The organism is Pseudomonas sp. RIT-562, assembly GCF_026241895.1.
Lineage (GTDB): Bacteria > Pseudomonadota > Gammaproteobacteria > Pseudomonadales > Pseudomonadaceae > Aquipseudomonas > Aquipseudomonas mandelii_F.
On record NZ_JAPJIV010000003.1, the window covers coordinates 228,880 to 286,550 of the forward strand.

At 60.2% G+C, this 57,671-nt stretch carries 44 protein-coding genes and 2 pseudogenes (2 of these 46 only partly in view); 23 read left to right on the forward strand and 23 right to left on the reverse strand.

The window, feature by feature from the left end; all coding sequences use genetic code 11:
• From ORL50_RS05935 to glnE, 14 genes are all read right to left on the reverse strand, one after another.
• A protein-coding gene (locus tag ORL50_RS05935) for a glycosyltransferase family protein (RefSeq protein WP_266011042.1) crosses the window boundary here: on the reverse strand, nt 1-853 show its 5' portion. Its footprint begins 104 nt before the window's first position; only the first 853 of its 957 coding nucleotides appear in the window; it begins with the start codon at nt 851-853; its stop codon lies off the left edge, out of view.
• Nucleotides 850-2,280, reverse strand: coding sequence for a PIG-L deacetylase family protein (locus ORL50_RS05940; protein ID WP_266011458.1), 1,431 nt, complete (start codon nt 2,278-2,280; stop codon nt 850-852). The genes ORL50_RS05935 and ORL50_RS05940 overlap by 4 nt, the downstream gene beginning before the upstream one ends.
• Before the next feature lie 8 nt (nt 2,281-2,288).
• On the reverse strand, nt 2,289-3,185 hold the full coding sequence (locus ORL50_RS05945) for an antimicrobial resistance protein Mig-14 (protein ID WP_266011044.1): 897 nt from the start codon (nt 3,183-3,185) through the stop codon (nt 2,289-2,291).
• Nucleotides 3,185-4,315 (reverse strand): glycosyltransferase, encoded by a 1,131-nt coding sequence (locus ORL50_RS05950; RefSeq protein ID WP_266011046.1) that lies wholly within the window; start codon nt 4,313-4,315, stop codon nt 3,185-3,187. Before ORL50_RS05950 ends, ORL50_RS05945 begins: the two co-directional genes overlap by 1 nt.
• Nucleotides 4,299-6,056, reverse strand: coding sequence for a carbamoyltransferase family protein (locus tag ORL50_RS05955; protein ID WP_266011048.1), 1,758 nt, complete (start codon nt 6,054-6,056; stop codon nt 4,299-4,301). Before ORL50_RS05955 ends, ORL50_RS05950 begins: the two co-directional genes overlap by 17 nt.
• Nucleotides 6,057-6,233: 177 nt before the next feature.
• Entirely contained in the window at nt 6,234-6,557 is a 324-nt protein-coding gene (locus tag ORL50_RS05960; RefSeq protein ID WP_416236005.1) for a YceK/YidQ family lipoprotein, read from the reverse strand.
• 147 nt (nt 6,558-6,704) lie between these two features.
• On the reverse strand, nt 6,705-8,156 hold the full coding sequence (locus ORL50_RS05965; protein ID WP_266011050.1) for a lipopolysaccharide kinase InaA family protein: 1,452 nt from the start codon (nt 8,154-8,156) through the stop codon (nt 6,705-6,707).
• Nucleotides 8,156-8,908 carry a lipopolysaccharide kinase InaA family protein gene (locus ORL50_RS05970; RefSeq protein WP_266011052.1) on the reverse strand — a complete coding sequence of 251 codons (753 nt, stop codon included), beginning with the start codon at nt 8,906-8,908 and terminating at the stop codon, nt 8,156-8,158. The genes ORL50_RS05965 and ORL50_RS05970 overlap by 1 nt, the downstream gene beginning before the upstream one ends.
• Nucleotides 8,905-9,639 carry a lipopolysaccharide kinase InaA family protein gene (locus tag ORL50_RS05975; RefSeq protein ID WP_266011053.1) on the reverse strand — a complete coding sequence of 245 codons (735 nt, stop codon included), beginning with the start codon at nt 9,637-9,639 and terminating at the stop codon, nt 8,905-8,907. Before ORL50_RS05975 ends, ORL50_RS05970 begins: the two co-directional genes overlap by 4 nt.
• Nucleotides 9,639-10,445 (reverse strand): lipopolysaccharide core heptose(I) kinase RfaP, encoded by an 807-nt coding sequence (gene rfaP, locus ORL50_RS05980; RefSeq protein ID WP_266011055.1) that lies wholly within the window; start codon nt 10,443-10,445, stop codon nt 9,639-9,641. The genes ORL50_RS05975 and rfaP overlap by 1 nt, the downstream gene beginning before the upstream one ends.
• Nucleotides 10,442-11,566: a glycosyltransferase family 4 protein gene (locus ORL50_RS05985; protein ID WP_266011057.1), complete on the reverse strand. Its 1,125-nt coding sequence runs from the start codon at nt 11,564-11,566 to the stop codon at nt 10,442-10,444. Before ORL50_RS05985 ends, rfaP begins: the two co-directional genes overlap by 4 nt.
• A complete protein-coding gene (gene waaC, locus ORL50_RS05990; RefSeq protein ID WP_266011059.1) occupies nt 11,566-12,627 on the reverse strand; it encodes a lipopolysaccharide heptosyltransferase I in 1,062 nt (353 codons plus the stop codon). The genes ORL50_RS05985 and waaC overlap by 1 nt, the downstream gene beginning before the upstream one ends.
• A 1-nt stretch (nt 12,628) precedes the next feature.
• On the reverse strand, nt 12,629-13,663 hold the full coding sequence (waaF, locus tag ORL50_RS05995; protein WP_266011061.1) for a lipopolysaccharide heptosyltransferase II: 1,035 nt from the start codon (nt 13,661-13,663) through the stop codon (nt 12,629-12,631).
• 50 nt (nt 13,664-13,713) lie between these two features.
• Nucleotides 13,714-16,653 carry a bifunctional [glutamate--ammonia ligase]-adenylyl-L-tyrosine phosphorylase/[glutamate--ammonia-ligase] adenylyltransferase gene (gene glnE / locus ORL50_RS06000; protein ID WP_266011063.1) on the reverse strand — a complete coding sequence of 980 codons (2,940 nt, stop codon included), beginning with the start codon at nt 16,651-16,653 and terminating at the stop codon, nt 13,714-13,716.
• Nucleotides 16,654-17,037: 384 nt separating this feature from the next.
• Here glnE and aceE point away from each other — a divergent pair, with 384 nt between their 5' ends.
• The 5 genes from aceE to msrA all read left to right on the forward strand — a co-directional run bounded on the left by aceE (nt 17,038) and on the right by msrA (nt 26,974).
• On the forward strand, nt 17,038-19,683 hold the full coding sequence (gene aceE / locus ORL50_RS06005; RefSeq protein ID WP_266011066.1) for a pyruvate dehydrogenase (acetyl-transferring), homodimeric type: 2,646 nt from the start codon (nt 17,038-17,040) through the stop codon (nt 19,681-19,683).
• Between the two features lie 11 nt (nt 19,684-19,694).
• Nucleotides 19,695-21,656, forward strand: coding sequence for a dihydrolipoyllysine-residue acetyltransferase (aceF, locus tag ORL50_RS06010; protein ID WP_266011068.1), 1,962 nt, complete (start codon nt 19,695-19,697; stop codon nt 21,654-21,656).
• 275 nt (nt 21,657-21,931) lie between these two features.
• On the forward strand, nt 21,932-23,326 hold the full coding sequence (locus tag ORL50_RS06015; RefSeq protein ID WP_266011070.1) for an alkaline phosphatase D family protein: 1,395 nt from the start codon (nt 21,932-21,934) through the stop codon (nt 23,324-23,326).
• 220 nt (nt 23,327-23,546) lie between these two features.
• On the forward strand, nt 23,547-26,240 hold the full coding sequence (locus ORL50_RS06020; RefSeq protein ID WP_266011073.1) for a sensor domain-containing phosphodiesterase: 2,694 nt from the start codon (nt 23,547-23,549) through the stop codon (nt 26,238-26,240).
• A gap of 86 nt (nt 26,241-26,326) precedes the next feature.
• Complete coding sequence (gene msrA, locus ORL50_RS06025; protein ID WP_266011075.1) at nt 26,327-26,974, forward strand: peptide-methionine (S)-S-oxide reductase MsrA; 648 nt, start codon at nt 26,327-26,329, stop codon at nt 26,972-26,974.
• Between the two features lie 113 nt (nt 26,975-27,087).
• Here msrA and ORL50_RS06030 read toward each other — a convergent pair whose 3' ends face one another.
• Both ORL50_RS06030 and putP read right to left on the reverse strand, forming a co-directional pair.
• Nucleotides 27,088-27,924 carry a 23S rRNA (adenine(2030)-N(6))-methyltransferase RlmJ gene (locus ORL50_RS06030; RefSeq protein ID WP_266011077.1) on the reverse strand — a complete coding sequence of 279 codons (837 nt, stop codon included), beginning with the start codon at nt 27,922-27,924 and terminating at the stop codon, nt 27,088-27,090.
• Nucleotides 27,925-28,090: 166 nt separating this feature from the next.
• Nucleotides 28,091-29,575, reverse strand: a complete 1,485-nt coding sequence (putP, locus tag ORL50_RS06035) for a sodium/proline symporter PutP (protein ID WP_266011079.1) — start codon at nt 29,573-29,575, stop codon at nt 28,091-28,093.
• A 463-nt stretch (nt 29,576-30,038) separates the two neighbouring features.
• Here putP and putA point away from each other — a divergent pair, with 463 nt between their 5' ends.
• Both putA and ORL50_RS06045 read left to right on the forward strand, forming a co-directional pair.
• Nucleotides 30,039-33,989, forward strand: coding sequence for a trifunctional transcriptional regulator/proline dehydrogenase/L-glutamate gamma-semialdehyde dehydrogenase (gene putA / locus ORL50_RS06040; RefSeq protein WP_266011081.1), 3,951 nt, complete (start codon nt 30,039-30,041; stop codon nt 33,987-33,989).
• A gap of 293 nt (nt 33,990-34,282) precedes the next feature.
• Nucleotides 34,283-36,085 (forward strand): acyl-CoA dehydrogenase, encoded by a 1,803-nt coding sequence (locus ORL50_RS06045; RefSeq protein ID WP_266011083.1) that lies wholly within the window; start codon nt 34,283-34,285, stop codon nt 36,083-36,085.
• 129 nt (nt 36,086-36,214) lie between these two features.
• Here ORL50_RS06045 and ORL50_RS29030 read toward each other — a convergent pair whose 3' ends face one another.
• The 4 genes and pseudogenes from ORL50_RS29030 to ORL50_RS06060 all read right to left on the reverse strand — a co-directional run bounded on the left by ORL50_RS29030 (nt 36,215) and on the right by ORL50_RS06060 (nt 38,782).
• The gene (locus tag ORL50_RS29030; RefSeq protein WP_416236008.1) at nt 36,215-37,060 is read right to left on the reverse strand and encodes a methyl-accepting chemotaxis protein; all 846 of its coding nucleotides are present in this window, start codon (nt 37,058-37,060) and stop codon (nt 36,215-36,217) included.
• A gap of 21 nt (nt 37,061-37,081) precedes the next feature.
• Nucleotides 37,082-38,152, reverse strand: a pseudogene (locus tag ORL50_RS29035) (HAMP domain-containing protein); the annotation flags it as partial.
• Between the two features lie 100 nt (nt 38,153-38,252).
• Entirely contained in the window at nt 38,253-38,555 is a 303-nt protein-coding gene (locus ORL50_RS06055) for a cell division protein ZapA (protein WP_266011087.1), read from the reverse strand.
• Nucleotides 38,552-38,782: a hypothetical protein gene (locus ORL50_RS06060; protein ID WP_266011089.1), complete on the reverse strand. Its 231-nt coding sequence runs from the start codon at nt 38,780-38,782 to the stop codon at nt 38,552-38,554. Before ORL50_RS06060 ends, ORL50_RS06055 begins: the two co-directional genes overlap by 4 nt.
• A 290-nt stretch (nt 38,783-39,072) precedes the next feature.
• Here ORL50_RS06060 and ORL50_RS29040 point away from each other — a divergent pair.
• The 5 genes and pseudogenes from ORL50_RS29040 to selO all read left to right on the forward strand — a co-directional run.
• Nucleotides 39,073-39,828: pseudogene (locus ORL50_RS29040) on the forward strand (MCP four helix bundle domain-containing protein); the annotation flags it as partial.
• Nucleotides 39,820-40,683 carry a methyl-accepting chemotaxis protein gene (locus ORL50_RS29045; RefSeq protein ID WP_416236009.1) on the forward strand — a complete coding sequence of 288 codons (864 nt, stop codon included), beginning with the start codon at nt 39,820-39,822 and terminating at the stop codon, nt 40,681-40,683. The pseudogene ORL50_RS29040 and the gene ORL50_RS29045, both read left to right, overlap by 9 nt.
• Before the next feature lie 288 nt (nt 40,684-40,971).
• The gene (locus tag ORL50_RS06070; protein WP_266011093.1) at nt 40,972-42,714 is read left to right on the forward strand and encodes a potassium/proton antiporter; all 1,743 of its coding nucleotides are present in this window, start codon (nt 40,972-40,974) and stop codon (nt 42,712-42,714) included.
• 33 nt (nt 42,715-42,747) lie between these two features.
• Nucleotides 42,748-46,098: a mechanosensitive channel MscK gene (gene mscK, locus ORL50_RS06075; RefSeq protein WP_266011096.1), complete on the forward strand. Its 3,351-nt coding sequence runs from the start codon at nt 42,748-42,750 to the stop codon at nt 46,096-46,098.
• Between the two features lie 48 nt (nt 46,099-46,146).
• Nucleotides 46,147-47,610 carry a protein adenylyltransferase SelO gene (selO, locus tag ORL50_RS06080; protein ID WP_266011098.1) on the forward strand — a complete coding sequence of 488 codons (1,464 nt, stop codon included), beginning with the start codon at nt 46,147-46,149 and terminating at the stop codon, nt 47,608-47,610.
• Between the two features lie 6 nt (nt 47,611-47,616).
• On the opposite strand, the gene ORL50_RS06085 is transcribed toward selO, so the two are convergent.
• Nucleotides 47,617-48,018 carry a helix-turn-helix domain-containing protein gene (locus ORL50_RS06085; RefSeq protein ID WP_266011100.1) on the reverse strand — a complete coding sequence of 134 codons (402 nt, stop codon included), beginning with the start codon at nt 48,016-48,018 and terminating at the stop codon, nt 47,617-47,619.
• A 2-nt stretch (nt 48,019-48,020) separates the two neighbouring features.
• The gene (locus ORL50_RS06090) at nt 48,021-48,311 is read right to left on the reverse strand and encodes a type II toxin-antitoxin system HigB family toxin (protein ID WP_266011102.1); all 291 of its coding nucleotides are present in this window, start codon (nt 48,309-48,311) and stop codon (nt 48,021-48,023) included.
• Between the two features lie 195 nt (nt 48,312-48,506).
• Between ORL50_RS06090 and trxC the strand changes: the two genes are divergently transcribed.
• Nucleotides 48,507-48,941 carry a thioredoxin TrxC gene (trxC, locus tag ORL50_RS06095; RefSeq protein ID WP_266011104.1) on the forward strand — a complete coding sequence of 145 codons (435 nt, stop codon included), beginning with the start codon at nt 48,507-48,509 and terminating at the stop codon, nt 48,939-48,941.
• Nucleotides 48,942-48,955: 14 nt separating this feature from the next.
• Here trxC and ORL50_RS06100 read toward each other — a convergent pair whose 3' ends face one another.
• On the reverse strand, nt 48,956-49,726 hold the full coding sequence (locus tag ORL50_RS06100) for a ParA family protein (protein WP_045061909.1): 771 nt from the start codon (nt 49,724-49,726) through the stop codon (nt 48,956-48,958).
• Nucleotides 49,727-50,079: 353 nt separating this feature from the next.
• On the opposite strand from ORL50_RS06100, the gene ORL50_RS06105 reads away from it, so the two are divergent.
• From ORL50_RS06105 to ORL50_RS06150, 10 genes are all read left to right on the forward strand, one after another.
• The gene (locus ORL50_RS06105; RefSeq protein WP_266011109.1) at nt 50,080-50,805 is read left to right on the forward strand and encodes a beta-ketoacyl synthase chain length factor; all 726 of its coding nucleotides are present in this window, start codon (nt 50,080-50,082) and stop codon (nt 50,803-50,805) included.
• Nucleotides 50,781-51,590, forward strand: a complete 810-nt coding sequence (locus tag ORL50_RS06110) for a lysophospholipid acyltransferase family protein (RefSeq protein ID WP_266011111.1) — start codon at nt 50,781-50,783, stop codon at nt 51,588-51,590. Before ORL50_RS06105 ends, ORL50_RS06110 begins: the two co-directional genes overlap by 25 nt.
• Nucleotides 51,571-51,831 carry a phosphopantetheine-binding protein gene (locus ORL50_RS06115; RefSeq protein ID WP_192307628.1) on the forward strand — a complete coding sequence of 87 codons (261 nt, stop codon included), beginning with the start codon at nt 51,571-51,573 and terminating at the stop codon, nt 51,829-51,831. The genes ORL50_RS06110 and ORL50_RS06115 overlap by 20 nt, the downstream gene beginning before the upstream one ends.
• 9 nt (nt 51,832-51,840) lie before the next feature.
• Entirely contained in the window at nt 51,841-52,095 is a 255-nt protein-coding gene (locus tag ORL50_RS06120) for an acyl carrier protein (protein ID WP_008025124.1), read from the forward strand.
• Complete coding sequence (locus ORL50_RS06125; RefSeq protein WP_266011120.1) at nt 52,092-52,637, forward strand: COG4648 family protein; 546 nt, start codon at nt 52,092-52,094, stop codon at nt 52,635-52,637. The genes ORL50_RS06120 and ORL50_RS06125 overlap by 4 nt, the downstream gene beginning before the upstream one ends.
• Nucleotides 52,634-54,313 carry an acyl-CoA synthetase family protein gene (locus ORL50_RS06130; protein ID WP_266011122.1) on the forward strand — a complete coding sequence of 560 codons (1,680 nt, stop codon included), beginning with the start codon at nt 52,634-52,636 and terminating at the stop codon, nt 54,311-54,313. The genes ORL50_RS06125 and ORL50_RS06130 overlap by 4 nt, the downstream gene beginning before the upstream one ends.
• 128 nt (nt 54,314-54,441) lie before the next feature.
• Nucleotides 54,442-55,176, forward strand: a complete 735-nt coding sequence (locus tag ORL50_RS06135) for a glycosyltransferase family 2 protein (protein WP_266011124.1) — start codon at nt 54,442-54,444, stop codon at nt 55,174-55,176.
• Nucleotides 55,173-56,120, forward strand: coding sequence for a lysophospholipid acyltransferase family protein (locus ORL50_RS06140; RefSeq protein WP_266011126.1), 948 nt, complete (start codon nt 55,173-55,175; stop codon nt 56,118-56,120). The genes ORL50_RS06135 and ORL50_RS06140 overlap by 4 nt, the downstream gene beginning before the upstream one ends.
• On the forward strand, nt 56,101-57,645 hold the full coding sequence (locus tag ORL50_RS06145; protein WP_266011128.1) for an HAL/PAL/TAL family ammonia-lyase: 1,545 nt from the start codon (nt 56,101-56,103) through the stop codon (nt 57,643-57,645). The genes ORL50_RS06140 and ORL50_RS06145 overlap by 20 nt, the downstream gene beginning before the upstream one ends.
• Nucleotides 57,638-57,671, forward strand: the 5' end (the start) of a protein-coding gene (locus tag ORL50_RS06150; protein ID WP_266011130.1) for an acyl-CoA thioesterase. 392 nt of this gene lie beyond the right edge of the window; only the first 34 of its 426 coding nucleotides appear in the window; its start codon is at nt 57,638-57,640; its stop codon lies off the right edge, out of view. The genes ORL50_RS06145 and ORL50_RS06150 overlap by 8 nt, the downstream gene beginning before the upstream one ends.

The window sequence follows — 57,671 nt, forward strand, 5'->3', positions numbered from 1 at the left end:
AGCTCAGTTGCGCCACTACCAGTTCCCGGCCGTTGCTGGCAATACGCCGGGCGAGCTCAGGGTCCGCGCGCAGCAGCGCCAGCTTTTCCTGCAACTGTGCGATGGTCTGGTAGAACACAATGTTATGCATGTCCTGCAAGCCCAGCGCGCGACTCTCGGCCTCGCCTTGGTCATACGCCAGCAACACGCAACCGCAGGCCATGGCTTCGAAGTTCTTGATCATGAACTCGCCCATGCCGACATCGGCGCTGACGAAAAAACGGATACGGTTGAGGGTGTCGCAGTATTCCTCGCCAGATTTGGTTCGGGTCACTACCAGCGGTTCAACGCGCCCCAGCTCGTCGAGCAGGGCTTTGCGACCGCTGTAGGCAACACTGTTGGTGCTGCCGACGAATGCCAATTCAATGTCACGTTCGCGACCCTGGTCCTGCAGCAGCGTCTGGTCGTAGCCCTTGGGCACGAATACTGCGTCGAACCCTTCATCACGCAGACGCTCGGCTACGACAAACCCCGAGCTGATCACCCGCACCCAGGGCAACTTGCGGTAATGGGCGCTGAACTTGCCGGTGTACTTGCACGGGATGTAATTCTGGTAGGCATCATGCTCCAGAAAAACCAGGTTGGGCACGGTCTGGATGAATCGAACCTGGCGGATTTCTTTCTTGAAGCGCAGGAAGAACACAATGCGGTCGTAGCGCGTTACATCGACGTGCTTGCGGAAATACCCGCGAAGGTCGTCCTGCTCCTCGCTGGTCAACTCACGCTTGTCGCAGTCGCAATGCTCGGCGATCCCGTCGTAGAGCCGATCAAGGATTGCTCGTTGCTCTTTCTGCACCAGGAACAGAACTTTCAATTGGTCTCTCTCTTTGCAGGCAGCTCTTGCACCCAGAACAGCTCATGGCGCCGGACGGTTTTGCGGAAAAACTCGTTCTCCCCGTGAGCCGGCCAGCGTCGGGCTGCCAGGCACTTTTGTATGGCCCGCCGCAGCAAGCGCTTCAGGGGCATCCGTGGCTGAAGATCGTGCATCATGCCCAGGGCCATAGCTTTATGGCACTGTTGGGCGGCTGACAGGCCGAGTGCCCAGGGACGCATGGGCTGATCGGCGCTCAATTGCGGCGGCAACGCTACGCCAGTACCCGCCTCACCCATGGGCCAGCGATCGTTGTCGTGCAGGTGATTAGCGTAATACAACAAGGTTTCAGGCTGCCAAGTCGCGGCGTCCAGCGCCTGCATGACGGCTTGTTGCGAACACTGGTGGTCCGGATGCGGATCGAAGTGCGGATGCGGCAGTACGATAACCTGGGGCTGGATGCGCTCGATCAACTCGTGCAGGTCCCCCAGCAGGTTGTTCCAGGTCGGAGCGCCATCGGCATCGCTGCGCAAGGCAAATGAATTGAAGCGACGGAAATAGCGAGTATCGCCGAGCTGCGCTTCACGGGAGGCTGCCGGAACGGCAGGCGCATCCTGCATAGCCGGTAATTGCAGGCAAAAATAGCCCAACTGGATACAACGCTCCTGGGTGACACCACCCCACAACGGCACGCTGATGCTGTCCCACGCACGCAGCGAGCCTTTGAGACGTGCGGCTTCGACGTTATCAAGCCCCAACTTTTGGTAGTGCTCGGCTTCAATTTCGCCAGCGGTTACGGTTACGATCCAGCTTTGCTCGGCGCTGCTGTACAAGCCGAAGGCGGCCAGCTCAGCGTCGTCGGCATGGGGGGCAATGACCATCACCCGCTTGTTACGGTAGTCGGGGTATTCGAAGGCCCAGAGCACCGGTTCGCCGAGTAACCTGCAGAAACGTCCCCGCAATCGCAGTTGCCCCTGGGACAGCACCGAAGCCTGCCCGGTGAGATTGAGGTAACGCAGGCCATCCACACCCCGCTCGAAAGCCTGGCGGTCGGGATTACTCCCCCCCGACAACTCGACCACCGGATCAAAAAAGCGTCCCAGCCAGGTGCTTTTTATGCGCAGGGCCAACACCAGCGTGGCGTCCTCCACCAGCATGACGCCCTCGTCCAGGCGCAACCGCTCGCCGTCCAGATGCACCTTTGGCTGCTGGGTATAGGGTGGAAAGCTGTATTGGTAGTCGTCGCCTGGGGAGTAAAACAGATGGTCGGCGAACCAGGCTTCATGGGCTACCCAGCCCAGCACTGCAATGACCAGCGGCAACCACCAGGTGACTAGCCAGCCAATGGCCACCAATGCCAGCAAGGCGATGATCAGGCTCACGCGCTTGTTGCGGCGGTGGCGCTTGAGCAGCAACTGTTTACGGCTGATGGGCTGATTCATACAGTGAATACCGGGACAGGGTTGCACCAGCGATCCTTGTATTCCCTATCGGCTCGACCGAAGGAGAAACGCAAGGGTTTGTCCAGCGCCCGGGCATGTTCCCAGGCACTTTGCGTGTTGAGAAAGCTCAGAACGCTGCCAGGACTGAATTCGCGGGTTTCAGGGTCGACGCCGCCATTGATGTACTCAACGCTGATCCACTGCGGCGCTTCAACCCGGTAGACCAGCTGTATCGCAATCGGCGCATCATTGAGGAAAATGACCGAACCCATCAGCAGGTCCTGCAACAACTCGATGACCTCGGCCATGCGCTCGGCACCTGTCGCCGGAAAACCCCAGCGACGCTGGAACAGATCGCAATAGATCGCTGCCAGTTCACTGCTGGAAAAATCGCCAACCGGTCGCACCACACCACCTGCTTCTTCAAGCAAACGCAGTTCACGACGCTGGTTGTAGCGGAATTTCTTCGACAGCTCTTCGGGGGTACGCGCCATGGCCAACTGCTCGGCTTGCAGCTTGATCCCGGTGAATCGCCCTTCGTTCAGCGCAGAAAGGTAGCGTGCACGATGTCGCAGAGGCGCCTGGGCTTCGGCAGCGGCCGGCAGAATGAGTTCGGCGTTGCCCAGGTCGAACAGGCCTTTTTTACCCCGACGCTTGAGCACATCCTTGGACAGTGCCAGATCACGGCCCCAGGTCGGGACAGCGGCCGTGATTTCGCCTTTTTGCTCCCATGCCAGATAACGCACCGGGATATCGGCCAGCTGTGCCAGCCTTTCGACCACCATCGGATGAGTAGCGACGCTACCGCCATAACGGTGCCAGGCATCAGCATAGGTCGAGGCGTCGATTACTGCCCAGCCTCGTTCGCGCCAGCCTTGAAGTCGGTTGAGCATCAGCCCCTCGTTGCCAGTTCGGTAACACGCGGCAAACGCCAGAATGCGTCACTTACCGCGCGATCGGAAAAGCGCTCGTGCAAGCGATCAAGCATCAGCTCGGCACATTGACGGCGCTGTTGATCGTCCATCGCGGCCAGATGCTGCAGCCCTTGAGCAAGATGCTCGGCATCCCCCAGGGGAAACAGGATACCGACACCTTCGACCACTTCCTTAGCACCACCCGCTGCAGTCGCCAGCAGTGGCACGCCCGCGGCCATGGCTTCAAGCAGCACCATGCCGAACGGTTCGTGATCGGAGCTCAGGGCAAATACATCGAAGGCGCGGAAGTAACGACGAGCCTCGGGGACCTGCCCGAGGAACAGCACCCGGTCGCCGATACCCAACTCACGGGCGAGGGACTTGAGGTCCTGTTCCAGACGGCCAGTCCCGAGGATCACCATCTGGCTGTTCGCCGGCAAATTCGGCAAAGCCCTGGCAAAACCGTTCAACAGGGTGGCCTGGTCCTTATCAGGATGCAGGCGTCCGACGTTACCGACTATCCACGCGTCCACCGATAAGCCAAGGGTCTCCCGGGCTTGCGCTTTCGGCAGCTGGCTGTCTTGCAACGCTTGCACATCGATACGGTTGTAGAGCGTCTGAATCCGCGAGGCCGGCCATTTCGGCAGGCACTTGCGCATATCGTCGCGCACCGCATCGGAAACCCCGAGCAAGCTCAGGCGCTTGCGGAAAATATGCGCGAATAGTTTGCGTGTGCCGCGCTTGTAATCGCCAAAAGCGTGGTGCACGCCAATGACTGGCAACGATGTACCGAGCAAAGCGATATAGATCGGTTTAAAACGGTGGGCGATGCAGAAGCTGAAATTGCGCGAGGCGGCGATCTTGCGCAGATCGCCGATGGCGCCCAGCTTCAGGCCACGAATGGCCTTTGAGCTGTACTCCATGAACAACACTTCATCGGAAGCACAGCCCGCGGCGACTTCGGCATCGGCAGCCCCGGTAAGAAACACCGTGGTCACCCGATAACCGGTCCCCGCGAACAGGCTGGCGTACTGCCGGGCGCAGTCCAGAAACGGCCCGTCATAGCCGTGACAAAACTGCAGCACATGGCGTTCAGCCGAGCGTGTCATATGCGTCTGCGCCCTCTTTGACCACCAGAATGTCTTCCATGATCAGATACTGCAGGTCGGAACCGAAGAACATGTTCAGGGCGTCCGTCGGCGAGCAGATCATCGGTTCGCCACGACGGTTGAGCGAGGTGTTGAGGGACACACCGTTGCCGGTCAGTACTTCCAGCGCCTTCATCATGTCGTAGTAGCGCGGGTTGTACTCGCGCTTGAGCACTTGTGCTCGGGAGGTGCCATCTTCGTGGACAACCTCCGGCACTCGGGTCTTCCACTCTTCAGCCACTTCAAAGGTGAAGGTCATGAAGGGCGCCGGATGATCGATCTTGATCATCTGTGGGGCAACGGTGTCGAGCATCGACGGGCAGAAAGGCCTCCAGCGCTCGCGGAACTTGATCTGGTGGTTGATGCGGTCAGCCACGCCAGTGGCGCTCGGGCAACCGATGATGGAACGGCCACCCAAGGCACGCGGACCGAACTCCATCCGTCCCTGGAACCAGGCCACCGGGTTGCCATCGACCATGATTTTGGCGATGTTTTCCGGCATGTTCTCGAGCTTGCGCCACACCGGCTTGCTCGGGTGACGGGCGCATGCTGCCAGCACGTCTTCGTTGGAGTACGACGGGCCGAGGTACACGTGTTCCATCTTCTCGACCGGCACACCACGGGCGTGCGACACATAAGCCGCAGCACCGACTGCGGTACCGGCGTCGCCGGATGCTGGCTGGACGAACAGTTCCTTGACGTCATCGCGGGCGATGATTTTCTGGTTCAGCTTGACGTTCAACGCACAGCCGCCGGCGAAAGCCAGCTTGCCGGTTTCCTTGAGCACGTCGCCTAGGTAATGGTCGATCATCTGCAACGCCAGTTTCTCGAACAGCGCCTGCATGCTCGCGGCGTAGTGGATGTACGGCTCGTCGGCGATGTCACCTTCGCGCTTGGGTCCCAGCCACTCGATCAGCTTCGGCGAGAAGTAGAACCCCTTGCCTTTCTCTTTATAACGACGCAGGCCGATCACGTTGGCGTAGTCGGTGTTGATCACCAGCTCGCCGTTCTCGAAGGATGCCAGGCGCGAAAAGTCGTATTTGCTGGCATCGCCATAAGGCGCCATGCCCATGACCTTGAACTCTCCATCGAGCATCTCGAAACCGAGGAACTCGGTGATCGCGCCATACAGGCCGCCCAGGGAGTCAGGATCGAAGAATTCCTTGATCTTGTGGATCTTGCCGTTCTCGCCATAACCGAAGAAAGTCGTGGCGTACTCGCCCTTGCCGTCGATCCCGAGGATCGCGGTTTTCTCCTTGAAACCGGAGCAGTGGTAGGCGCTGGAGGCGTGGGCCAGGTGATGCTCGACCGGCTCGATCTTGATTTTTTTCGGATCGAAGCCCAGTTGCTCGAGGCACCAGACAATCTTGTTGCGATAGCGCTTGTAGCGACGGTTGCCCATCAGGATTGCATCGAGCGCGCGATCCGGGGCGTACCAGTAACGCTTGGCGTAGTGCCAGCGAGCTTCGCCGAACAGGCTGATGGGCGCGAAAGGAATCGCAACCACGTCGACGTCGGAAGGCTTGATGCCCGCCTGTTCGAGGCAGAACTTCGCCGATTCGTAGGGCATGCGGTTCTTTGCATGTTTATCGCGCACAAAGCGCTCTTCCTCAGCCGCCGCGACCAGCTTGCCGTCGATATACAAGGCTGCGGAAGGATCATGGCTAAGGGCGCCGGACAGGCCAAGAATCGTCAATGCCACAGGGGTCTAGCCTCTTTAGTCTGCATGCAGGCGCAATGCGCCTCGAAAAATTGATGTGCCCTCGCAAGCGGCGAGAGACAGCTAAAGGGCGGGATTATAGCGTAAACAGGGCGGGAATGACCCAGCGCTTATTAGCCCGTGACGATGAGCCCCGGAAAGGCTGCCTACCCCGGCCATCTACGGCCGGTTCCGATAAATGCCGATACTGCCCTCGGTTGCCTGCCGGTAAATCGTGTAGGGCAGGGAAAGGGTATCAAAGATGCCAGACAGAGGAAGGTCGAGGAGCAGGAATGGCACCAGAAAGCCGCTGTGATCGGGTGGTGCATCTAGTACGCAAAAGTCATAGGCCAGGCCACTGTAGACACGCGGAATGGACTGACAGTTGGTTTTGTGTTTCCTCAGATCACGAGCCGCATCGGCATCGCCCTGTATGACCGTCATGGCGGTTCCGCAGCCGGATAACGCAAATGACAATGCCCCGATGACTACCATCCTTTTCATGATCAAAACCTGCCCTGCGTGAACGTCAGGCAAGTTAGCATCGGGGCGGGCCAGGGCACAGTTCATGGCCTCTGTAGATCACGTAGGACATTTCACAAGAGTTTGTCCGGCTAATCGCACAACCTCGCCCTGTAGGAGTGCGCCTGCTCAGGCCTCGCCACCAACACCCTTAGGCAGCCGCCGATCAATAACCTGATGCAGCGCACTGTCCTGCGGCCAGTTACGTATGAATCGCGCCCGATCTCGCGCATATGCCGGGGCAAAACTACTTGCCGATGCATGCTGGCACATCGAGTCCAGATCGATCAGCGCCCAGCGATCCTGATGCCAGAACAGGTTATGACCTTTGAAATCACCGTGGCTGATGCGTTCGCCGATCAACTCGGCGAACAAATGATCCAACGCCAGCAACTCCGCCTCCGGCGCTTCACCGCTCTCAACATAGGGCGCAAAACGCTCGATGATGTCCGGCCCTGGCAGGTATTCAGTGACCAGATACGCTTTACTGCGCAGCCAGAAAAACCGCGTTTCCAGCAAGGCCAGCGGCTTGGGCGTGGCAATGCCAAGGAAGGCCAGGCGATTGCCTTCGCGCCATGAGTGCCAGGCACGACTCGGACGCCAGAAGCGTTTCAACCAGTGGGCAAACCCCTTGATGTTGTATCGCTTGATGACCAGCGTGCGGCCATCAATCTCGACTTTTCCTACGCTCGCTGCGCCACCGGTCTTGTACAGATGGCCCTGATCGAGCAAGGCATCCGCCTGCTCCAGCACTGGCAGCATCGCTGCCTCTTCCTCACGCCGGATTGCGCGCAAGGCAAACGCCCCGCGCTGGACGCTGAACAGCGAGCACTCGCGCCCCACCTTGATCAGGAAGTCCTTGAGCCGCCAAGTACGGACCTTGTCGATCTGCTTCTGCAACGCCTCCATGGGCAAGGCATGCTCGCCATTGCTCAGCAGGTAATACACCAAGAGTTCTTCGGTGAAAGGCTCCAGGGATTTTGGCAGCTGGGCGAAAAACACCCCGAGATTTTCCAGTACTTTCTGCCGCGAGAGTGGCTGGCCGGGCGTTTGCGCGCAGATCCCCGCGCCATCAATCAAATACAGCCGGCCGCGCTGACGCAACAGGTTGTCCAGATGCAAGTCTTCCTGCCACAAGCCTTTGCGGTGCATCTGGCCGATCGCCCCCAGCGCATCCGCGAGGACGGCAGACTGCTCGTCGGCGAGCATTGGTAAAGTTTCGACCTGCTTCCAGGCATCGCCCAGGCTCTCTGCGCCCTCAAGGAAATCGAACAGCAGCCAGCCGCCCTCGCCTTCCTTCAAGCCGTCAGCCAGCAGCAACGGGGTGGTCAAGCCTTGATCAGCGAGCAAGCGCACGCCATCGAGTTCGCGCTGGAAGTGACGCGAAGCCTTGCCACCTACCAGCAACTTGGCCAGCACCGGGCGACCACGCCATACACCGGCGCCGACATAACGCTGCCCTGGCAGCACGCGCAACAAACTCAGCAATTGCAGGTCAGCAGGCCCGGCTGCATCAGCCAATGTAATGCTCAGTGGCAGGCTCGGATTACGGCCCGCGCTCTTCAGTTCGGACAAACGCATCAGCGCGACTCCTTGTAGCCGCGCCGCGCGCCCAAGCGCAGCAACCAGCTGTCGATCATTGAACTGGTCACCGGCTGATCCAGATAAACCGCCAGCAACTCGCGCAGCTGGGCGTCAGTCCACTGCGGCGCCCGACGCAGCAGAGGCTCGAGATCCTTGACCCGGTCGCGCAGCCCCAGCAGCAAAGGCCGGGTCTTTTCCAGGTCGATCAGTTGGGCACGATAGCCGCTCGCGGTGGTTTGCAGGAAAATGTGCTTGGGATAAAAACAGCCGTGCACCTGGCGCGCGCCGTGCAGGCGCCGCGCCAGTTGAGCACAGGCCTGAATGATTGCCGAATGCTCTGGCTCGGTCAGTTGCGACCAACGCTGCAGCAGCGAATCGAGATCATCCCAGCCGTCCAGTGCACGTGTCAGCAGAATCGCCCGGACTTCGCCGTCGACTTTGCGCTCACCGAAGAACGCCGCTTTCAACGCTGGAATGCCCAGGCTTTCATAGCGGCTGATGTTGCGGAACTCACGGGCGAAGCTTGGCTCACCAAAAGGTGCGTGCAAGGTCCGCATCTGGTAATTGCTCTGGCGCTTGAGGTAGTAGCCGTGGCCTTCGAGGTCCAGGCGGAACACGCTGCTCCAGCCACCGCGCGCAGTGTTCGGCTCGTCTACCGCGTCCAATTGCTTTGCCCACAGTGCGTCGAAGGTGGCGAGACCATGGCGCTCCAGCAACGCGCGATCCTCAGCGGCGAGAAAATCAGTCATTCGCGACCCTCGAAAAATCTGACAACGTGGCGAATGCGCTTCTTATCCGCTTCATTCAGCCGATCACGCTGGCGGTACTGCAAGTAAAACCGCAGGCGCTGGGTGGCGGACAGCTGATACTTGGCGACCTTGTCCAGGCACGCCAGGTCCTTGGTGATTCGATACTTGAGCCAGAAGCCGCGCCAGAAGTCGCCGTTCGGGCAATCGATCAGGAACAGCCGAGCCTGATCGTCAATCAACAGGTTGCGCCACTTCAGATCGTTGTGGGTGAACCGATGGTCGTGCATGGTCCGGGTATAACCCGCCAATTGTCGGCTGACGACGTCGACCCAGGCGCGGTCCTGGAGTTTCGGATCACGCCGTTCGGCCAGCGCCGACAGGTCTTCGGTGCGCGGCAGTTCGCGAGTGATCATCGCGCCCCGATCATAGGCTGCGCCCCGCCGCTCCAGGCCCCACGCCACTACTTCGGCAGTAGGGATGCCCCATTTGGCGAAACGTTTGAGGTTCTGCCATTCAGCCTTGACCCGTGGTTTGCCCAAGTAGCGTCGCAGGCCTTTGCCAGCGCCAACATAGCGCTTGACGTAGTAATTGACGCCATTGCGTTCGACTCGGATGACTTCCGACAGTGGATCGCGGGTCAGGCGTTCGCCCTGAAGCGCAAACACCGCATCAAGGCTACCGAAGTCTTTGGCCAACTCGCTGTATCCAGGCTCCAGGTTCCAACCGGACATCAGAGCGCATCTCCGTACCGCTGCTTGCGATCGTAAAGTTTGTTCGCCTTGCCTTCGAGCCAGGCGAGCAATCCCGCTTCCTGGCCGAGGATCTGCCGCAGCGGCTGCTGGAAGTAACCTTTGAGGAAGCGCAGCTTGTCACGGCGGGTCAAGCCGATATCGAGGGCCGAAAAGTACAGCGCGGCCAGGTCCTTGTTGCGCCAGCGTTGGGTGATTGCCGGGCGGGTCTGGGCGCGGTGCAGATCGATTACCGAAAGCTTGAAATCTTCAGCCGTCACCGGTTTGTCGGTGTGCAGCAGGAAGTGGCAGATATAGCAGTCACGGTGGTTGACGCCGGCGCGATGCATCATGCCGGTCATGCGCGCCACTTCGGCGATCAGCGCACGCTTGAGCTTTGGTTCCGGCGGGTTCTTTACCCAATCGATACTGAAGTCTTCGAGGCTGACGGTCGGCGCCAGCTCTTCGGTGATAATGAACGAATGCTGGTCGGCCGGATTGCTGCCCTTTTCCCCATAAGCCACCGCCGTCATGCTCGGCACGCCCACTTCCTTGAGGCGCTGGATCGCCTTCCATTCCTGGCCGGCGCCGAGTACCGGCAGCTTGGCGGTAAGCAGGTTCTTGAAGATTTCACCCCAGCCAATGCCACGGTGGATTTTCACGAAAAACCCGCGTCCGTCGACTTCGGTGCGCAAGGTGCGGCGCGCCTCCAGCTCGCGATAGACCTCGCCTTCGAGGCGTTCGACTTCGGTGAAAGGGTCGCGTCCAGCCCAAAGGCTCTTGAACGGTTCAGCCAACATCAATTTCATTTAGCCTGCTCCGCCAGAATCACATCGGCCGCGTGTTGCGGCATGCTGTAGAGGTCGGCCGTGTCGGCGAAGGCCAGACCGTTGCGACTCCAGGCCGCACGTGCCTGAGCGTCGTTCAGCATGTCGGCCAGGTATTGGGTGAGCTGCGCTTGATCGAAAGGTTCGTCCAACACCCGCCCGGCGTCTGCCTCGGCGATGTAGTGGGCGTAGCCGCAGACCGCGCTCACCAGCACCGGCAGGCCTGCAACCAGGGCTTCGAGCAGCACGGTCCCGGTGTTTTCGTTATAGGCCGGGTGGATCAACAGGTCCGCCCCCAGCAGGAAACGCGGGATATCGCTGCGCCCCTTGAGGAAGGTCACGTTGTCGCCAAGTCCCAAAGTGGCGCTCTGCATTTGGAATATCTTGGGGTCGTCCTGGCCAATTACAAACAGCCGGGTACGCTTTTTCAGGTCGGCAGGCAGTGCGGCCAGCGCCTTGAGGCTGCGATCCACACCCTTGGTCTTGAACCCGGAGCCGATTTGTACCAGCAGCAGTTCATCTTCCTTCAAGCTGAATTCGCGACGGAATTCAGCCCGAATTTCGGCGGCGTTGGCGGGGGCGCGGCGATCCTGGGAGATGCCCGGCGGCAACAGATGGAAGCGCTCCAGCGGGGTCCCATAATGCTTGATGAACAGCGGTTGCTGGACTTCGGAAATCATCAGGACTTCAGTCTTGGCATCCTTGGCGAACACCGCACGCTCATACTCGGCAAAGTGCCGGTAGCGTCCCCAGCGACGGTACAGCGAGTTGCGCAGGTTCTGGGCCTTGTCTTCGAAGCAACCGTCGGCGGCGTAGTAGACATCCAGGCCGGGCATCTTATTGAAGCCGATCAGGCGGTCCACCGGACGCTTGGCCAGGTCCGCAGCCATCCACTCACTGAGTTTTTCGTTGCGACGGTGATTGAAGAACGCCTTGACCGGCGCCACCAGCACTTCAAAGCCCGGGGGAATATCACCCTCCCAGATCAGCGTATAGACGCGAATCTGGTGGCCGCGCTGCTGGCACTCCAGGGCGATGCGCATGAAATCACGCTGCAGGCCGCCGAATGGAAAATACTTGTACAAGACGAATGCCAATTGCATCAGCGCAGCTCCTCAGCCAGTAACAACGTGCTCAGTCGGGTCGCGACACGCTCGGGATTCAAACGCGTGAAGCACAGTGGCCACTCGCGTTTCAGGTCAAACCGGCTGGCATCTTCGGCCGTCGGCTGATAAGTGCATTTCTTTTGCAGGCAAGGTGCGCAGGGGAAGTCGCTGGCGATGTGAATCTGCGACTTGCCGTAGGCGCCGGTCAGGCCAGGATTGGTCGGTCCGAACAGCGACAATGTCGGCACGTCCAGCGCTGCGGCCAAATGGCCCAGCCCCGTATCCACCGCCACACAGGCCTGCGCGCCGGCCAGAATCTTGCCAACGCCCGCCAGGTTCAGCTTGGGCAGGACTTCAACGTGGCGCATGTCCTTGGCAATGCGCTCCGCCCGCTCTTTCTCGGCCGTGTTGCCCCACGCCAGCTTCACTCCGACACCCAGGTAGCCGACACGCTCGGCCAGCTCTCGCCAATAGGCCTCGGGCCAGTGCTTGGTGTCCCAGGTAGTGCCGTGCAGGAACAGCACGTAAGGATTCTTGCGCGGCAGCTCGACCAGGCGTTCAACGTTGAGGCCATAGTCGCCCAGACCCTTGGGCAGGTCGTAGCCCAGGGCGATGGCGAACAACTGGCGCACTCGCTCCACCGCATGCTGGCCACGAGCAACGGCCAGGCGCCGATCATAAAAACGCGCCGCTATCGGCTCACGCGCCGAACCTTTGTCGAGACCGGCCACCGGAGCCTTGACATAGCGCGTCAGCAAGGCACTTTTCAACAGGCCTTGGGCATCGATCACCAGGTCATATTTTGTCGCGCGAATGCTCTGTTTGAAGCGCTTCCACTCGCCGCTTTTGATGGTCTGCCAGATGTTTTTGCGCCAGCGACGAATCGCTACCGGAATCACCTTGCCCACCGCCGGATGCCAGGTCGGGATTTCCGCGAAGCCCTCTTCCACCACCCAGTCGAATTGAATGCCGGGAATCGCCCGGGCCGCGTCCGTCAGCGCCGGCAACGCATGGATCACGTCGCCAAGCGAAGAAGTCTTGATCAGCAGGACCCGCAAATTAATTGACCTCGACCACAGTGCCCTGCAACCGCTGCAAGGCTTCGTTCACGGCTTGCGGCATAAGCTGGCGCAGGCAGTTGTAATGGCCGAAACGGCACGTACGGTCGAAGCAGGGGCTGCATTCGATACCCAGGCGGACGATTTCGACATGTTCGGCCAGAGGCGGGGTGAACCCTGGCGAAGTGGAGCCGTACACGGCCACCAACGGTCGATTCAGGGCTGCGGCGACGTGCATCAGCCCGGAATCGTTGGACACCACCGAGTCGGCGCAGGACAGCAGATCGATGGCCTCGGCCAGGGACGTGCCGCCGCTGAGGTTCACCGACTCTTCGCGCAAGCCGGGAATCAACCGGGCGCGGATGTCTTCGCCGACCGAGTGATCGTTTTTCGAACCGAACAGCCAAACCTGCCAACCTTCACGAATCTTGGTTTCGGCGACCTTGGCGTAATGCTCGGACGGCCAGCGCTTGGATTCGCCGAACTCGGCACCCGGACACAGCGCCAGCACAGGCCTATCCAGGCTCAAGCCGAACTTGGCCAACGCCGCTTGCCGGGTGACCGGATCGATCTGCAGCGCCGGGCGAGGATAGGGTTTGGGCAGCTCGACGCCAGGTTCGAAGGCCAGGGCCATGAACCGCTCGATCATCAGCGGATAACGTTCCTTGTCCAACGTGCGCACGTCGTTGAGCAAACCGTAGCGAAATTCGCCGCGCCAGCCGGTGCGTTTCGGGATGCCGGCAAAGAACGGCACCAGCGCCGACTTCAACGAATTGGGCAGCAGGATCGCCTGGTCATACTGGCCAGCCAGGGATTTGCCGATACGCCGCCGGGTGGCCAGCTCCAAGGCGCCGTGGCCGAGCGGAAAGCTCAAGGCCTGGCGGACTTCGGGCATGCGCTCCAGGATCGGCCGGCTCCACTCGGGGGCCAGGACGTCGATTTCGCAATGCGGGTGGCGTTGCTTGAGACACTGAAAGAGTGTCTGCGCCATCACCATGTCACCGACCCAACTGGGCCCAACGATCAGAATTTTCATGTGGTTTCCAAAAACGAACCGGGGAGGCCTACGCCTCCCCGCCTCGTGAATCAGCTTAGCCCCAGCTCACGCCAGATCCGCAATACTTGCCGTCGTTCGTCCACGAACTGATCGCCTGGAATAACCCCGGCGTCCTTCTGCAAGGCCTGCCGGTGGGCGGCGGAGCGGTAGGCCTTGTAGGCCTCGCGCAACAGGCTGGCGTCTGCGGCGGGCATCAAGCCTTCCTCTTCCAGCCCTTCCAGAATACGGATGTTGTCGGTCCAGCGTAGCAATGACGGGTGCGTTTGCGACCACGCCAGGGCCGCGTATTGCACCATAAATTCAATATCGACGATACCTCCGGCGTCCTGCTTGAGATCGAACGGCGCCGTGGCCTCGAAGGCATTTGCGGCTGTGCCGGCCGCCGTGCTCTTGCTGCCAAGGTTATCGCGCATTTTTGCACGCATCTCGCTGACCTCCTGGCGCAGGGTTGGCAAGTCCCTGGCCTTGCCCAGCACTGTGGCGCGCACCTTCTCAAAGGCCTGGCCGACGTCCTGGCTGCCGACCAGCACTCTTGCCCGCACCAATGCCTGATGCTCCCAGGTCCAGGCTTCGTTCTCCTGGTAACGGGAAAACGCGCCGAGCGAACTCACCAGCAGCCCTGACGCACCGGACGGTCGCAGGCGCATATCCACTTCGTACAGTTGGCCGGAGTTGGTCTGGGTCGTCAGCAAGTGAATGATGCGCTGTCCCAGCCGGGTAAAAAATTGCGCGCCATCGATGGATTTCGCCCCATCGGTTTCCGCCTGCGGGTCGCCATCGTGGATAAACACCAGGTCCAGGTCCGAACCATGCCCGAGTTCCAGGCCGCCGACTTTGCCATAACCGACAATGATGAAGCCGGGATCGCACAATGTGCCGTCGGTGCGCAGCGGAGTGCCGTATTTGGCCACCGTCTGCCGCCAGGCCAGCGCCAGCACCTGTTCCAGAATGGCTTCGGCCAGCCAGGTCAGGTAATCGCTGACCTTCATCAGCGGCAGGCTGCCGGCGATTTCCGACGCGGCCACCCGCAACCGATGCGCCAGCTTGAAGTGCCTCAGGGCTTCCATTTGCTGCTCGAGGTCGTCCTCGGGAATCCGCGTCAGCCGTTCACGCAGTTCCGCCGCCAGCTCCGGCGCCAGGGGTGGCTTGAATAAGCGACCTTCGTTGAGCAGCTCGTCGAGAAGCAGCGGGAACCGGGTGATCTGCTCGGCAATCCACGGGCTCGCCGCGCACAAGGTCAACAACCGGCGTAACGCCCCGGGGTTTTCGGTGAGCAATACCAGGTAGGCCGAGCGACGGGCGACGGCTTCCACCAACGGCAGTACCCGCTCCAGCACCAGGTCCGGGTTGGCGTGCTCCACCGCCTGGGCCAGCAATCGCGGAATAAACGCATCCAGCCGCTCACGCCCGAGCCGTTGCATGGCGCGCAGCTGCGGGCTGCCGCGCAAACTGGCAAGAGCCTTCAGGGCCTTGGTCGCATCAGCAAAACCGCCCTCTTCCAACTGGCGGCAGGCGGCCTCTTCATCCTGGGCCTCCTCCCACAATGGCAACCATTCACCGCCGACCACCACTTCGCTTTCGGTGCCTTCTTCTTCGTCCGGATCGGCAATCACCTGGCCGAAGTGCCAGGCCACCCGATCACGCCAATACATCAACTGTTCATGAAACGCCGGCCAGTCGGCAAATCCCAGCATAAAAGCGATACGCGCCTGATCCTGGGCGCCATCGGGCAACATCTGGGTCTGGCGGTCGGCAATCGCCTGGATCGCATGTTCGGTGTAACGCAGGAATTCATAACCTTCGCGCAGCTCGCTGACCACGGCTGGCGGCAGGTAACCCTGGCCTTCCAGAGTGCTGAGCACCTTTAACAGCGGACGCTGCTGCAGGCTGAGGTCACGACCGCCGTGAATCAGCTGGAAAGCCTGGGCGATGAACTCCACCTCGCGGATACCGCCGGAGCCGAGCTTGATGTTGTCGGCCATGCCTTTGCGCCGCACTTCCTGCTGGATCAACTGCTTCATCGTGCGCAGCGCTTCGATGGCCGAAAAGTCCAGGTAACGCCGGTAGACGAACGGGCGCAGCATCTCCTGCAATTGCGCACCGGCCACTTGGTCCCCCGCCACGACTCGCGACTTGATCATGGCGTAGCGCTCCCAGTCGCGCCCCTGATCCTGGTAATACTGCTCCAGCGCATTGAAGCTCAGCACTAACGCTCCCGCCGAACCATAAGGTCGCAGGCGCATGTCGACGCGGAAAACAAAGCCGTCGACGGTCATCGGGTCCAGCGCCTTGATCAAGCGCTGGCCCAGGCGGATGAAGAATTCCTGATTATCCAGCGAACGTTTGACGCCCACTGTTTCACCGCCTTCGGGATAGGCGAAGATCAGGTCAATGTCCGAAGACAGGTTCAGCTCCACCGCGCCGAGCTTGCCCATGCCGAGGATGACCATCTGCTGCGGTTCGCCACTGCGCCGGCCGGTCGGCACACCGAACTGCTGGCAATGACGCGCGTACAGCCATTGATAAGCCTGGTCGATGCTGGCGTCGGCCATGTCCGAGAGGTCGCGGCAGCTCTGCACCAAATCGGCTTGGCGGGTCAGGTCGCGCCAGATGATCCGCACCTGATGTCGAGTGCGCTGGCGGCGCAACGATCGCCCGAGTTCGTCTTCGGTCTCGGCCTGGTTTACTGCTGCGGCGATCTGCGCGCACAACTCGCCCGGGGCAAAATTACGATCCAGCTCTTCGGACTGCACCAGCTCCAGCAACATCAGCGGGTCACGCACTGATTGTTCAATCACGAAGTCGCTGGCGGCGGTCACCCGGGCAAACTGCGCCCATCGCTCAGGTGTCCAGGCAGACAAACCGTGATCGTCCTCCAGCGCCTCAACGGCAGTTCGGAACGACTGCTCGGCGCGGGTGACCAATGGCAGGAGAATGGCGGGCAGTTCGGCAAGCGCAGGGAGGCTCATGGTCTATCCTTGATCGGCGTGGAACGGGCTGCTTGTAGTGAATTTCGAAAAGCCACTACCTGATCGACTGTCGAACAAAGGTTAGAAATAGCTGAAATAGTTTTAATGTTGGCAGCGATCATCAAGCTTTCACCTTTTTCGGTTGGCAAAAGACCAACCTTAACGATTATTCTCACAACGCAGCCGGAGGCCACAAGCCGCTCATCTGTAGTTTTACTACTCGTATATACATTCGGATAGCTGAAATGCCCGATGATTTGTAGTAAAACTACACGCCGCCGGAACCTACCTCTCGGCAATCCAAGAATTTATATCGTCTGCCCACAAGGCCAGTCGCAAACTCAGGCAACCGATTCTGGAAGCCTTTCCGCCCTGGAGCAAGCCATGCAAGACCTCGATCCCGTCGAAACCCAGGAATGGCTGGACGCCCTGGAATCGGTTCTCGACAAAGAAGGCGAAGACCGTGCCCACTATCTGATGACCCGTATGGGCGAACTCGCAACCCGTAGCGGTTCGCAGTTGCCTTACGCCATCACCACGCCATACCGCAACACCATTCCAGTTACCCACGAAGCACGCATGCCTGGCGACCTGTTCATGGAACGCCGCATTCGCTCGCTGGTACGCTGGAACGCGATGGCCATGGTGATGCGTACGAACCTGAAAGATTCTGACCTGGGCGGTCACATCTCCAGCTTCGCCTCCAGCGCAACCTTGTACGACATCGGCTTCAACTACTTCTTCCAGGCCCCGACCGACGAACACGGCGGCGACCTGATCTACTTCCAGGGTCACACCTCGCCAGGCGTTTACGCCCGTGCGTTCATGGAAGGCCGTATCACCGAAGACCAGATGAACAACTTCCGCCAGGAAGTAGACGGTCAGGGCCTGTCGTCCTATCCGCACCCTTGGCTGATGCCTGACTTCTGGCAGTTCCCGACTGTATCCATGGGTCTGGGCCCGATCCAGGCGATCTACCAGGCTCGTTTCATGAAGTACCTGGAAGCCCGTGGTTTCATCCCTGAAGGCAAGCAGAAAGTCTGGTGCTTCCTGGGTGACGGCGAGTGCGACGAGCCGGAATCCCTGGGCGCGATCTCGCTGGCTGGCCGCGAGAAGCTCGACAACCTGATCTTCGTCATCAACTGCAACCTGCAGCGCCTCGATGGCCCGGTTCGCGGCAACGGCAAGATCATCCAGGAACTCGAAGGCGTGTTCCGCGGTGCTCAGTGGAACGTGACCAAAGTCATCTGGGGCCGTTTCTGGGACCCACTGCTGGCCAAGGACGTCGACGGCATCCTGCAACGTCGCATGGACGAAGTCATCGACGGCGAGTACCAGAACTACAAGGCCAAAGACGGCGCGTTCGTACGTGAACACTTCTTCAACTCGCCAGAACTCAAGGCGATGGTTGCTGATCTGTCCGACGACGAGATCTGGAAACTCAACCGTGGCGGCCACGACCCGTACAAGGTCTACGCGGCGTACCACGAAGCGGTCAATCACAAAGAACAACCTACCGTCATCCTGGCCAAGACCATCAAGGGTTATGGCACCGGTGCCGGCGAAGCGAAGAACACTGCGCACAACACCAAGAAAGTCGATGTCGACAGCCTGAAGTTGTTCCGCGATCGTTTCGACATTCCGGTAAAAGACGAAGAGCTGGAGAACCTGCCGTTCTTCAAACCAGAGCCAAACAGCGCCGAAGCCCGCTACCTGAGCGAGCGCCGCACTGCACTGGGCGGTTTCGTGCCACAGCGTCGCGCCAATAGCTTCAGCGTGCCGACTCCTTCGCTGGACACCCTCAAGGCTATCCTCGATGGCTCGGGCGACCGTGAAATTTCCACCACCATGGCCTTCGTGCGGATCCTCGCGCAGCTGGTCAAGGACAAGGAAATTGGCCCGCGCATCGTGCCGATCATCCCGGACGAAGCCCGCACCTTCGGTATGGAAGGCATGTTCCGCCAACTGGGCATCTACTCCTCCGTCGGCCAGCTCTACGAGCCAGTCGATAAAGACCAGGTGATGTTCTACAAGGAAGACAAGAAGGGCCAGATCCTCGAAGAAGGCATCAACGAAGCGGGCGCCATGAGCTCCTTCATCGCTGCCGGTACTTCGTACTCCAGCCACAACCAGCCAATGCTGCCGTTCTACATCTTCTACTCGATGTTCGGCTTCCAGCGTATCGGCGACCTGGCATGGGCCGCTGGCGACAGCCGCACCCGTGGTTTCCTGATCGGCGGCACCGCCGGCCGGACCACGCTGAACGGCGAAGGCCTGCAACACGAAGACGGTCACAGCCACATCCTGGCTGCCACCATCCCGAACTGCCGCACCTTTGATCCAACCTACGGCTACGAGCTGGCGGTGATCATCCAGGACGGCATGAAGAAGATGACCGAAGAGCAGCAGGACGTTTTCTACTACATCACCGTGATGAACGAGTCCTACCAGCAACCAGCCATGCCGGCCGGTGTCGAGGAAGGCATCATCAAGGGCATGTACCTGCTCGAAGAAGACACCCGCGAAGCGGCGCACCACGTTCAGCTGATGGGCTCCGGCACCATCCTGCGTGAAGTCCGTGAAGCAGCGAAGATCCTGCGTGAAGAGTTCAACATCGGCGCCGACGTCTGGAGCGTTACCAGCTTCAACGAATTGCGTCGCGATGGTCTGGCCGTAGAGCGCAGCAACCGCCTGCACCCAGGCCAGAAGCCGCAACTGAGCTACGTCGAAGAGTGCCTGAGCGGCCGTAAAGGTCCGGTCATTGCCTCTACCGACTACATGAAGCTGTTCGCTGAACAAATCCGCCAGTGGGTCCCGTCCAAGGAATTCAAAGTCCTGGGCACCGACGGTTTCGGCCGCAGTGACAGCCGCAAGAAGCTGCGTCACTTCTTCGAAGTCGATCGTCAATTCGTGGTGTTGGCAGCCCTGGAAGCATTGGCTGACCGTGGTGACATCGAACCTAAAGTGGTGGCTGAAGCCATCGCCAAGTTCGGCATCAACCCGGAAAAACGCAACCCACTGGACTGCTGAGGAGACACTCTGTGAGCGAACTCATTCGCGTACCTGACATCGGCAGCGGTGAAGGTGAAGTAATCGAACTATTTGTGAAGGTCGGCGACCGTGTGGAAGCCGACCAGAGCATCCTGACGCTTGAGTCGGACAAAGCGAGCATGGAAATCCCTGCTCCCAAGGCCGGCATCGTCAAAAGCATCAAAGTGAAGCTGGGCGATCGCCTGAAAGAAGGCGATGAACTGCTCGAGCTGGAAGTTGAAGGTGAGGCTGCGGCCGCTCCTGCGGCTGCCGCTGCTCCGGCGGCCAAGGCTGAAGCAGCTCCGGCTGCTGCACCTGCACCCGCTGCGCCTGCTGCTGCACCGGCTGCCGCTTCGGTCCAGCAAGTGCACGTGCCGGACATCGGTTCGTCGGGCAAGGCCCAGATCATCGAGATCCAGGTCAAGGTCGGCGACTCCGTCGAGGCTGATCAATCCTTGATCACCCTGGAGTCCGACAAGGCCAGCATGGAAATCCCATCGCCTGCCGCTGGCGTGGTCAAGAGCATCAGCGTCAAGCTCAATGACGAAGTGGGCACGGGCGACCTGATCCTGGACCTGGAAGTGGCAGGTGCTGCGGCGCCGGCCGCCGCCGCTCCGGCCCAGGCTGCTGCTCCAGCCGCTGCTGCTCCGGCACCCGCCGCTGCGGCTCCGGCTGCACCGGTGGCGGACAGCGTCCAGGACATCCACGTCCCGGACATCGGTTCGTCGGGCAAAGCCAAGATCATCGAAGTACTGGTCAAGGCCGGTGACACCGTCACCGCCGACCAGTCGCTGATCACCCTGGAATCCGACAAGGCCAGCATGGAAATCCCATCGCCTGCCGCCGGCGTGGTGGAAAGCATTTCCGTCAAGCTGGATGACGAAGTCGGTACCGGCGACCTGATCCTCAAGCTGAAAGTCAAAGGCGCTGCCCCGGCCGCTGCTCCAGCTCCAGCCGCCGCGCCTGCTGCTGCACCTGCGGCCGCGAAGGCTGAAGCTGCTCCAGCTGCCGCTGCGCCTGCCGCACCTGCTGCTGCACCGGCCAAGCCGGGCGCCAAGGTCCACGCCGGCCCGGCCGTCCGCCAACTGGCCCGTGAATTCGGTGTCGAGCTGAGCGCTGTCGGCGCCAGCGGTCCACACGGTCGCATCCTCAAAGAAGACGTGCAGGTTTACGTCAAGGCCATGATGCAGAAGGCCAAGGAAGCGCCGGCCGCTGCTGGCGGCGCAACCGGTGGCGCGGGCATCCCGCCGATTCCAGTTGTGGATTTCAGCCGCTTCGGCGAAACCGAAGAAGTGCCGATGACCCGCCTGATGCAAATCGGCGCGTCGAGCCTGCACCGCAGCTGGCTGAACATTCCACACGTGACTCAGTTCGATTCGGCTGATATCACCGATCTGGAAGCGTTCCGTATCGCCCAGAAAGCCGTTGCGGAGAAGGCTGGCGTCAAGCTGACCATCCTGCCGCTGCTGCTCAAATCCTGCGCGCACCTGCTCAAGGAACTGCCGGACTTCAACAGTTCGCTGGCGCCAAGCGGCAAGGCGATCATCCGCAAGAAATACGTGAACATCGGCTTCGCGGTCGACACCCCTGAAGGCCTGCTGGTACCGGTCATCAAGAACGTCGACCAGAAGAGCCTGTTGCAACTGGCAGCCGAAGCCGCTGCGCTGGCCGCCAAAGCCCGCGACAAGAAGCTCACCGCTGACGACATGCAAGGCGCCTGCTTCACCATTTCCAGCCTCGGCCACATTGGCGGCACCGGCTTCACGCCGATCGTCAACGCGCCGGAAGTGGCGATCCTCGGTGTTTCCAAGGCAACTATCCAGCCAGTCTGGGACGGCAAAGCCTTCCAGCCGAAACTGATGTTGCCGCTGTCGCTGTCCTATGATCACCGAGTGATCAACGGCGCCGCTGCTGCACGCTTCACCAAGCGTCTGAGCGACCTGCTGGCGGACATCCGCACGATCTTGCTGTAACACCGGCCGGCCCTCCTTCACTGGAGGGCCGGTCGCGTTCCACGTTTTCCGAGCGCCACGCTCGTACCTCAACCCCGCCAATTTGGCGGGGCTTTTTTTTGCCTTAATTTCTTCACCGAGACTTCCTACAGTTGTGGCTGATATCACCCACAACTCCGGTCCATTTCCGCTCAGTATTTTTTAGAGTTCAATCAATAGTCTTGACGATACGACTCTAACTGAACGCGCCAATATCAATATTTATTTGATAAGCGCAATATTGAATGGACTCAAGCATGTTCAAACCATCGGTAGGCCCTATCATTGGCCATACGACAACTAATCACACTCGCATATTTGTGCGCGGCAAGTTCCTGGTGAACGCCCAGGTGTTTGCCGGTATTCGATATCGACGGCTAGGCGCTGAAAGTTGGCTGAAAAGCATCTTCACCAAACTTGAAACTGTACGCGACATGTCCCAAGTCATCGCCCTGAATGATCTGGTTGCCAATACTCAATACGAATACCAGGCGGGCTGGTTCAGCCTGACGAGCCCCACGCACAACGTGGAGACTGTGGCCGAGTTAGCGCTGCAATGGCCCGAGGATATTTACCGCTTTCGCACGCCTTCGGACCAGGTCACCCAACCACGCGCCTATATCTTCGGTTCCTGTCGCTACCTGCGGCTGTCTGGTGGAATACCAATGCTGCCGCACCTCAGCGACCGGATTTTCGCCTCGATCACACAACTTGCAGAGCAAAGTGACCCGCCCATCAGCGCAATGCTGATGACAGGCGACCAGGTTTATCTGGACGACCTGAACGTTATTGCGCCTGATCGAGAGCTCGCTGAGATGCTGGTTAAATACCGCACTGCTTTTTCCCAACCCAACATCAGCAAATTGATGTCCACTATCCCTACTTATATGATTCTTGATGACCATGAGATAGAGGACAACTGGCCGGCGAAAAGAAAACGCGCTGACGATAATATGTATGCCAATGCCATGCACGCTTACGAGCTATATCAGGCCAGCCACAGTCCCACTCATCAATTACTAGAGAACGGCCACATCAATCCAGCATCCAGTCAATACTGGTATCAGTTCTCGGAAGGCGATATCGAATGGTTTGTCATTGATAGCCGCACCCGACGCAATCTTTCCGCCAACGACCGCCGCATTCTTGATGCCGAGCAGGAACTGAAACTGAGTGACTGGCTGGTCCAAAGTACGGCTCGGGTCAAGTTAGTGGTTACCAGCGTCATGATGTTCCCCGACCTGATAAGAGACGGCGACGATGGCTGGAAAGGTTTCCCGGAACAGCGACTGCGACTGCTGGAGATCATCCGCACGCATCGCATCAAGAACGTGTTTATCGTCTCCGGTGACGTGCATGGCTCGCTTGTCAGCCGCCTGACCCATAGCGAGGACCCGGACTTCGAGACTTACACCTTGGTCTCCTCCCCCCTGAGCAATAGCACAATGCTGCCTTACGCCACCGCCTCCAGCTTCATTCTCGACCGGCCAGTGGCGGAAACTGAATCGGGCGAATATCGTCACGAACTGGTCGGCGGGGTGATCAGCCAGGACAACTTTGCCCATTTAGTGATTGATACCACACAGCTGCGCATCAGCTATCACGACAGGACTGGCAAACTGTTGCAACGGACGGAAATTCCATTGCGCTGAAACCCAGGATCAAAGCCCTGGGCACTGCAATACTTTCGGGCCGGAACAATACTTTCGGCCCACGACTGCAGAATTTCCAAACCCTGCCGACATATTCTTATAGCACTTGGCCTCCATCTCTCTTGTCAGTCGGTGTCGCAATGATGCAACCTTGCGACACGCAACAGAAAAGAGGGCGCGAGCCCGGCGCGACCAGCACTTTCGAAGCGAGTCCCCCTTCATGAAAAGCCAACCCGATGCCGCGAGCCGAATGGCGGTCGAGGTAGTGACGCAATTGCCTGTGCCCTCGCGGCTCGGCATGCTGCGTTTCGAGCGGCTGAATGAAGCCAGCTGGGCGATGCTGTTTCTCGACCCCAACTGCGAACGACAATTTGGCCTGGCGGCTGTCGAGCTTTGTTCTCTGATCAGCTCACCCTACGCCAGCCTGATGGAGCCCCAGGCGCGCCATCAGCTGCATGATGCGATCCAGCAGCAGCTCACCGAAGCCTCCAGTTACCTGATCCGCTATACCTTGCACACGCCCGCCGGCGCCTTGAAGCTGCTGGAACTGGGTGAAGCATTTAAACAGCATAACCGGCAACTTTTACGCGGCTACCTGCTGGTAGTCGACGAACTATTCGAAGGCAGCCCGGTGCTGGCGGCGCTGGACCTGGAAAACCAGAACTCGCGCCTGCAAATCGCCCTTGAACTCAATCAGCGCGCCCAGCAGGAACAGCTGATGCACCTGGAACGGGTGCGTGCGCAGCAAGACTTGATCCTCCTGCTGACCCGCCAGCGCTACACCAGCATCAATTCCCTGCAGGAAGCCGCCGAGCTGATCACCCGCAGCGCCTGTGATATCTACCAGGTCGATTGCGCCAGCTTGTGGAATCTCGAAGACTCGATGCTGGTTCCGATCTCGGCCTATCACCGCGCGAGCCAGCAACATCAGTTGCCCGACCCGATTGATGTCAGCGGTTTCCCCGACTATCTGCAAGCCCTGCACACCGGCCGCGCCATCGATGCGCACAATGTCATGCGCGACCCACGCACTCGCGAGCTGGTCGAATGCCTGCAGCCGCGGGATGTTATCGCCATGCTCGATGCCAGTGTCCGAGTCGATGGGCAGGTGGTCGGGGTCCTGTGCCTGGAACAGAGCGCCGCCGCCCGCGCCTGGCAGTCGGACGAAATAGCCTTCGCCGGTGAACTGGCAGACCAGTTCGCCCAAGTGATCAGCAATCACAACCGCCGTACGGCCACCAACGCCCTGCACCTGTTCCAGAGGGCCGTGGAACAGAGTGCGAACGCCTTCCTGCTGGTCAATTGCGATGGAGTCGTGGAGTACGTCAACCCAAGCTTCACTGCGATCACCCAGTACAGCACCGAAGAGGTTCACGGCCAGCAGTTGTCGCAACTGCCGGCACTGGAAAACCTCAGTGAGCTGCTATTCGATGCCACATCGGCGCTGGCCAAGAGCAACAGCTGGCAGGGCGAGTTCAAAAGCCGGCGCAAAAACCTCGAACCCTACTGGGGCCAGCTGTCGATTTCCAAGGTCTATGGTGACAATCGCGAGCTCACGCATTACATCGGCATTTACGAAGACATTACCCAGACCAAACTCGCCCAGCAGCGGATCGAACGCCTGGCCTACACCGACAACCTGACCAACCTGGGCAACCGACCGGCCTTCATTCGCAACCTCGACGAACGTTTTGCCCGCGACACCGATACCCCCATCACCCTGCTGCTGGTGGACATCGACAACTTCAAGCGGATCAACGACAGCCTCGGTCACCAGACCGGTGACAAGCTGTTGATCAGTCTCGCCCGGCGCCTGCGCAACAGCCTGAGCCCCAGCGGCAGCCTGGCGCGTTTTGCCAGCAACGAGTTCGCCGTGTTGCTGGACAACACCGACCTGTGCACCGGCCAGCAAGTCGCCAACCAGCTGCTGGCGACACTGGACAAGCCGATGTTCGTCGATAATCAGCTGATCAGCGTCACCGGCTCCGTCGGCCTGGCGTGCGCACCGCTGCACGGACGCGATCCGCAGACCCTGATGCGCAACGCCGGCCTGGCTTTGCACAAGGCCAAGGCCAACGGCAAGCACCAGGTTCAGGTGTTCACCGAGGCATTGAATGCCGAGGCCAGCTACAAACTGTTCGTTGAAAACAACCTGCGTCGCGCCCTGACCCAGAATGAACTGGACGTGTTCTACCAACCCAAGCTGTGCCTGCGCAGCGGGCGTTTGCTGGGCATGGAGGCGCTGCTGCGCTGGAACCACCCGGACAAGGGCATGATCCGCCCGGACCAGTTCATCAGCGTTGCCGAGGAAACCGGCCTGATCATCCCGATAGGGAAATGGATCGCACGCCAGGCCTGCCGCATGAGCAAAGACCTGACCGCCGCCGGCCTGGGCAACCTGCAGGTGGCAATCAACCTGTCGCCCAAGCAGTTCTCCGACCCCGACCTGGTCGCTTCCATCGCCAATATCCTCAAGGAGGAAAGGCTACCGGGCAACCTGCTGGAACTGGAACTGACCGAAGGCCTGCTGCTTGAAGCCACCGAAGATACCCACTTGCAGCTCGACCAGCTCAAGCGCCTGGGCCTGACCCTGGCCATGGACGACTTCGGCACCGGCTACTCGTCGCTGAGCTATTTGAAGAAATTCCCGATCGATATCCTCAAGATCGATCGCAGCTTCATTCATGAAATCCCGGATAACCAGGACGATATGGAAATCACCTCGGCAGTGATTGCCATGGCTCACAACCTGAAACTCAAGGTGGTGGCGGAGGGCATCGAGACCGCCGAACAGCTGGCGTTCCTGCGCCGGCACCGCTGCGACGTCGGCCAGGGCTACCTGTTCGACCGGCCAATTCCGGGAAGCGAGCTGATCGAAAAGCTCAAACGCTACCCACGCGGCCCGCTGGTCTAAAAGCCCACAGGTATCGCACCCACCGGGATTATTGGGCACACTGGTGGTCTACCTATTTACATCCAACCTGACTGAGAGGACTGATCATGGTTCTGCGCTCGGAAATCCTGGTGAACAAAAACGTGCTCCCGACTAAAGAACAAGCTCTGCCTGGCCGCGAATCCCCGATGTCCCTGCCGGAAAAACATTTCGTCCACGACGCCCCGCTGCTGGGCCCGTTTGTCACCGACGTGGATTTCGCGATCTTTGGCCTGGGTTGCTTCTGGGGTGCGGAACGCAAATTCTGGCAGCGCGAAGGCGTGGTCAGCACAGTGGTGGGCTACGCTGGCGGCTTCACGCCAAACCCGACGTACGAAGAAGTCTGCTCCGGCCTGACTGGCCACAGCGAAGTGGTGCTGGTGGTTTACGAGCCGGCAAAGGTCAGCTACGAAGCACTGTTGAAGATGTTCTGGGAACTGCATAACCCGACCCAGGGCATGCGCCAGGGCAACGACATCGGCACGCAATACCGGTCGGTGATCTACGCCACCAACCCGACTCAACTGGAAGCGGCCAAGGCCAGCGCAAAAGTATTCCAGGCCGAGTTGACCAAGGCCGGCAAAGGCACCATCACCACCGAAATCGACGAAGCGCCAACGGTCTACTTCGCCGAGGCGTATCACCAGCAGTACCTGGCCAAGAATCCTGAGGGGTATTGCGGGATCGGCGGCACTGGCGTGACTTGCCCGATCTAAAGATAGTTACAAGCTACAAGCTACAAGCGGCACCCGGCAAGCTTCGAGGTTTACGCGAAATGCCATGCACTCACCGCTTTTACTTGTAGCTTGCCGCTTGCAACTCTTCGCCGCTACTCCGCTATTAACCAATCCATCTGCCACCCACCCTGGGTCTGCCCAAGCTTCTGCGACAACCACGGCAGCAATTCCCGCAACTCCTCCTCCAGCCCCCAAGGCGGATTGGCAATCGCCAACCCCGAACCGTTCAAGCTGTTCGGCGTATCGAGCGGATGCACCAGCAACTCCACGCGCAATAGCTTCGGCGCGCCGGTGCCTGCCAGGTCCTGGTAGAAACGCCGCAACATGCGCTGATCTTTTACCGGATACCAGATCGCCGCCACTGTCTGGCGCATGCGGCCGACAGCTTCTTTCAACGACGCCGCACAACGCTGCATCTCATCGAGCTGCTCGAACGGCGGATCGATCAACATCACCGCCCGCTTCTCCTGCACCGGCAACATGGCCCGTGGCACATTCCAGCCCTCGCCAAGGTGCACCTTGACCCGCCGATCGCCAGCCATGTTGTCCTTGAGCAACAGGCCATCCTCGGGATGCTTCTCGTTGAGCATCACCCGATCCTGTGGCCGCGTCAGACGCCGCGCCAGTTCAGGGGACCCCGGGTAATAGCGCAACTGGCCATCGGGGTTCATGTCGTGCAGCACCTTCATGTAATCGGCGGTCAGCGCCGGCAAGTCCGGCTGATCCCACAGACGCGCGATGCCTTCAAGGTACTCACCGGTTCGGCTGGCCTGATCACCCTGCAGGTCATACAGGCCGATACCGGCGTGGGTATCGAGATAGGCAAACGGCTGCTCCTTGCGCGACATCAGGGCGATGAGGCGAGTCAAGGTCAGGTGTTTGAACACGTCGGCGTGATTGCCGGCATGGAAGGCGTGACGATAATTCATGATTGCTCCTGCGCAGGCCGGCAAGTTTACCCTGTACCGAGCGCAACGTCAGGGCTTCGCGGCCGAGCGGGCGCACGCGAGCCCCAGACATAAAAAAACGGCCCGTCTCCAGAAGAGACGGGCCGTTTCGTTTTCGGCAAAAGCTCAGAGCATCAGCTCATTGCAGTTACTTGTTCAAGCGGAAATCAGCCTCCGCTGCGGCGAAGCGCTGCAGCATGCCAGCAGTCGGTGCGCCGAGCTTGCTGACGATGTAGATCGCCAGGCTGGCGAAGATGAAGCCCGGGATGATTTCGTACAGGCCCAGCAGTTCGAAGTGTTTCCACACGATCACGGTGATCGCGCCGACCAGGATGCCGGCCAGTGCGCCGTTGCGGGTCATGTCTTTCCAGATCACGGAGATCAGCACAACCGGACCGAATGCAGCACCAAAGCCGGCCCAGGCGTAGCTGACCAGACCCAGTACGCGGTTTTCCGGGTTGGCGGCCATCGCGATGGCGATCAGGGCAACCAGCAGGACCATGGCGCGGCCGACCCAGACCAGTTCGACCTGGGAGGCGGATTTACGCAGGAAGGTCTTGTAGAAGTCTTCGGTTAGGGCGCTCGAGCACACCAGCAGTTGGCAGCTCAGAGTGCTCATTACAGCCGCCAGAATGGCCGACAGCAGCACACCGGCGATCCATGGGTTGAACAGGATTTTCGCCAGTTCGATGAACACGCGCTCGTGGTTTTCGGTTACAGGACCGGCCACTTCAGGGTGTGCCGAGAAGTAAGCGATACCGAAGAAACCTACAGCGACAGTGCCGCCCAGGCACAGGATCATCCAGGTCATGGAGATGCGGCGAGCCTTGGCGATCGACTTGACCGAATCCGCCGCCATGAAGCGCGCGAGGATGTGCGGCTGGCCGAAGTAGCCCAGGCCCCAGCCCATCAGCGAGATAATCCCGATGAAGGTGGTGTTTTTCAGCATGTCGAAGTTGCTTGGATCTTGCGCTTCGATGGCCAGGAACGTGGTGTCGACGCCACCGGTAGCCAGCAGCACGATGATCGGCGTCAGCAGCAAAGCGAAGATCATCAGCGTGGCTTGCACGGTGTCAGTCCAGCTCACGGCCAGGAAACCACCGACGAAGGTGTAGGCAATCGTCGCCGCAGCACCGGCCCACAGCGCAGTCTCGTAGGACATGCCGAAGGTGCTTTCGAACAGACGGGCGCCAGCGACGATGCCGGATGCGCAGTAAATGGTGAAGAACACCAGGATCACAACGGCCGAGATAATCCGCAGCAGGCCGCTTTTGTCTTCAAAACGGCTGGAGAAGTAATCCGGCAGAGTCAGTGCATCGCCGTTGTGCTCGGTCTGCACGCGCAGGCGGCCAGCGACGAACAGCCAGTTCAGGTAGGCACCGATGATCAGGCCGATGGCGATCCAGCTTTCGGACAGACCGGACATATAGATGGCGCCCGGCAAGCCCATCAACAACCAGCCGCTCATGTCGGAGGCGCCGGCGGACAATGCAGTCACGACGCTACCCAGGCTGCGACCGCCCAGAATGTAATCGGAAAGGTTGTTGGTGGAGCGATAGGCCATGAAGCCGATCAGTACCATTGCTGCGATGTAGATCACGAACGTGATCAGGGTTGGATTGCTAACGCTCATTAAGTTACGCCCTGGCTTTGTTTTTATGTAGCGGCGGTTTTGGATAACCGCTCGCAAACGACGACGTTTGACAGACGATTGTGGAACCCGCGCATTTATGACTGATGTTTCCCCAGGAAAGCCATCAGCCGGCACACCTGACTTTGGAGCCGGTTGCACCTTCGCCGCGAATGCTATTCAACAAAGCAAATAAGGTGCAACCTGTTTCGCTCGAATAAGTTGCACCTAGTCGGAATTATCATGCAAATAGGGTTTTTTGCTCCCTTTTAGCGCAGTCCGTAGCGCCGGCTATAAGCAAAAGCACCAAGCGGGAGCGGCACGTTCGTACCGGAATTTTTTTCCTGACGAGCTGCCTGTAATTCCGACAAAAAAAGGGTTGCACCCGGTTGCACCTCGATCAGCGCAGGGCTAATCTTGCCGCCAGCTGATGCCACGCAGTTGTGGCAAACATGAGGATAAAAATATGGCTACCACCACTCTTGGGGTCAAACTTGACGACCCGACCCGCGAACGCCTCAAGGCCGCCGCGACCTCGATTGATCGCACTCCGCACTGGCTGATCAAACAGGCCATCTTCAATTACCTGGAGAAACTCGAGGGTGGTGCAACCCTGACCGAGCTGAACGGTTTGACCAAGGATTCCGACGATTCCGTCGACGCGCCTCTGGATCATGCCCATCAGTGCTTCCTGGAATTTGCTGAAAGCATCTTGCCGCAGTCGGTACTGCGCGCCTCGATCACCGCCGCCTACCGCCGCCCAGAGCCGGAAGTCGTGCCGATGCTGATCGAGCAGGCTCGCCTGCCAGTAGCCATGGCCGAAGCTACCAACAAACTTGCCGCCTCTATCGCTGAAAAACTGCGCAACCAGAAGAGCGCAGGCGGCCGCGCCGGGATTGTTCAGGGGCTGTTGCAGGAATTTTCCCTGTCGTCCCAGGAAGGCGTGGCCTTGATGTGCCTGGCCGAAGCCCTGCTGCGTATTCCGGACAAAGGCACCCGTGACGCGCTGATCCGCGACAAGATCAGCACCGGCAACTGGCACCCGCACCTTGGCAACAGCCCGTCGCTGTTCGTCAACGCTGCCACCTGGGGCCTGCTGCTGACCGGCAAACTGGTCTCGACCCACAATGAAGCCGGCCTGACTTCGTCCCTGAGCCGCATCATCGGCAAGAGCGGCGAGCCGATGATCCGCAAGGGCGTCGACATGGCCATGCGCCTGATGGGCGAGCAGTTCGTCACCGGCGAAACCATCGCCGAAGCACTGGCCAACGCCAGCAAGTTCGAAGCCAAGGGCTTCCGCTACTCCTACGACATGCTCGGTGAAGCCGCACTTACCGAACACGACGCCCAGAAATACCTGGCGTCGTACGAACAAGCCATCCACTCGATCGGCAAAGCGTCCCACGGTCGTGGGATTTATGAAGGCCCGGGCATCTCCATCAAGCTGTCCGCACTGCACCCGCGTTACAGCCGTGCGCAGTACGAGCGCGTGATGGAAGAGCTGTACCCGCGCCTGCTGTCGCTGACCTTGTTGGCCAAGCAATACGACATCGGCCTGAACATCGATGCCGAAGAAGCTGACCGCCTCGAGCTATCGCTGGATCTGCTGGAGCGCCTGTGCTTCGAGCCGCAACTGACCGGCTGGAACGGCATCGGTTTCGTGATTCAGGCTTACCAGAAGCGTTGCCCATATGTGATCGACTACGTGATCGACCTGGCTCGTCGCAGCCGTCATCGCCTGATGATCCGCTTGGTAAAGGGCGCGTACTGGGACAGCGAAATCAAGCGCGCCCAGGTCGAAGGCCTGGAAGGCTATCCGGTCTACACCCGCAAGGTGTACACCGACGTTTCCTACATCGCTTGCGCTCGCAAATTGCTGTCGGTACCGGAAGTCATCTACCCGCAATTCGCTACGCACAACGCCCACACCCTGTCGGCTATTTATCACATTGCCGGTCAGAACTATTACCCAGGTCAGTACGAGTTCCAGTGCCTGCACGGCATGGGCGAACCGCTGTACGAACAGGTTGTAGGCAAAGTTTCCGAAGGCAAGCTGAACCGTCCGTGCCGCGTGTACGCTCCGGTCGGCACCCACGAAACGCTGCTGGCGTACCTCGTACGTCGCCTGCTGGAAAACGGCGCGAACACCTCGTTCGTCAACCGCATCGCCGACCAGTCCATTTCGATTCAGGAGCTGGTGGCCGATCCGGTAGCCAGCATCGAGCAGATGGCGACGCTGGAAGGCGGCTTCGGCCTGCCACACCCGCGTATTCCGCTGCCGCGTGATCTGTATGGTGCCGAGCGCGCCAACTCCAGCGGCATCGACATGGCCAACGAACATCGTCTGGCTTCGCTGTCCTGCGCTCTGCTGGCAACCGCTCATAACAACTGGAAAGCTGCGCCGATGCTCGGTTGCGCATCCAGCTCCGAAACGCCTGCGCCGGTGCTGAACCCGTCCGATTTGCGTGACGTGGTTGGTCACGTACAAGAAGCAACCGTCGAAGATGTCGATAACGCGATCCAGTGCGCCCTGAACGCTGCACCGATCTGGCAGGCCACCCCGCCCGCCGAACGCGCGGCGATTCTGGAACGTGCCGCTGACTTGATGGAAGGCGAAATCCAGCCGCTGATGGGCTTGCTGGCTCGTGAAGCCGGCAAGACCTTCGCCAACGCCATCGCCGAAGTGCGTGAAGCGGTGGACTTCCTGCGTTACTACGCGGTGCAGGCGCGCAACGACTTCACCAACGATGCGCACCGCCCGCTGGGCCCGGTGGTCTGCATCAGCCCGTGGAACTTCCCGCTGGCGATCTTCAGCGGCCAGGTCGCCGCAGCATTGGCCGCCGGTAACCCGGTGCTGGCCAAACCTGCGGAACAAACTCCGCTGGTGGCGGCTCAAGCCGTGCGCCTGATGCTCGAAGCCGGCATCCCGGAAGGCGTGCTGCAACTGCTGCCGGGCCGCGGTGAAACTGTCGGTGCCCGCCTGGTCGGCGACGATCGGGTCAAAGGCGTGATGTTTACCGGCTCCACCGAAGTCGCTCGCCTGCTGCAGCGCAACGTCGCAGGTCGCCTGGATGCACAGGGTCGGCCGATTCCGCTGATCGCCGAAACCGGTGGCCAAAACGCGATGATCGTCGACTCCTCGGCACTGACCGAGCAGGTTGTGATCGACGTGGTGTCTTCGGCATTCGACAGCGCCGGACAACGTTGCTCGGCACTGCGCGTCCTGTGCTTGCAGGAAGACTCCGCTGACCGTGTCATCGAAATGCTCAAGGGCGCGATGGCTGAATGCCGTCTCGGCAACCCTGAGCGACTGTCCGTGGACATCGGCCCGGTGATCGACGCCGAAGCCAAGGCCGGCATCGAGAAGCACATCCAGGGTATGCGCGACAAAGGTCGCAACGTGTACCAGGTGGCGATCGCCAACAGCGAAGAAGTCAAACGCGGCACCTTCGTGATGCCGACCCTGATCGAGCTGGAAAGCTTCGACGAGCTGCAACGGGAGATCTTCGGCCCGGTGCTGCACGTGGTCCGCTACAAGCGCAAGGACATCGACCAGTTGATCGGCCAGATCAATGCCTCCGGCTACGGCCTGACCCTGGGCGTGCACACGCGCATCGACGAGACCATCGCCAAGGTGATCGACAACGTCAACGCCGGTAACGTCTACGTCAACCGCAACATCGTGGGCGCTGTGGTCGGCGTGCAGCCATTCGGCGGCGAAGGCCTGTCGGGCACTGGCCCGAAAGCCGGTGGTCCGTTGTACCTGTACCGCCTGCTGTCGACTCGTCCTACGGATGCGATCGAACAATCCTTCGCTCGCGGCGATGCTCTCGCGGCACCGGACGTTCGTCTGCGTGACGCCATGAGCAAGCCGCTGACCACTCTGAAAGCCTGGGCTGACAGCAACAAATTCGCCGATCTGGCGACCTTGTGTGTGCAGTTCGCAGCGCAATCGCAAAGCGGTATCACTCGCCTTCTGGCGGGCCCTACCGGTGAACGCAACAGCTACGCCATCCTGCCGCGCGAACACGTGCTGTGCCTGGCGGAAGTCGAAGGCGACCTGCTGACCCAACTGGCTGCCGTGCTGGCGGTTGGTGGCTCGGCGGTGTGGCCGGAAGCGGAATTGACCAAGGCCTTGTACGCTCGTCTGCCGAAGGACGTTCAGGCACGCATCAAGCTGGTTGCCGACTGGGGCAAGGACGAAGTGGTGTTCGACGCGGTTCTGCATCACGGCCATTCCGACCAGCTGCGCGCGGTCTGCCAGCAGGTGGCCAAGCGTGCTGGCGCGATTGTTGGAGTTCATGGGTTGTCCCAGGGCGAGACCAACATTGCGCTGGAGCGCCTGGTGATTGAGCGGGCGTTGAGCGTTAACACCGCTGCGGCGGGCGGTAATGCGAGCTTGATGACAATCGGCTAAACCGCTCCAAAATCAGGCACCCGCAACGGGTGCCTGGAATGCAAAACCCTTGTGGGAGCGGGCTTGCTCGCGAATGCGGTGTGCCAAACACCTTTGTGTCGACTGACACACTGCATTCGCGAGCAAGCCCGCTCCCACATTGATTTTCACCGACCCCATTGCCAAACAAGACATTTGTCTTGAGGTGTCTGGTAAGTCGGTGCTCTGATCTACCATCACGCTCATCAATCATCCTGTTCACCCCGCCCTCCCCACGCCTAGACTCGGCCCATTCCAAAAAAAGGTAGGCCGCCATGTCCGAGACGTTGCTCAGTTCCCGCAATCTGGCTTTCGAGCTGTACGAAGTCCTCGATGCCGAAGGCCTGACCCAGCGCGAGCGCTTCGCCGAGCACAATCGTGAAACCTTCGATGCCGCCCTGGGCACCGCTCGCAGCATTGCCGAAAAATTCTTCGCCCCGCACAACCGCAAGGGTGACGAGAACGAGCCTCGCTATGAGTACGGCCAGGCGATTCTGATTCCCGAAGTGAAACCGGCGGTGGACGCGTTTCTCGAAGCCGGCTTCCTCAACGCCGCGCGTAGCTTTGAGGCCGGCGGCATGCAGTTGCCGACGCTGTTGTCCCAAGCCTGCTTTGCGCACTTCCAGTCAGCCAACGCAGCGTCAACCTCGTACCCGTTCCTGACCATGGGCGCCGCCAACCTGATCGAAAGCTTCGGCACCGACGAACAAAAGCAGCGCTTCCTGCAGCCGATGATCGACGGCCGTTTTTTCGGCACCATGGCGCTGACGGAACCCCACGCCGGTTCTTCCCTATCGGATATTCGCACCCGCGCCGAGCCCGCGTCAGACGGTACTTATCGCCTCAAGGGCAACAAGATCTTCATCTCCGGTGGCGATCACCCGTTGTCGGAAAACATCGTGCACATGGTGCTGGCCAAACTGCCGGACGCACCGGCCGGGGTGAAGGGTATTTCACTGTTTATCGTGCCCAAATTCCTGGTCAACGATGACGGCAGCCTGGGCCAGCGCAACGATGTATTGCTGGCGGGCCTGTTCCACAAGATGGGGTGGCGCGGCACGACGTCCACAGCACTCAACTTCGGTGATAACGGCGGCTGCGTGGGCTATCTGGTGGGTAAACCCCATCAGGGCCTGAGCTACATGTTCCAGATGATGAACGAAGCGCGGATCGGTGTCGGCATGGGCGCCGTCATGCTTGGCTATGCCGGCTACCTGTACTCCCTGGAGTATGCGCGCGAGCGGCCGCAGGGGCGGGTGCCGGACAGCAAGGACCCGAACACCGCGCCAGTGGCGATCATTCAACACGCCGACGTCAAGCGCATGCTCCTGACCCAGAAGGCCTACGTCGAAGGCTCGTTCGACTTGGGGTTATACGCGGCGCGACTGTTCGATGACACCACCACGCTTGAGACCGAAGCCGAGCGCAAACAGGCGCATGAGCTGCTGGACCTGCTGACGCCGATCGTCAAATCCTGGCCTTCGGAGTTTTGCCTGAAGGCCAACGAACTGGCGATCCAGATCCTCGGAGGTCATGGTTACACCCGCGAGTATCCGGTGGAGCAGTACTACCGCGATAACCGCTTGAACCCGATCCACGAGGGTACCCACGGCATTCAGTCGCTGGATCTGCTGGGGCGCAAGCTGGCGCAGAACGGTGGTGCGGGGCTCAAGCAACTGATCCGCCTGATCGCCAACACTGCCGAGCGTGCTCAGGCATACGAAACATTGACCCCGTTGCGTGAACCGCTGGAGAAACTGGTGGCGCGCCTGCAAACGGTGACTATTGGCCTGCTGACCGATCTGGGTCAGGGCAAGGTCAACAGCAGCCTGGCGAATTCGGCGCTGTACCTGAAAGTGTTCGGGCATACGGTCATTGGCTGGCGCTGGCTGGAGCAGGCGATCCGCGCCGAGGAAGGCTTGGCCAAGGGCAATGCCGCAGATGTCAGCTTCTATAAAGGCAAGCTGCAGGCGGCGCGGTATTTCCTCACGTGGGAAGTACCGGGTTGCCACCATGAGCTGGCGCTTCTTGAGGCGCGCGATGATGTGTGTCTTGGGATGCAGGATGAGTGGTTCTAAGGTTTTGGGTGATTGTTAAACCCAATCGCGAGCAAGCTCACTCCTACAGTAAATGCGTCCGGCCGAAAAACGCATTTCAAATGTAGGAGTGAGCCTGCTCGCGATGGCGGAAGAACAGCCAACGCGACATCAGCTCAACCGAAACCCACCCATCTGCCGCGCCAGATCATCCGCCAGCCGCTGCAACGTCTGGCAATCCTCCCGACAAGCTCTGACCTCCCCGGCCGTCGCCCGGGCCAGGTCGGAAATTCCCTGCACGTTGCGGTTGATCTCCTCAGTCACCGCAGACTGCTCTTCAGTCGCCGTCGCCACCTGATGGTTCATGTCGCTGATTCGTTCAACCTGACCGGTAATCGCGGTCAATGACGCCCCAGTGCGCTGGCTGGACTCAACCCCCGTGCCAGTCGCCGCTTGCCCGGAGTGCATCGAGGACACCGCATTTTCCGCGCCCTGCTTGAGGCTGCCGATCATCTGCTGGATCTCATCAGTGGACGCCTGGGTCCGTCGCGCCAAAGTGCGCACCTCATCCGCCACCACCGCAAACCCTCGGCCCATATCGCCGGCGCGAGCCGCTTCGATCGCGGCGTTGAGCGCCAGCAGATTAGTCTGTTCGGAAATCCCGCGGATCACCGCCAACACCTGGTCGATGGATCCGACCTGATGCGCCAGCTCACCCACCGCTGCAGCAGCCAGGCCAATTTCATCGGACATGCTCTCAATGTGCCGAATCGATCCGCCCACCACTTCCCGCGCCTGCAACGCCTCGTCCCGCGCGCTTTGCGAAGCAACGGCAGCGTTACCGGCATTCTGCGCAATTTCCTGGACCGTCAGGCCCATCTCGTGGACAGCGGTGGCAACCATGTCAGTCATTTCCTGCTGACGACCGGAACGCTCGGCAGTGTTGTCCACCACCCTGGCGACCTGGCCCACGGCTGTGCGCAGACGCTCGCTGGTGGTCAAGACTTCACCAATCATGACACGCTGGCTATCGAGAAACCGATTAAAGCCCCGCGCCAGATCGCCGAGCTCGTCGGCCCGGCTGGCATCCAGGCGGTGGGTCAAATCTCCACCACCGCTACCGATGGCAACCAGCGCCGCTGTTACCTGGCGAATCGGCCGCACCAGCCCGCGGGCCAGCAATACCACCAACAACAGGCACACCAATGCCACGGCGAGGCCAATACCACCACTCATCCACATGGCACGGCGGGCTTCGGCATAGATCTGCGACTGCGGCACTTCGGCCACCAGGGTCCAGCCCAGATCCCTCAAGGGCAGGCTCAGCGCCAGAAAATCTTCGTCTTCGCGCATAAAGCTGCTGCTGGCGGCAGTTGTTTGACCCATGACGGCCCGCGCAGCCGTCTCGCCAATTTGCTCGGCAAGCGTGCGCTTGCCGCTGAATTGCGCATCGGGATGCACCTGGATCAAACCGTCGGAACGCACCAGATAGACCTTGCCGCGCTCACCGAAGCTGAAGTTGTGAATCAGCTCCGACAGCTCTTTCATGCTCAGGCCGAGCCCGGCAACACCCACGACTTTGCCGGCCTGCTCGACTTTGAGGTCGATGAACAGTGCCAGTTCTCCAGTCGCGGTGTCATTGTCGATATTGAGGGTGCGTTGCTGATTACTGTCGAGGAATGAGTAGAACCAGGCATCCTTGGGGTTGGTACGGCTAAGCGTGCGGTCCAGGCCTTTCTCGGTGTAGTAGTGGTTGGAAGCAGTGCCAACCATCAGCGCGGTAAAGGCTTTGTGCTCGGCGCGAATACCTTCCAGGTAGGTGACAAAGCTCGCCGCCTGGGCACTGTTTTCGCCCCCGGCCAGCCAGTCCCGCACCATGCTGTTGCTGGCGATGTCCTTGGCGGCGGTGAGCGGCTGAACAAGAATGCGCTCGATGTCGTTGCGCATCGCTTCGATGCTGGACGGCAGCGCCTGCTCGACCAGATAGCTCTGGGCCAGACGATTGACCACGAGGGTATAAATGCCAACCACGATGAGCACGCTGACCAGCAGGGCGGTGCCCATGCTCAGGATCAGCTGCCATTGAATACTGCGACGCCAGAACTGCATGGAGCACCCCCAAAGAATAAGAGGCTGGAACACTGCAACAGCCGTGCCGATTGTATACAAACCAAACGACAATTTATTCTTTGGTTGTGCGCAAGGCCGATCAGGCTTGATTGATGGTCTTGGCGATCACTTCAACCGTGGCGCTGACTTGCTCTTGATAACGGTCGAGTTCGAGCTTGTGTTGCTTGCGCATTTCGATCTGCTGAGAGCACAGGTTCATGGCCGCCAGCACGAGCAACCGATCACCAATCAGCGTCGGGTACTTCTTCTTCGTGTCGGCCAGTGCAGCCTTCAACATCAGCGCGGCGTCCAGCAGGGTCTGTTCCTCCCCGGCCGGCGCCCTGATCGAATAGTCCTCCCCCAGGATGGAGACGACTTTTACCCCTGCGGCGCCCTGACTCATGCGCTGACCGGGCCGGCGCTGACACGCTCAACCAGGGCCTGGATGCGCGCTGCGGTAGCGCCGTGTTTCTCTTCCTGCTCCATCAGGTTCAGCTGCAGGCTTTCGTTTTCATCCTTGGCCTGGGCCAATTCTGCGCTAAGGGTCTGGTTGGTGCTGAGCAGGGTCTGGTTCTGTTGCACCAGGTCGCTGACCAGTTGTTCCAATTGGCTTAGGGATGCTTCCAACATTTTGATCTTCCGGGCATTTTCAAAGGGCGCGTACGATAAAGAAAAGTCACCACGGAAGCCAGGGGTATTCAGGCGCAAGGCCTTGATTTTCCTGGCGGGCGACCTTTCTCGCGAGCTTTAAAGACTGTGATTGGCGGATCTGGTTCCTGCACTTCGTCGCCAGATCGTTGATGCGACAAATACGCACAGGCACTCAAGACTTTAGTCGTATGACCGATAAGCCCTCCATACGACAGTCTCAGCGCCGCATGGATGCGCCTTCACCGGAAAACACCATGTCCCTTCGAAATATGAATATCGCTCCGCGGGCGTTCCTCGGTTTTGCTCTCATTGGCGGGCTGATGCTGGTTCTGGGGGTGTTTGCCTTGAACCAGATGAGCAAGATTCGCGCAGCAGGCGAGGATATTGCCTCTGCAAGCGTCCCAAGCGTGAAAAGCATCGATGAGTTCACCCAGCTCACCCTGCGCCTGCGAGTGCTGTCCTATCGCTTATTGACCAACCGCGAAGCCGACGTCCAGCAGAAAACCTTTGAGCTGTTCGACACTCGCAACCAGCAGATCCGCGACGCACAGAAAGCCTACGAGCCGCTGATCGACGGCCCGGTCGAGCGCGCGGCCTACGATCAGTACCTGCAACTGTTGGGGCAGTATCGTCAGCTTGAAGACCAGATGAAGAGCCTGTCGCGTAACAATCAGGTCGAAGACCTGCGCAAGATGCTCAACACCGAGTTGCTGGCAAACTCCGAGGCAGTCAACACGGCGTTGGCCAAGCTGCTGGAGATCAACACCCAGCAGATCGCCGAAACCAGCCAGGAGGCCGCCGACCAGTATGCCTCGGCGTTTAACCTGGTTGTCGCGCTGCTGGTGCTGGCCTCGGGCCTGACCTTGTTGTTCGCCTGGTTATTGACCAATAGCATCACCAAACCGATCGCCAATGCCCTGGAGGCCGCCGAAGCCATTGCCGAGGGCAACCTGACCCGTCCGATCACCGTCGATGGCGAAGATGAAGCCGGCCGCCTGTTGCTCGCCATGTCGAAGATGCAGGAGAAATTGCGTGACACCCTGCAGCGTATTTCCGGTTCCGCCACTCAACTGGCTTCCGCGGCTGAGGAACTCAACAGCGTCACCGATGAAAGTGCCCGCGGCCTGACCCAGCAGAACAACGAAATCGAACAGGCCGCCACGGCGGTGAACGAGATGACCAGCGCCGTGGAAGAAGTCGCGCGTAACGCGGTCAGCACTTCCGAAGCGTCAAAGAACGCCACCACGTCCGCCGGCGACGGCCGCGATCTGGTGCAGGAAACCGTCAGCGCAATTGAACGCATGAGCGCCGATGTGCAGAGCACCGCGACCCTGATCGGCGACCTGGCCAACGAGTCCCGGGATATCGGCAAGGTTCTGGATGTGATCCGTGGCCTGGCCGACCAGACCAACCTTCTGGCGCTGAACGCCGCAATCGAGGCGGCCCGTGCCGGTGAAGCCGGGCGCGGCTTTGCCGTGGTGGCTGACGAAGTTCGCGCACTGGCGCACCGTACTCAACAATCGACCAGCGAAATCGAACGCATGATCGGCAGCATCCAGAGCGGCACCGAGCACGCGGTAAATTCGATGCGTAACAGCACCGAGCGCGCGGAATCGACCCTGAGCATCGCCCGTGGCGCCGGTCTGTCGCTGGACACTATCAATACTGCCATCGTCGAGATCAATGAGCGCAACCTGGTGATCGCCAGCGCGGCAGAAGAGCAGGCGCAGGTCGCGCGCGAAGTGGATCGCAACCTGGTGAACATCCGGGATTTGTCGGTGCAGTCGGCGACCGGAGCCAGCCAGACGAGCGCGGCCAGCAGTGAGCTGTCGCGGTTGGCAGTGGATTTGAATGGGATGGTGGGGCGGTTTAGCCTCTAAAGGCCACCCCTTCCCCTGTAGCAGCTGGCGAAGCCTGCGTCCGGCTGCGAAGCAGTCGTAATCCGGCATGCAGGCTGTCCCTGACACACCGCACGTTGCAGTCTGACGACTGCTACGCAGCCGAACGCAGGCTTCGCCAGCTGCTACGAGGATCTGCGTTCGTTTGAGGATTTTGAATCCCTGTCAAAAGCTTTTTGACAGCATCACATTTCAACAGGTTAGAATCGCTGGCACGCAGACTGCATGGTCAGTTTGTGCCCGCCTTTCAGCTTTTCTGGAGTACTGCTTTTGAATGCGACGACCATCAACAGCCTGTTCTTGATCGGCGCGTTGCTGGTAGGTGCGAGCATTCTGGTGAGTTCACTTTCGTCGCGCCTGGGCATCCCGATCCTGGTGATCATCCTGGCCGTGGGCATGGCGGCCGGCGTCGACGGCGGCGGCATCATTTTCGATAACTATCCGACGGCCTATCTGGTCGGCAACCTGGCCCTGGCAGTGATCCTGCTCGACGGCGGCCTGCGAACCCGGGTGTCGAGCTTCCGCGTGGCCTTGTGGCCGGCATTGTCCCTGGCCACGGTCGGGGTATTGATCACCACCGGACTGACCGGTATGGCGGCAGCCTGGCTGTTCAACCTGAACATGATCCAGGGCTTGCTGATCGGCGCCATCGTTGGCTCCACCGATGCCGCAGCGGTGTTCTCGCTGCTGGGCGGCAAGGGGCTGAACGAGCGGGTCAGCGCCAGCCTCGAGATCGAATCCGGCAGCAACGACCCGATGGCGGTGTTCCTCACCGTCACCCTGATCGACATGCTCGCCAGCGGCGAGACCGGGTTGCACTGGAGCCTGCTGGGGCATCTGGTGCGTGAGTTCGGCATCGGTGGCGTCATCGGCCTGGGTGGCGGCTGGGTCATGTTGCAGCTGGTCAACCGGATCAACCTGGCTAACGGCCTGTACCCGATCCTGGTGATTGCCGGCGGTCTTGCGGTGTTCGCGCTGACCAATGCCCTGCACGGCAGCGGCTTCCTCGCGGTGTACCTGTGTGGCCTGGTGATCGGCAACCGCCCAGTGCGCAGCCGGCATGGCATCCTGCACATGCTGGACGGCATGGCCTGGCTGGCGCAGATCGGGATGTTCCTGGTACTCGGCCTGCTGGTGACGCCACACGATTTGCTGCCGATCGCCCTGCCCGCCCTCGGCCTGGCGCTATGGATGATCCTGTTCGCCCGGCCACTGTCGGTAATGGTCGGCCTGCTGCCGTTCAAAGCCTTCCATGGCCGCGAAAAAGCCTTTATTTCCTGGGTGGGACTGCGCGGCGCGGTACCGATCATCCTCGCGGTGTTCCCGCTGATGGCCGGCCTGCCCAATGCCCAGCTCTACTTCAACCTGGCATTCTTCATTGTGCTGGTGTCGTTGCTGGTACAGGGAACGAGCCTGCCGTGGGTGGCGAAACTGCTCAAGGTCACTGTTCCGCCAGAGCCATTGCCGATTTCCCGGGCCGCGCTGGAAGTGCACGTGACCAGCGAGTGGGAGCTGTTCGTTTATCGCCTCGGCGCCGAGAAATGGTGCATCGGCTCGCCCCTGCGCGAGCTGAAAATGCCAGAAGGCACCCGCATTGCCGCCCTGTTTCGGGGTCAACAACTGCTCCATCCGTCGGGTAGTACGGTGCTCGAGGTCGATGATTTACTCTGTGTTATCGGCCACGAACACAACCTTCCGGCCCTTGGAAAACTCTTCAGCCAGGCCCCGCAACGAGGACTGGATTTGCGCTTTTTCGGCGACTTCGTACTCGAAGGAGATGCCCAGCTGGCTGCGGTTGCTGCGCTGTACGGGTTGCAGGTTGAAGGCATCGATCCGGACATGTCCCTGGGTCGCTTCATCGCACAAAAAGTTGGCGGTGCGCCAGTAGTCGGAGACCAGGTGGAGTGGAACAGTACCATCTGGACCGTTGCGGTCATGGACGGGAACAAGATTGGCAAAGTGGGCGTCAGATTCCCCGAAGGAAGTCGCCCGGGCCCGGGACTCTTCCTCTAAACTCCACACTTCGCCAGCTTTCGATCGGTCTCTATGTCAACCCTGCGCACCTATTTCTTCATGGCCCTGCTGGGCTTGAGCCTCTCTGTCGGTACGTTACAAGCCGCCGAACCGCCCACCAGTGAATCCGTGCAGGCGAGCCTGGACAAGATTGCCGACCGCAAACTGCCGGAAGCCGATCAGAAAGCGTTGCAGAGCATCCTGCAAAACACCCTGACCCAGCTCGACAATCAGCGCGATTACGAGCAGAAACTGGCAGCGCTCAAGCAACAACTGGCTACCGCCCCCAAGCAGAACATCGAGAACCAGCGCGAACTGGTACGCCTCAAGGGCACCAAGGTACTGCCGGTGGAGCAACGCTTCGCCAATCTGTCGATCCAGCAGCTGGAGCAGATGCTCACCGAGCGCTCGACCCAGCAGAGCGATCTGCAAAAGGCCCTGGCGGATGCCAACAGCCTGGTCATCACCGCCCAGACCCGACCCGAGCGCGCCCAGGCAGAGATTTCCGCCAGCCAGACGCGGATCCAGCAGATCAACAACATCCTCAAGGCCGGCAAGGACGCGGGCAAGACCTTGAGTGGCGAACAGCGCGACCAGCTCAACGCCGAACTCGCCGCACTCAACGCGCTAATTCCCCTGCGGCGCCAGGAACTGGCGGGCAACAGCCAGTTGCAGGACCTGGGCAACAGCCAGCATGACTTGCTTACGGAAAAATCGGATCGCCTGGATCAGGAAATCCAGGAGCTGCAGAACCTGATCAACCAGAAACGCCTGGCGCAATCCCAGGAGACCGTGACCCAGCAGTCCATTGAGGCGCAGAAGGCCGGGGGCAGCAGCCTGCTGGCTACGGAAAGCTCGATCAACCTGAAGCTGTCTGACTACCTGCTCAAAAGCACCGACCGCCTCAACGTCGTCACCCAGCAGAACCTGCAGACAAAACAGCAACTGGACAGCGTCACCCAGAGCGACTCGGCCCTCGACGAACAGATCAACGTGCTCAAGGGCAGCCTGCTGCTGTCGAAGATTCTCTACAAACAGAAGCAGTCCCTGCCGCGCCTCAAGCTGGACCGCGACCTGGCAGACCAGATCGCCGACATTCGTCTGTATCAGTTTGATGTCAGCCAGCAACGGGAACTGCTGAGCAACCCGTCCATTTACGTCGACAACCTGCTGTCCACCCAACAGCCGGAACAGGTGACCCCGCAACTGCGCAAGAGCCTGCTGGAGCTGGCCAACACCCGGGCCGACCTGCTGGAACGGCTGAACCGCGAACTGAGTGCCGTACTCAACGAATCCATCACCCTGCAACTCAACCAGAAACAACTGCTGAGCACCGCGCAAAGCCTGCGCGCCACCCTCGACGAGCAGATGTTCTGGATTCCCAGCAACAAACCGCTGGATTTTGAATGGATGCACGGCGTGCCGGAGCGCCTGCAGCGCCAGGTCACCACACTGCCGTGGGCCTCGAGCCTGAGCGAACTGTACGACGGGCTAACCCAACGGCCGCTGCTGTTCCTGCCCTTGGCGTTGGTGATTGGCGCGCTGCTGTGGCGCCGCAAGAGCCTGTACGCCCGGTTGAACAAGGTGCATCAGGACATCGGCCACTTCAAACGTGACAGCCAGCTGCACACCCCGCAGGCCATTCTGATCAACATCCTGCTGGCGATGCCGGTGTCCCTGGGCCTGGCCCTGTGCGGCCTGGCGCTGCAGATCGACGCCCGCGGGCAGAACGCCAACATGGGCGCGGCCCTGCTGCAGATGGCGCAAGCCTGGCTGGTGTTCTACACCGCCTATCGCATATTGGCGCCGGGCGGCGTGGCGGAACTGCATTTCCGCTGGGAGAAGCCGCAGGTTGAATTCCTCCAGGGCTGGGTGCGCAGGCTTGGCCTGGTAGTCATGGCTCTGGTTGCCGTGGTGGCAGTCGCCGAGCTGCAACCGGCGGCGCTGGCCGATGACGTGCTCGGCATGCCGGTGGTGCTGACCTGCTATGCGTTGATGGCCTGGCTGCTCAGCCGCCTGCTGATCAGCAGCCCGACTCACCAGAACGCCTCGCTGTTCCGCAAGGCCGTGGGCGTCATGTTTACCGCGCTGCCCATCGCGTTGTTCGTCGCGGTCTGCTTCGGCTATTACTACACCGCGCTGAAACTCAGTGACCGCTTGATCAATACGCTGTACCTGCTGATGTTCTGGCTGGTAATTGAAGCCACGTTCGTGCGCGGCCTCAGCGTCGCCGCCCGACGCCTGGCCTACCAGCGCGCCCTGGCCAAGCGCCAGGCCGCCAAGGAGGCCGGCGATGGTGAAGCGGTGATCGAAGAACCGACACTGGACATCGAGAAGGTCAACGAGCAGTCGTTGCGCCTGATCCGCCTGGCGCTGCTGGGTGGTTTTATGGCGGCGCTGTACTGGGTCTGGTCAGACCTGATCACCGTGTTCTCGTACCTGGACAACATCACCCTCTACGAGTACACCAGCGGCACCGGCGCCAACATGAGCATGGTGCCGATCAGCATCGGCGACATGCTCGGCGCGCTGATCATCATCGGCATCACCTTCGCCCTTGCGCGCAACTTGCCGGGGTTGCTTGAAGTACTTGTGTTGTCCAAGCTGAACCTGGCCCAGGGCAGTGCCTACGCTACAACCACCCTGCTGTCCTATGTGATTGCCGGCATCGGCTTTGTCTCGACCTTGTCGACCCTCGGTGTGAGCTGGGACAAATTGCAATGGCTGGTGGCAGCGCTATCGGTAGGCCTGGGTTTCGGCATGCAGGAGATCTTCGCGAACTTCATCTCCGGCATCATGATCCTGTTCGAACGTCCGGTGCGGATTGGCGATACCATCACCATCGGCAACCTGTCCGGCACGGTGAGCAAGATCCGCATCCGCGCCACGACCATCACCGACTTCGACCGCAAGGACATCATCGTCCCGAACAAGACGTTCATCACCGGTCAGTTGATCAACTGGTCCCTGACGGACACCATCACCCGGGTGACGCTCAAGCTTGGAGTCGATTACGGCTCGGACCTGGACCTGGTCAAAGAGTTGCTGCTCAAGGCTGCCCGGGAAAACCCGCGGGTCCTGAAGGATCCGGAACCCCATGTGTACTTCCTCAACTTTGGCGAGAGCACCCTCGACCACGAGTTGCGCATGCATGTGCGCGACCTTGGCGACCGCAACCCTGTCCTGGACGAGGTCAACCGCTTCATCAATCGCGAGTTCAAGAAGCAGCACATCAACATTTCGTTCCGGCAGATGGAGGTATATCTCAAGAACCTCCACGGTCAGGAATACAAAATGGTGCCGATTGAACCGGAAAACAAAACCATCGTCCCGGTGGTCGACGGCAAACCCGCGCAGGAACCGCCGGCCGCCAAACTCGACTAACCCACTTATCCCTAGCAGAATGCTCGGACATTCTGCTGGAGATGGCCGGTGAAAGCCCTCGACGAACTGACCTTCGATAACCGCTTCGCCCGCCTGGGCGATGCGTTTTCTGCTCATGTGCTGCCTGAGCCGATCGACAATCCACGCCTGGTGGTGGCCAGCCCTGCGGCCATGGCGTTGCTCGACCTCGACCCGGCCGAGGCCCAGACCCCGGAATTTGCCGAGTTGTTCAGTGGCCACAAGCTCTGGGCCGACGCAGTGCCGAGGGCGATGGTGTATTCTGGCCATCAGTTCGGCTCCTACAATCCTCAGCTGGGTGACGGGCGCGGGCTGTTGCTGGGCGAGGTCTATAACCAGGCCGGTGAGCACTGGGACCTGCACCTCAAGGGCGCCGGCCAGACTCCGTTTTCGCGTATGGGCGATGGCCGCGCAGTCCTGCGTTCCTCGATCCGCGAATTTCTCGCCTCGGAAGCACTGCACGCCCTGAACATCCCCACTACCCGCGCCCTGTGCGTGATCGCCTCCGACACCCCGGTCTGGCGCGAGAAGCAGGAACGTGCGGCCATGGTCCTGCGCCTGGCACCCAGCCACATCCGCTTCGGGCATTTCGAATATTTCTACTACACCAAGCGCCCCGAGCAGCAGAACGAACTGGGCCAGCACGTGCTTTCCATGCACTTTCCTGAATGCCTGGAACAGCCGGAACCCTACCTGGCCATGTTTCGCGAGATCGTCGAGCGCAATGCCGAGCTGATCGCCAAGTGGCAGGCCTACGGCTTCTGCCACGGGGTGATGAACACCGATAACATGTCGATCCTGGGCATCACTTTCGACTTCGGGCCCTTCGCGTTTCTCGACGACTTCGACGCCAACTTCATCTGCAACCATTCCGATGATCAGGGCCGCTACTCGTTCAGCAACCAGGTACCGATTGGCCAATGGAACCTCAGTGCCCTCGCCCAGGCGCTGACACCGTTCATCAGCGTGGAAGCCCTGCGCGAAACCCTCGGCCTGTATCTGCCGCTGTACCAGGCCCACTACCTGGACCTGATGCGTCGCCGACTCGGCTTGACCACCGCCGAGGACGATGACCAGAAACTGCTGGAACAGTTGCTGCAACTGATGCAGAACAGCGCAGTCGACTACACTCTGTTCTTCCGCCGCCTGGGGGAAGATTCAGCACAAGATGCAGTCGCCCGCCTGCGTGACGACTTTGTCGACATCAAGGGCTTCGATACCTGGGCAGAGCTGTACGTCGCCCGGGTTGCCCGTGATGGCGACGCGGATCAACAGCTGCGCCGTCAACGCATGCATGCGGTCAACCCGCTTTATATCTTGCGCAACTACCTGGCGCAGAAAGCCATCGATGCTGCTGAGAGCGGCGATTATTCAGAGGTTCGCCGTCTGCACGCAGTGCTGAGTAATCCGTTTGAGCAGCAGCCTGGCATGGAGGCTTACGCTGAACGGCCGCCGGAGTGGGGCAAACACCTGGAGATCAGCTGTTCATCGTGATGGTGGTCAGATAAACGTCTCGACTGACACCCCGAAGCGTTCAGCCAGCCAGCGGATCTGCCGCAGGTTGAGCTGACGCTTGCCGCTCAAGATCTCCGATACGACCGACTGCGCTCCGATACCGGGTAATTGGCTCTGACTAAGGCCGTGCTCGCGCATCAAGTAACCGAGCATTTCGACACCACTCGGTTTCGGCATCGGGTGATGTTTAAGATCCCACTCCTCGATCCAGTCGCCGATGATATCCACCAGGCTCATCAGCGGATGGGACTCATCACCGCCGGTCATGGCCAGCAGCTCATCCAGCGCTTGGACCAACGAGTCATAATCAGCTTCATTCTTTGGCTTGCGCAGCAGTGGCGAGACGAATTCCCAGTGCTCTGCAGCCCTTTTGATCAAAATACTCATGTTCAAATCTCCTTCCATTTACCGCGGTCATACTCGCGGTGATCCAGCACATGCTTGATGTACAGTTTCTGAGCCCGGTACCGGACGTAGGCAATCAGCCGTAGCTTGTTGCCACCGATGTCGAACACATGCAATTCACCCACCTTGTCGACTGCGGGAAACACGCTCTTCATTGCGGCGAAATCCGCAGGATGATTCTTTTTGGCCAACTGATACCACTGATCAAGTGCGCTGCCTGCCATTGGCCATTTGGACTTGGCTTCACGTATGCGTTTTTCAGTAATGACATGCATGCAACATCCTTATCGCATTTTGCTATGGGGAGTTAATCACAACCTGGAAATATCGCAAGTTGCGATATTCACCAACAGACCGACGGTCTGCCTCGGTTCGACTCAGCCTAGTTTCATCGTCGAGCGCTGCACGATTGAAAATATGAGTAAACGTCTCCAAATAAAGGTATCGGCTTCCCATCAGGATCCTTGCTCATGACCGAACCACTTCTCATTCCCTGCCCCCACTGCAACGGGCTCAATCGCATCCCTGCGGAGCGCCTCGCGGACCAGCCGAAATGCGGCCGCTGCAAGGCTCAGGTCTTGTTAACGAGACCTTTTGAGCTGAAACAGAGTGATTACGCCAGCCAGATCAAGGGTGATCTGCCGCTGCTGGTAGACGTCTGGGCTGACTGGTGTGGGCCGTGCAAGTCGTTTGCGCCGGTGTTCGAGCAGGCGGCTGCGCAGTTGGCGGGAAAGTGCCGGCTGGCCAAGCTGGATAGCGAGGCGAACCAGCACTTGTCGGCGCAGCTGGGAATTCGCTCGATCCCCAGCCTGATTCTGTTCAAGAACGGTCGGGAAGTGGCGCGCCAGAGCGGAGCGCTTCCTTTACCGCAGTTGATGAACTGGCTGCGTAGCCAGGGGATCTGACGACCTTTTGATCTTCAGGCGTTTTCGAGCAGGTTATGCAACTCCACAAACTGCTGCGTCAACTTGTGCCGCGGATCCAGATGGATCAGCGGCGTGTTGGCCTGGTGCGACTCACGCATGCGCACCGAGGTGCCCAGGTATACCGGCAGCACCGGTAATCCCTCGGCGATCAACTCGTCAAGGATCTGCTGGGGCAGGCTCGCCCTCGCCTGGAACTGGTTGACCACGATGCCTTCCACTTCCAGACCTTCATTGTGGTCTTCCTTCAATTCTTCGATCTCCGCCAACAGGCCATACAGCGCCTGGCGCGAGAAGCTGTCGCAATCGAAAGGGATCAACACGCGATCAGCGGCAATCAGCGCCGAAACTGCATAAAAGTTCAGCGCTGGCGGCGTATCCAGATAAATTCTGTCGTAATCCTCGGACAGCTCGTCCAGCAATTTGCGCAGCTTGTTGATCTTGTGTTTAGCCTCGAGCTTGGGCTGCAGATCCGCCAGTTCAGCCGTGGCGGTAATCACATGGAGGTTATCGAAGGGAGTCTCGTAGATATCGACCTGGTTTTTCTTGGAGAACGGTCCGGAGGACAACGTCTGCTTGAAGAAATCGGCAATCCCCATCGGGATGTCATTGCCGGTGAGGCCGGTCAGATACTGAGTAGAGTTGGCCTGGGCATCGAGATCCACCAATAGGGTGCGATAACCCTCGCTGGCGCTGACCGCCGCCAGATTGCAGGCAATGCTGGATTTGCCTACGCCACCTTTTTGATTAAACACCACGCGCCGCATGTCAAAACCTCCGTGTATCAAAGAATGACCGAGTGTAGTGGTCCCGAGCGTCGCTTCGCTACCTCGTTGGGAAGAGGACTACAGGGTCAGGCGAAATATCCTAATAAAAACGCGGCAAGCCCAGGCAGGACGAGCAGATCGAGCCGACAGACAGGCTGTGTCCTGGTGTGAATAATGACCATATGCACCTAAGCACGAACCAGGCGGTACATTTCCTTGAGCAAAATGTAACCTGCATTTGCTACCCACCGGCTGCACCCGGATAATGCGCGCCACCTGGCGCTTGACGCCGCGCCATGTTTGTCGCTGGTTTCGTGACTCACCGCGTCAAAAAAGCCCTCGGGGCGGGATGAATGTCTGTGATCAAATTCAACATCGCCCAATGGCGCGCGTGGGCCCCCGGGCTCGAAAGCGTGGACGATTGGCAAGCCTGGAGTCGCCAACCGGTGGTCCTGCAGGCCAGCGATGCAGCGCCGGACGTCTCCTTCCTGCCCGCCATGCAGCGGCGCCGGCTCAGTCGCCTGGCGCGCATGGCCTTCAGTGTTGGCTGGCCACTGGCCGATGGTCGACAAGACCTGCCGTTGGTGTTTGTTTCCCGTCATGGCGAAACTCCGCGCACTTTCGACATTCTTAGCGACCTGGCCGCCGACCAACCGCTGTCACCGACCCAGTTCAGCTTGTCCGTGCACAACGCGATCATTGGGCTGTGGTCGATCATGCGCGGTGAAACCAGTGAAATGACCGCGCTGGCAGCGGCCGGTGACGGACTTGAACACGGCATGCTCGAGGCGGTGGCACTGATCGACGAAGGCGCACCTGCCGTGTTGCTGGTGATTACCGAAGAAACGCCGCCGCAAGCCTATTCCCAGTGGATCGACGACGTGCCGTTCCCCTACGCGCTGGGCTTGCTGATCACCCCCGGCAACGATTGGCAGCTGTGCCTGAACAGCACTCCGAATGCATTGTCAAAAGCTCACTGGCCACATGCCCTGAATCTCTTGCGTACCCTGCTCGGCCAGCAGACTACCTGCCAACATGCCTGGAAAAATCGTGTATGGACCTGGCAACGCAATCCTTGACCGAAAAGAGCCGCGACGCCTATTACTGGCGGCTGCTGGCGACCGCCGCAAGCTTCACCCTGTTCGGGTTGGGCGGGCTGTGCCTGCGCCTGGTAATCTTCCCCATGCTCGCTTGCCTGCCGGGTGATCCACAGACCCACAGGCTACGCGCGCGGCGTACCGTGAGTCGCTGCTTCTGGTTTTTCGTGCGGTTCATGGCCCGGGCTGGTGTCTTGACCTACGATATCCAGGGCGCCGAAAAACTCGGCAGGCCCGGGCAGATGATCATTGCCAATCACCCCTCGCTGATCGATGTGGTGTTCCTGATCGGCCTGGTGCGCCATGCCAACTGTGTGGTCAAGCAAAGCCTGTGGGAAAACCCCTTCACTCGCGGCCCGCTGCGCAGCACCGAATACATCAGCAACGACGGCAGCATGGATATGCTCGACACCGCCGCCGACGCACTGAAAAGCGGCCAGACGCTGATCATCTTTCCCGAAGGGACCCGCACCCAGCCAGGCGAATCGCCGGCCTTTCATCGGGGCGCCGCGTCAATCGCCCTGCGCGGTGCGAAAATCCTCACCCCGGTCACCATCAAGGTCAACCCCACCACGTTGACCAAGGCCGAACCTTGGTATCGGATCCCCAAACGCCGCGTGCACTTCAGTTTCCATGTCGGGGCCGATATAGATCCACAGGCCTTTGCCGCCTGCGGCCCTGCACCGCAAGCCTCGCGCAAGCTCAACGATTATTTGCATTCCTACTACATCAAGGAGCTCGCCGAAGATGAGCGATCTACACCGTGAAATCAAAGAACTGATCATCGATGCACTCGGCCTTGAGGACATCAGCGTCCAAGACATCGGGGACGACCAGACCCTGTTCGGCGAAGGCCTGGGCCTGGATTCGGTCGATGCCCTGGAACTTGGCCTGGCGATCCAGAAAAAATACGGCATAAAGATCGACGCTGACGCCAAAGACACGCGCAATCATTTCAGCAATGTGGCGAGCCTTGCGGCGTTCGTTACTGCAAAACAGGCAGCTTGAGACCGGACCATGCAAACTCGTGACGATATTTTCAACACCTTGCGCGATGCCTTGGTCGAACTCTTCGAGCTGGACCCGGAACGCGTCAGCCTCGATTCCAACCTGTACCAGGACCTGGAAATCGACAGCATCGACGCCGTGGACCTGATCGATCACATCAAACGCCAGACCGGCAAGAAGATCGCCGCCGAGGAGTTCAAATCGGTGCGTACCGTCAGTGACGTGGTCGAGGCGGTGTATCGCCTGGTTCAACCGGCCGCATGAGGCGACTGATCGGCCTCGGCCTGCTGCTGGCAGGCCTGCTGTACCCCTTCGCGGTGTATTTCGGCATGGAACACTTTGCCCCTTGGCAGTTCGGCCTGCTGCTGGGAAGCCTGTGGCTGGCGCGGGCGCTGCTCGGCCCACGCAAGCCCGGCAGCCTGTGGATGGCCGTTATCGCGATCATCTTTTGCCTGCTGCTTGCCTGGTTCGACAGTCCGCTGTTGTTGCGCTGGTATCCGGTACTGATCAGCGCGTTCATGCTCGGTTTGTTTGGTCTGAGCCTGAAATACGGCCCGCCGATGGTCGAGCGGCTGGCGCGCTTGCGTGAGCCGCACCTGCCAGCGAAGGCGATTGTTTATACCCGCCAGGTGACGATCGCCTGGAGCGTGTTTTTTTTCTGTAACGGCTTGCTCGCGACAGCCCTGACGCTTTGGGCACCGTTGAGTTGGTGGATGTTGTACACCGGCCTGATCTCCTATGGATTGATGGGCCTGCTGTTTGCCATTGAATGGCTGATACGACAACGGGTACGAGGCCACCCATGAACTGGATAAAACTTGAGCACTTGTTGCTCAAGGCTCAGCCGGAGCGCGCCGTCACGGCCGAGCCGGCGCTGAACCATGCCCAGCTGTGCGAACGCGCACTGCGTCTGGCTGCCGGTCTTGAACGCCAGGGAGTACGGCACGTTGCCGTGCACCTGGAAGACGCCGCTGACCTGGCTGTCGCCTTGCTTGGCGCCTGGCGCGCCGGCGTCAGTGTGTTGCTGCCCGCCGACCTGCAACCCGGAACCCGCCAACGCTGGTCGCCGGAAGTAGACCTGTGGCTGACCGACCTCGCCGACGACGCTCATCTGGACGATTACCCGGACGCGCCCCTGAGCGCCGCCGAACTCGACCTGGACCTCTGTCAACTCAGCCTGTGCACGTCCGGTTCCAGCGGCGAGCCCAAGCGCATCGACAAAAATCTGCGCCAGCTGGCCAATGAAGTGCTGGCCCTGGAGACCCTGTGGGGCGAGGGCCTTGGCCACGCGTGCATCATCGGCAGCGTCGCTACCCAGCACATCTATGGCCTGCTTTTTCGAGTGCTGTGGCCGCTGTGCGCGGGTCGACCGTTCGTACGCAAGCAGTTGGCGTTCCCGGAGGACCTGCAGCGCGCCAGCCGCGAATATCCGTCATTCGCCTGGGTCGCCAGCCCGGCGCTGCTCAAGCGCATGGGCGACAACCTTGACTGGCCCGCCTTGAGCGCAGTGCGCCGGGTATTTTCTTCTGGCGGTGCCTTGCCACTCGAGGCCGCACAGAGCCTGTTCCAGCGCCTGCAGCAATGGCCGACGGAGATTCTCGGCAGTTCGGAAACCGGCGGTATTGCCTGGCGCCAGGCTGATGAGCTGTGGCAGCCATTTGCCGAGGTCGAACTGGCGCAGGACAGTGACGGCGCGTTGCTCATCAGCTCGCCCTACATGCCCTGCGGGCACGTTGAACACACTGCGGATGCTGCGCAGATCGCTGCCGACGGCCGTTTCGAGTTGCTGGGGCGACTGGACCGAATCGTCAAACTGGAAGAAAAACGTATCTCGCTACCGATGCTCGAACAGGCTTTGCTCAGCCATGACTGGGTTGCCGAAACGCGCCTCGGCGTGATTCAGGAAAACCGTGCGTCGCTAGGCGCGCTGCTGGTATTGAGCGAGTCAGGGCTGCAGGCTTTGCGCAATCAGGGCCGGCGCAGCCTTACGGAAGAACTGCGCAGGCACTTGAGTCAGCACTGCGAGACCCTGGCATTGCCGCGGCGCTGGCGTTTACTGCGGCAACTGCCCTTCAACAGCCAGGGCAAGCTACCCCAGGCGGATGTCGAGGCATTATTGCTGGCGGCTCGGCCGAAGTTGCCGGAAGTGCTCGAGCAGATCGAAGCCCACGGCGAGTGGAGCCTGCAATTGGCGGTGCCGCCGGACCTCGCGTACTTCAGCGGCCATTTCCCCAAGGCGCCGGTGTTGCCCGGTGTGGTGCAGGTTGATTGGGCGCTTGCCCTTGGCCAGCGCTTAATGAATCTGCCGGAAAAATTCGCCGGCATGGAAGTACTGAAATTTCAGCAACTGGTGCGCCCGGGGGATCAGGTCCAGTTGCACCTGCGTTTTGATCCGGTGCGCGGCAAGCTGTATTTCGCCTATCGCAATGAAACCGCGACCTGTTCCAGTGGGCGAATTCTGCTGGAGGCGACCCGTGATTAAATTTCTCTGTCCTGTAGCAGCTGGCGAAGCCTGCGTTCGAGCGCGCAGCGGTCGTCCCAGACTCCCATTGAGCGCGAGCGCTTCGCACTCGAACGCAGCCTTCGGCAGCTGCTACGGGGAGCGTGTGCATGCATAAGCCCTGCGCGGTCATCCCGGTGTACAACCATGAAACCGCCATTACCACGGTGGTCGAGGCAGTGCTGCGCAGCGGTCTTCCCTGCATTTTGGTAGACGATGCCAGCGCTCCTTCCTGCGCAACAGTGCTCAATCACCTGGCGCTGCGCGAGCAGGTGTTCCTGATTCGCCTGGCCGCCAACCAGGGCAAAGGTGGCGCAGTCATGACGGGCCTGCGTGAAGCTTCGCGACTGGGCTTCACTCATGCGTTGCAGGTGGACGCCGACGGCCAGCACGATCTGCTGGACATCGACATATTCATCGAGCAGTCTCGCGCGCATCCCGAGGCGGTGATCTGCGGCTATCCGCAGTACGACGCCAGCGTGCCTAAAGGCCGCCTGTACGCGCGTTACCTGACCCACGTCATGGTCTGGATCAACACGCTGTCTTTGCAGATTCGCGACTCGATGTGCGGCTTTCGCGTATATCCGTTGCCGCCCACATTGGCTTTGATCGACTCGGCAAAAATCGGCAAGCGCATGGATTTCGACTCGGACATTCTGGTGCGACTGGCCTGGCGCAATCAACCGATGCGGTGGCTGCCTACCCGCGTGCATTATCCGCTGGATGGCGTTTCGCACTTTCGGCTGTTCCACGACAACGTATTGATTTCGAGCATGCACACGCGACTGTTCTTCGGCATGTTGCTACGAGCTCCGTTGATTCTCTGGCAGCGGTGGCGCACATGAGCCGCCACGCCGACAAAGAACATTGGGCCGACCGTGAGGAGCGCGGCAGTTTCTGGCTGATGAAGCTCACCGCAGTCGGTGCGCGAGTGCTGGGCCGGCGCCTATTGAGCCCGATGTTGTATGGCATCGTCCTGTACTTTTTCCTCTTCGGCCGAAGTGCTCGCCACAGCGCCTGGCAATACCAGCAGCGGCTAGCAGACTGGAGCGGTCGCAACGACCTGCGTCCGACTCACTGGCGGGTGTTTGGCCAGTTCATGGCGTTTGCCGATTCGATGCTCGACAAGCTCGACGTCTGGAACGGCAAGCTGAGCATCGAGCAGATTGAAATCATCGATCCCGCCCTGCTGCGTGACAAATTGCGCGGCTCCCGCGGGCAGATGCTGGTGGGTGCGCACCTGGGCAATCTCGAGGTCTGTCGTGCATTGGCGGAGATCGGCGAAAAGGTCACCATGAACGTGCTGGTGCACACCAAGCACGCCGAGCAGTTCAACCGACTACTGGGAGAAGCCGGTGCGACCAACTTGCGCCTGATTCAGGTCAGCGAGCTGGACCCGGTGATCATGCTGCAACTGCACGAACGCCTGGAACGTGGCGAGTGGCTGGCGATTGCCGGTGACCGCGTGCCACTGCACGGCGGACGCAGTGTCACAGTGGACTTTCTCGGCCATCAGGCCGCCTTTCCCCAGGGCCCATGGCTGCTGGCAGGCCTGCTCAAGTGCCCGGTCAACCTGTTGTTGTGCCTGAAGAAGCCCACAGGCGATTATCGCCTGACACTCGAGCCGTTCACTGAGGCCGTAGTCTGGAAACGCAGTGAACGAGAACAGGTCATTCATCAGTGGGCGAGCCGCTACGCTGAACGCTTGGGTCACTATTGCCTCGAAGCACCACAACAATGGTTCAACTTTTACCCTTTCTGGAAGACCGATGACGACGCCAACGCTTGAGCCGGTAACCTTCGGCGAAATCCCCCTGCGTATTGAAGACGTACTGGCCCTGGCCAACCGCCAGGTGCCTGTGCAGTTGCAAGGCGACGCCATGTTTCGCCAGCGCATCGCCAAGGGCGCGCAGTTCCTGGATTCGCTGCTGGACAAGGAAGGGGTGATTTATGGCGTGACGACCGGTTACGGCGACTCCTGCGTGGTCGCGGTGCCGCTGCACCACGTGGAGGCGCTGCCTCGTCATCTGTACACGTTCCACGGCTGTGGCCTGGGCAAGTTGCTCGATGCCCAGGCAACTAGAGCCGTACTTGCTGCGCGTTTGCAGTCGCTATGCCAGGGAGTGTCCGGAGTTCGCGTGGAGCTGCTGGAACGCCTGCAGGCCTTTCTCGAACACGATGTCCTGCCACTGATACCCGAAGAAGGCTCAGTGGGCGCCAGCGGTGACTTGACCCCGTTGTCGTATGTCGCCGCGACCTTGTCCGGCGAACGTGAAGTCATGTTCCGTGGCGAACGCCGGCCATCTCTCGATGTCCATCGCGAACTTGGCTGGCAACCCCTGGTGCTGCGGCCCAAGGAGGCCCTGGCATTGATGAACGGCACCGCCGTGATGACGGGCCTGGCCTGCCTGGCCTACGCCCGGGCCGATTACCTGCTGCAACTGGCCACCCGCATCACCGCGATGAACGTGGTGGCGCTGCAAGGTAATCCGGAACACTTCGACGAGCGCCTGTTCGCCGCCAAACCTCACCCGGGGCAGATGCAGGTCGCCGCGTGGCTGCGCAAAGACCTGGCGATCGACGCGCCCACCGCGCCGCTGCATCGCTTGCAAGACCGTTATTCCCTGCGCTGCGCCCCGCACGTTCTCGGCGTGTTGGCCGACAGCCTGAACTGGTTACGTTCATTCATCGAAATAGAGCTCAACAGCGCCAACGACAATCCGATCATCGACGCAGAAGCCGAACGCGTCCTGCACGGCGGACATTTTTACGGCGGCCATATCGCCTTCGCCATGGATAGCCTGAAGAACTTGGTGTCGAACGTCGCCGACCTGCTCGATCGACAGCTCGCACTGCTGGTCGACGAGCGCTACAACCATGGTTTGCCGAGCAATCTGTCCGGCGCTTCAGCGGATCGGGCGATGCTCAATCACGGCTTCAAGGCGGTGCAGATCGGCACGAGTGCGTGGACTGCCGAAGCCCTGAAAAACACCATGCCGGCCAGCGTCTTTTCCCGGTCCACCGAGTGCCACAACCAGGACAAGGTGAGCATGGGCACTATTGCTGCGCGGGACGCCATTCGCGTGCTGGAGCTGACTGAACAAGTAGCGGCGGCAACGCTGCTGGCCGCCAACCAGGGCGTCTGGTTACGCAGCAAAGCCGCGGACGCACGACCATTGCCGCCGGCACTGGCCGCCATGCACGCGCAGTTGGGCGAAGATTTTCCGCCGGTCATCGAAGACCGCGCCCTGGAGGGCGAATTGCGCCTGTGCCTGAAACGCATTGCCGAACAACACTGGAGGCTGCATGCGTAGCAAGGGCGTGCTTCACATCGATACGC

Coding starts and splice junctions, on each gene's coding strand:
- ORL50_RS05945 (WP_266011044.1), bottom strand. CDS start 3,185: ATGCTCAACCGACTTCAAGGCTGGCGCGAACGAGGCTGGGCAGTAATC.
- ORL50_RS05950 (WP_266011046.1), bottom strand. CDS start 4,315: ATGACACGCTCGGCTGAACGCCATGTGCTGCAGTTTTGTCACGGCTAT.
- ORL50_RS05960 (WP_416236005.1), bottom strand. CDS start 6,557: ATGAAAAGGATGGTAGTCATCGGGGCATTGTCATTTGCGTTATCCGGC.
- ORL50_RS05965 (WP_266011050.1), bottom strand. CDS start 8,156: ATGCGTTTGTCCGAACTGAAGAGCGCGGGCCGTAATCCGAGCCTGCCA.
- ORL50_RS05970 (WP_266011052.1), bottom strand. CDS start 8,908: ATGACTGATTTTCTCGCCGCTGAGGATCGCGCGTTGCTGGAGCGCCAT.
- ORL50_RS05975 (WP_266011053.1), bottom strand. CDS start 9,639: ATGTCCGGTTGGAACCTGGAGCCTGGATACAGCGAGTTGGCCAAAGAC.
- rfaP (WP_266011055.1), bottom strand. CDS start 10,445: ATGAAATTGATGTTGGCTGAACCGTTCAAGAGCCTTTGGGCTGGACGC.
- ORL50_RS05985 (WP_266011057.1), bottom strand. CDS start 11,566: ATGCAATTGGCATTCGTCTTGTACAAGTATTTTCCATTCGGCGGCCTG.
- waaF (WP_266011061.1), bottom strand. CDS start 13,663: ATGAAAATTCTGATCGTTGGGCCCAGTTGGGTCGGTGACATGGTGATG.
- glnE (WP_266011063.1), bottom strand. CDS start 16,653: ATGAGCCTCCCTGCGCTTGCCGAACTGCCCGCCATTCTCCTGCCATTG.
- aceE (WP_266011066.1), top strand. CDS start 17,038: ATGCAAGACCTCGATCCCGTCGAAACCCAGGAATGGCTGGACGCCCTG.
- ORL50_RS06015 (WP_266011070.1), top strand. CDS start 21,932: ATGTTCAAACCATCGGTAGGCCCTATCATTGGCCATACGACAACTAAT.
- ORL50_RS06020 (WP_266011073.1), top strand. CDS start 23,547: ATGAAAAGCCAACCCGATGCCGCGAGCCGAATGGCGGTCGAGGTAGTG.
- msrA (WP_266011075.1), top strand. CDS start 26,327: ATGGTTCTGCGCTCGGAAATCCTGGTGAACAAAAACGTGCTCCCGACT.
- ORL50_RS06030 (WP_266011077.1), bottom strand. CDS start 27,924: ATGAATTATCGTCACGCCTTCCATGCCGGCAATCACGCCGACGTGTTC.
- putP (WP_266011079.1), bottom strand. CDS start 29,575: ATGAGCGTTAGCAATCCAACCCTGATCACGTTCGTGATCTACATCGCA.
- putA (WP_266011081.1), top strand. CDS start 30,039: ATGGCTACCACCACTCTTGGGGTCAAACTTGACGACCCGACCCGCGAA.
- ORL50_RS06045 (WP_266011083.1), top strand. CDS start 34,283: ATGTCCGAGACGTTGCTCAGTTCCCGCAATCTGGCTTTCGAGCTGTAC.
- ORL50_RS29030 (WP_416236008.1), bottom strand. CDS start 37,060: ATGATTGGTGAAGTCTTGACCACCAGCGAGCGTCTGCGCACAGCCGTG.
- ORL50_RS06055 (WP_266011087.1), bottom strand. CDS start 38,555: ATGAGTCAGGGCGCCGCAGGGGTAAAAGTCGTCTCCATCCTGGGGGAG.
- ORL50_RS06060 (WP_266011089.1), bottom strand. CDS start 38,782: ATGTTGGAAGCATCCCTAAGCCAATTGGAACAACTGGTCAGCGACCTG.
- ORL50_RS29045 (WP_416236009.1), top strand. CDS start 39,820: ATGCAGGAGAAATTGCGTGACACCCTGCAGCGTATTTCCGGTTCCGCC.
- mscK (WP_266011096.1), top strand. CDS start 42,748: ATGTCAACCCTGCGCACCTATTTCTTCATGGCCCTGCTGGGCTTGAGC.
- ORL50_RS06085 (WP_266011100.1), bottom strand. CDS start 48,018: ATGAGTATTTTGATCAAAAGGGCTGCAGAGCACTGGGAATTCGTCTCG.
- ORL50_RS06090 (WP_266011102.1), bottom strand. CDS start 48,311: ATGCATGTCATTACTGAAAAACGCATACGTGAAGCCAAGTCCAAATGG.
- trxC (WP_266011104.1), top strand. CDS start 48,507: ATGACCGAACCACTTCTCATTCCCTGCCCCCACTGCAACGGGCTCAAT.
- ORL50_RS06100 (WP_045061909.1), bottom strand. CDS start 49,726: ATGCGGCGCGTGGTGTTTAATCAAAAAGGTGGCGTAGGCAAATCCAGC.
- ORL50_RS06105 (WP_266011109.1), top strand. CDS start 50,080: ATGTCTGTGATCAAATTCAACATCGCCCAATGGCGCGCGTGGGCCCCC.
- ORL50_RS06110 (WP_266011111.1), top strand. CDS start 50,781: ATGGACCTGGCAACGCAATCCTTGACCGAAAAGAGCCGCGACGCCTAT.
- ORL50_RS06115 (WP_192307628.1), top strand. CDS start 51,571: ATGAGCGATCTACACCGTGAAATCAAAGAACTGATCATCGATGCACTC.
- ORL50_RS06120 (WP_008025124.1), top strand. CDS start 51,841: ATGCAAACTCGTGACGATATTTTCAACACCTTGCGCGATGCCTTGGTC.
- ORL50_RS06125 (WP_266011120.1), top strand. CDS start 52,092: ATGAGGCGACTGATCGGCCTCGGCCTGCTGCTGGCAGGCCTGCTGTAC.
- ORL50_RS06130 (WP_266011122.1), top strand. CDS start 52,634: ATGAACTGGATAAAACTTGAGCACTTGTTGCTCAAGGCTCAGCCGGAG.
- ORL50_RS06135 (WP_266011124.1), top strand. CDS start 54,442: ATGCATAAGCCCTGCGCGGTCATCCCGGTGTACAACCATGAAACCGCC.
- ORL50_RS06140 (WP_266011126.1), top strand. CDS start 55,173: ATGAGCCGCCACGCCGACAAAGAACATTGGGCCGACCGTGAGGAGCGC.
- ORL50_RS06145 (WP_266011128.1), top strand. CDS start 56,101: ATGACGACGCCAACGCTTGAGCCGGTAACCTTCGGCGAAATCCCCCTG.